General features: G+C 67.2%; 48 protein-coding genes (1 of these 48 only partly in view). 27 read left to right on the forward strand and 21 right to left on the reverse strand.

Annotation, left to right across the window (positions count from 1 at the left end):
* The 3 genes from DB30_RS17515 to DB30_RS17525 all read right to left on the reverse strand — a co-directional run.
* Positions 1–136, reverse strand: partial view of a hypothetical protein gene (locus DB30_RS17515; RefSeq protein WP_052550349.1) — the beginning only. 1,946 nt of this gene lie to the left of the window's left edge; only the first 136 of its 2,082 coding nucleotides appear in the window; it begins with the start codon at positions 134–136; the stop codon falls past the left edge of the window.
* Positions 137–314: 178 nt separating this feature from the next.
* The gene (locus tag DB30_RS17520; RefSeq protein WP_146659358.1) at positions 315–1,775 is read right to left on the reverse strand and encodes an NHL repeat-containing protein; all 1,461 of its coding nucleotides are present in this window, start codon (positions 1,773–1,775) and stop codon (positions 315–317) included.
* Between the two features lie 135 nt (positions 1,776–1,910).
* Positions 1,911–3,713: an AMP-dependent synthetase/ligase gene (locus DB30_RS17525; RefSeq protein WP_052550355.1), complete on the reverse strand. Its 1,803-nt coding sequence runs from the start codon at positions 3,711–3,713 to the stop codon at positions 1,911–1,913.
* A gap of 221 nt (positions 3,714–3,934) precedes the next feature.
* On the opposite strand from DB30_RS17525, the gene DB30_RS41520 reads away from it, so the two are divergent.
* Both DB30_RS41520 and DB30_RS17535 read left to right on the forward strand, forming a co-directional pair.
* Positions 3,935–5,008 carry a hypothetical protein gene (locus DB30_RS41520; protein ID WP_052550357.1) on the forward strand — a complete coding sequence of 358 codons (1,074 nt, stop codon included), beginning with the start codon at positions 3,935–3,937 and terminating at the stop codon, positions 5,006–5,008.
* 125 nt (positions 5,009–5,133) lie between these two features.
* Positions 5,134–5,379, forward strand: coding sequence for a hypothetical protein (locus tag DB30_RS17535; protein WP_052550359.1), 246 nt, complete (start codon positions 5,134–5,136; stop codon positions 5,377–5,379).
* Positions 5,380–5,391: 12 nt separating this feature from the next.
* On the opposite strand, the gene DB30_RS17540 is transcribed toward DB30_RS17535, so the two are convergent.
* Complete coding sequence (locus tag DB30_RS17540; protein ID WP_146659360.1) at positions 5,392–6,027, reverse strand: hypothetical protein; 636 nt, start codon at positions 6,025–6,027, stop codon at positions 5,392–5,394.
* A 51-nt stretch (positions 6,028–6,078) separates the two neighbouring features.
* Entirely contained in the window at positions 6,079–6,900 is an 822-nt protein-coding gene (locus DB30_RS17545) for a glucose 1-dehydrogenase (RefSeq protein ID WP_205633014.1), read from the reverse strand.
* A 44-nt stretch (positions 6,901–6,944) separates the two neighbouring features.
* Here DB30_RS17545 and DB30_RS17550 point away from each other — a divergent pair, with 44 nt between their 5' ends.
* The gene (locus DB30_RS17550; protein ID WP_146659362.1) at positions 6,945–8,849 is read left to right on the forward strand and encodes an IgGFc-binding protein; all 1,905 of its coding nucleotides are present in this window, start codon (positions 6,945–6,947) and stop codon (positions 8,847–8,849) included.
* Here DB30_RS17550 and DB30_RS17555 read toward each other — a convergent pair.
* The gene (locus tag DB30_RS17555; RefSeq protein WP_052550365.1) at positions 8,821–10,272 is read right to left on the reverse strand and encodes a cytochrome P450; all 1,452 of its coding nucleotides are present in this window, start codon (positions 10,270–10,272) and stop codon (positions 8,821–8,823) included. The two genes, DB30_RS17550 and DB30_RS17555, sit on opposite strands and share 29 nt — an antisense overlap.
* A 159-nt stretch (positions 10,273–10,431) precedes the next feature.
* Positions 10,432–12,405, reverse strand: a complete 1,974-nt coding sequence (locus DB30_RS17560; protein ID WP_052550367.1) for a protein kinase domain-containing protein — start codon at positions 12,403–12,405, stop codon at positions 10,432–10,434.
* Between the two features lie 77 nt (positions 12,406–12,482).
* Between DB30_RS17560 and DB30_RS17565 the strand changes: the two genes are divergently transcribed.
* Genes DB30_RS17565 through DB30_RS17575 form a run of 3 tightly spaced genes read left to right on the forward strand, consistent with a single transcriptional unit; the run spans position 12,483 to position 15,509 of the window.
* Positions 12,483–13,037: a hypothetical protein gene (locus DB30_RS17565; RefSeq protein WP_052550369.1), complete on the forward strand. Its 555-nt coding sequence runs from the start codon at positions 12,483–12,485 to the stop codon at positions 13,035–13,037.
* Positions 13,034–13,351 (forward strand): hypothetical protein, encoded by a 318-nt coding sequence (locus DB30_RS17570; protein WP_146659366.1) that lies wholly within the window; start codon positions 13,034–13,036, stop codon positions 13,349–13,351. Before DB30_RS17565 ends, DB30_RS17570 begins: the two co-directional genes overlap by 4 nt.
* A 55-nt stretch (positions 13,352–13,406) precedes the next feature.
* The gene (locus DB30_RS17575) at positions 13,407–15,509 is read left to right on the forward strand and encodes a M1 family metallopeptidase (protein WP_205633015.1); all 2,103 of its coding nucleotides are present in this window, start codon (positions 13,407–13,409) and stop codon (positions 15,507–15,509) included.
* 242 nt (positions 15,510–15,751) lie between these two features.
* Here DB30_RS17575 and DB30_RS17580 read toward each other — a convergent pair whose 3' ends face one another.
* Both DB30_RS17580 and DB30_RS17585 read right to left on the reverse strand, forming a co-directional pair.
* Positions 15,752–16,909: an FHA domain-containing protein gene (locus DB30_RS17580; RefSeq protein WP_165703821.1), complete on the reverse strand. Its 1,158-nt coding sequence runs from the start codon at positions 16,907–16,909 to the stop codon at positions 15,752–15,754.
* 274 nt (positions 16,910–17,183) lie between these two features.
* Entirely contained in the window at positions 17,184–18,095 is a 912-nt protein-coding gene (locus tag DB30_RS17585; RefSeq protein ID WP_146659368.1) for a divergent polysaccharide deacetylase family protein, read from the reverse strand.
* A 107-nt stretch (positions 18,096–18,202) separates the two neighbouring features.
* Between DB30_RS17585 and DB30_RS17590 the strand changes: the two genes are divergently transcribed.
* From DB30_RS17590 to DB30_RS17600, 3 genes are all read left to right on the forward strand, one after another.
* On the forward strand, positions 18,203–19,708 hold the full coding sequence (locus DB30_RS17590; RefSeq protein WP_146659370.1) for a S41 family peptidase: 1,506 nt from the start codon (positions 18,203–18,205) through the stop codon (positions 19,706–19,708).
* A 58-nt stretch (positions 19,709–19,766) separates the two neighbouring features.
* On the forward strand, positions 19,767–20,246 hold the full coding sequence (locus tag DB30_RS17595; RefSeq protein ID WP_052550381.1) for an SEFIR domain-containing protein: 480 nt from the start codon (positions 19,767–19,769) through the stop codon (positions 20,244–20,246).
* Positions 20,247–20,317: 71 nt separating this feature from the next.
* Positions 20,318–21,730 (forward strand): aminopeptidase P family protein, encoded by a 1,413-nt coding sequence (locus DB30_RS17600; RefSeq protein ID WP_052550383.1) that lies wholly within the window; start codon positions 20,318–20,320, stop codon positions 21,728–21,730.
* 17 nt (positions 21,731–21,747) lie between these two features.
* On the opposite strand, the gene DB30_RS17605 is transcribed toward DB30_RS17600, so the two are convergent.
* On the reverse strand, positions 21,748–22,167 hold the full coding sequence (locus DB30_RS17605; RefSeq protein WP_052550384.1) for a hypothetical protein: 420 nt from the start codon (positions 22,165–22,167) through the stop codon (positions 21,748–21,750).
* Between the two features lie 33 nt (positions 22,168–22,200).
* Here DB30_RS17605 and DB30_RS17610 point away from each other — a divergent pair, with 33 nt between their 5' ends.
* A complete protein-coding gene (locus tag DB30_RS17610; RefSeq protein ID WP_052550386.1) occupies positions 22,201–22,434 on the forward strand; it encodes a hypothetical protein in 234 nt (77 codons plus the stop codon).
* Positions 22,435–22,550: 116 nt separating this feature from the next.
* On the opposite strand, the gene DB30_RS17615 is transcribed toward DB30_RS17610, so the two are convergent.
* Both DB30_RS17615 and DB30_RS17620 read right to left on the reverse strand, forming a co-directional pair.
* Positions 22,551–23,603 (reverse strand): RICIN domain-containing protein, encoded by a 1,053-nt coding sequence (locus DB30_RS17615; protein ID WP_052550388.1) that lies wholly within the window; start codon positions 23,601–23,603, stop codon positions 22,551–22,553.
* A gap of 748 nt (positions 23,604–24,351) precedes the next feature.
* Positions 24,352–25,863, reverse strand: coding sequence for a hypothetical protein (locus tag DB30_RS17620; RefSeq protein WP_052550390.1), 1,512 nt, complete (start codon positions 25,861–25,863; stop codon positions 24,352–24,354).
* A 203-nt stretch (positions 25,864–26,066) separates the two neighbouring features.
* Between DB30_RS17620 and grxD the strand changes: the two genes are divergently transcribed.
* On the forward strand, positions 26,067–26,393 hold the full coding sequence (gene grxD, locus DB30_RS17625) for a Grx4 family monothiol glutaredoxin (RefSeq protein ID WP_052550392.1): 327 nt from the start codon (positions 26,067–26,069) through the stop codon (positions 26,391–26,393).
* 87 nt (positions 26,394–26,480) lie between these two features.
* On the opposite strand, the gene DB30_RS41525 is transcribed toward grxD, so the two are convergent.
* A complete protein-coding gene (locus DB30_RS41525) occupies positions 26,481–27,161 on the reverse strand; it encodes a hypothetical protein (RefSeq protein WP_052550394.1) in 681 nt (226 codons plus the stop codon).
* 211 nt (positions 27,162–27,372) lie between these two features.
* On the opposite strand from DB30_RS41525, the gene DB30_RS17635 reads away from it, so the two are divergent.
* The 4 genes from DB30_RS17635 to DB30_RS17650 all read left to right on the forward strand — a co-directional run bounded on the left by DB30_RS17635 (position 27,373) and on the right by DB30_RS17650 (position 31,492).
* A complete protein-coding gene (locus DB30_RS17635; RefSeq protein WP_052550395.1) occupies positions 27,373–28,032 on the forward strand; it encodes an MBL fold metallo-hydrolase in 660 nt (219 codons plus the stop codon).
* On the forward strand, positions 28,029–29,255 hold the full coding sequence (locus tag DB30_RS17640; RefSeq protein ID WP_165703822.1) for a patatin-like phospholipase family protein: 1,227 nt from the start codon (positions 28,029–28,031) through the stop codon (positions 29,253–29,255). Before DB30_RS17635 ends, DB30_RS17640 begins: the two co-directional genes overlap by 4 nt.
* A 237-nt stretch (positions 29,256–29,492) precedes the next feature.
* On the forward strand, positions 29,493–30,662 hold the full coding sequence (locus DB30_RS17645) for an isocitrate/isopropylmalate dehydrogenase family protein (RefSeq protein ID WP_146659376.1): 1,170 nt from the start codon (positions 29,493–29,495) through the stop codon (positions 30,660–30,662).
* A complete protein-coding gene (locus DB30_RS17650) occupies positions 30,659–31,492 on the forward strand; it encodes a TrmH family RNA methyltransferase (protein WP_165703823.1) in 834 nt (277 codons plus the stop codon). The genes DB30_RS17645 and DB30_RS17650 overlap by 4 nt, the downstream gene beginning before the upstream one ends.
* Before the next feature lie 7 nt (positions 31,493–31,499).
* On the opposite strand, the gene DB30_RS17655 is transcribed toward DB30_RS17650, so the two are convergent.
* Positions 31,500–31,949, reverse strand: a complete 450-nt coding sequence (locus DB30_RS17655) for a hypothetical protein (RefSeq protein ID WP_146659378.1) — start codon at positions 31,947–31,949, stop codon at positions 31,500–31,502.
* A 64-nt stretch (positions 31,950–32,013) separates the two neighbouring features.
* Between DB30_RS17655 and kbl the strand changes: the two genes are divergently transcribed.
* Together kbl and DB30_RS17665 are read left to right on the forward strand one after the other, a co-directional pair.
* Positions 32,014–33,204, forward strand: coding sequence for a glycine C-acetyltransferase (gene kbl / locus DB30_RS17660; RefSeq protein ID WP_052550461.1), 1,191 nt, complete (start codon positions 32,014–32,016; stop codon positions 33,202–33,204).
* A gap of 28 nt (positions 33,205–33,232) precedes the next feature.
* Positions 33,233–33,631: a hypothetical protein gene (locus DB30_RS17665; protein WP_052550403.1), complete on the forward strand. Its 399-nt coding sequence runs from the start codon at positions 33,233–33,235 to the stop codon at positions 33,629–33,631.
* Positions 33,632–33,991: 360 nt separating this feature from the next.
* Here the strand turns inward: DB30_RS17665 and DB30_RS17670 are convergent, their stop codons facing one another.
* Both DB30_RS17670 and DB30_RS17675 read right to left on the reverse strand, forming a co-directional pair.
* Positions 33,992–34,591 (reverse strand): NAD(P)H-dependent oxidoreductase, encoded by a 600-nt coding sequence (locus tag DB30_RS17670; protein ID WP_052550405.1) that lies wholly within the window; start codon positions 34,589–34,591, stop codon positions 33,992–33,994.
* 232 nt (positions 34,592–34,823) lie between these two features.
* Positions 34,824–35,816, reverse strand: coding sequence for an oxygenase MpaB family protein (locus tag DB30_RS17675; RefSeq protein ID WP_052550407.1), 993 nt, complete (start codon positions 35,814–35,816; stop codon positions 34,824–34,826).
* Between the two features lie 40 nt (positions 35,817–35,856).
* Here DB30_RS17675 and DB30_RS17680 point away from each other — a divergent pair, with 40 nt between their 5' ends.
* The 5 genes from DB30_RS17680 to DB30_RS41530 all read left to right on the forward strand — a co-directional run bounded on the left by DB30_RS17680 (position 35,857) and on the right by DB30_RS41530 (position 43,443).
* Positions 35,857–36,870 (forward strand): cyclic nucleotide-binding domain-containing protein, encoded by a 1,014-nt coding sequence (locus DB30_RS17680; RefSeq protein WP_146659382.1) that lies wholly within the window; start codon positions 35,857–35,859, stop codon positions 36,868–36,870.
* A gap of 157 nt (positions 36,871–37,027) precedes the next feature.
* A complete protein-coding gene (locus tag DB30_RS17685; protein ID WP_146659384.1) occupies positions 37,028–37,945 on the forward strand; it encodes a fatty acid desaturase family protein in 918 nt (305 codons plus the stop codon).
* Between the two features lie 37 nt (positions 37,946–37,982).
* On the forward strand, positions 37,983–39,056 hold the full coding sequence (locus DB30_RS17690) for an SDR family oxidoreductase (RefSeq protein ID WP_276204364.1): 1,074 nt from the start codon (positions 37,983–37,985) through the stop codon (positions 39,054–39,056).
* Positions 39,057–39,084: 28 nt separating this feature from the next.
* A complete protein-coding gene (locus DB30_RS17695) occupies positions 39,085–41,865 on the forward strand; it encodes a cyclic nucleotide-binding and patatin-like phospholipase domain-containing protein (RefSeq protein WP_052550414.1) in 2,781 nt (926 codons plus the stop codon).
* 255 nt (positions 41,866–42,120) lie between these two features.
* Positions 42,121–43,443: a vWA domain-containing protein gene (locus tag DB30_RS41530; RefSeq protein ID WP_205633016.1), complete on the forward strand. Its 1,323-nt coding sequence runs from the start codon at positions 42,121–42,123 to the stop codon at positions 43,441–43,443.
* A gap of 200 nt (positions 43,444–43,643) precedes the next feature.
* Here the strand turns inward: DB30_RS41530 and DB30_RS17705 are convergent, their stop codons facing one another.
* On the reverse strand, positions 43,644–44,234 hold the full coding sequence (locus DB30_RS17705; RefSeq protein ID WP_052550419.1) for a hypothetical protein: 591 nt from the start codon (positions 44,232–44,234) through the stop codon (positions 43,644–43,646).
* Positions 44,235–44,368: 134 nt separating this feature from the next.
* On the opposite strand from DB30_RS17705, the gene DB30_RS17710 reads away from it, so the two are divergent.
* From DB30_RS17710 to DB30_RS17720, 3 genes are read left to right on the forward strand one after another with little or no spacing between them, the layout of a single operon-like run.
* Positions 44,369–46,126 (forward strand): SulP family inorganic anion transporter, encoded by a 1,758-nt coding sequence (locus tag DB30_RS17710; protein ID WP_052550421.1) that lies wholly within the window; start codon positions 44,369–44,371, stop codon positions 46,124–46,126.
* 44 nt (positions 46,127–46,170) lie between these two features.
* Positions 46,171–46,692, forward strand: a complete 522-nt coding sequence (locus DB30_RS17715) for a hypothetical protein (protein ID WP_165703824.1) — start codon at positions 46,171–46,173, stop codon at positions 46,690–46,692.
* 14 nt (positions 46,693–46,706) lie between these two features.
* The gene (locus DB30_RS17720) at positions 46,707–48,296 is read left to right on the forward strand and encodes a UDP-N-acetylmuramoyl-L-alanyl-D-glutamate--2,6-diaminopimelate ligase (protein WP_052550425.1); all 1,590 of its coding nucleotides are present in this window, start codon (positions 46,707–46,709) and stop codon (positions 48,294–48,296) included.
* Positions 48,297–48,306: 10 nt separating this feature from the next.
* On the opposite strand, the gene DB30_RS17725 is transcribed toward DB30_RS17720, so the two are convergent.
* Entirely contained in the window at positions 48,307–48,963 is a 657-nt protein-coding gene (locus DB30_RS17725) for a VOC family protein (RefSeq protein ID WP_165703825.1), read from the reverse strand.
* A 73-nt stretch (positions 48,964–49,036) separates the two neighbouring features.
* Positions 49,037–49,861: a type III pantothenate kinase gene (locus DB30_RS17730; RefSeq protein ID WP_052550430.1), complete on the reverse strand. Its 825-nt coding sequence runs from the start codon at positions 49,859–49,861 to the stop codon at positions 49,037–49,039.
* Positions 49,862–49,932: 71 nt separating this feature from the next.
* Here DB30_RS17730 and DB30_RS17735 point away from each other — a divergent pair, with 71 nt between their 5' ends.
* The gene (locus tag DB30_RS17735; RefSeq protein ID WP_052550432.1) at positions 49,933–51,783 is read left to right on the forward strand and encodes a DUF2254 family protein; all 1,851 of its coding nucleotides are present in this window, start codon (positions 49,933–49,935) and stop codon (positions 51,781–51,783) included.
* Positions 51,784–52,159: 376 nt separating this feature from the next.
* Here the strand turns inward: DB30_RS17735 and DB30_RS17740 are convergent, their stop codons facing one another.
* The gene (locus DB30_RS17740) at positions 52,160–54,178 is read right to left on the reverse strand and encodes a TIGR04551 family protein (RefSeq protein ID WP_146659393.1); all 2,019 of its coding nucleotides are present in this window, start codon (positions 54,176–54,178) and stop codon (positions 52,160–52,162) included.
* Between the two features lie 563 nt (positions 54,179–54,741).
* Between DB30_RS17740 and nagZ the strand changes: the two genes are divergently transcribed.
* Positions 54,742–55,860 carry a beta-N-acetylhexosaminidase gene (gene nagZ / locus DB30_RS17745; RefSeq protein WP_052550435.1) on the forward strand — a complete coding sequence of 373 codons (1,119 nt, stop codon included), beginning with the start codon at positions 54,742–54,744 and terminating at the stop codon, positions 55,858–55,860.
* A gap of 27 nt (positions 55,861–55,887) precedes the next feature.
* On the opposite strand, the gene DB30_RS17750 is transcribed toward nagZ, so the two are convergent.
* Positions 55,888–57,576, reverse strand: coding sequence for an OFA family MFS transporter (locus tag DB30_RS17750; protein WP_052550438.1), 1,689 nt, complete (start codon positions 57,574–57,576; stop codon positions 55,888–55,890).
* Between the last annotated feature and the right edge of the window lie 95 nt (positions 57,577–57,671).

Below are 57,671 nucleotides of genomic sequence, written 5' to 3' on the forward strand. Positions count from 1 at the left end.
CGCTCAGCGGGCCGATCTGGACGGCCGGCCAGCGCACGGCGACGGCCGCGATCGCAAGCACGAACAGCGCGATCAGCCAGCGGACGCGCTCGTCGCGAGCGAAGGGCTCGCGCGCGAGCGGGTGAGCGGACGGCATCGCTGCAGAGTCTACAGCTGGCGACGGCGAGCGTCGCCCTTGCCCTTGCCTGGCTGCTCATTCGGGGCTCGCGGCGAGCCGCTCGCGGTCGCGGGGTTGGCGAGGGTCGCCGCGAATGAGCAGCCGACGAAGCGACCGCCGGGTTCGCGCGCGTGAGGATGGTCCGTGAAGCCGTGGCTCAGAAGCTCGCCGGCAGGTCCCAAGTCGAGAGCGGCATGTTGCCAATCACTAACTTCGCCGGCACCCACCACAGCTTGCCATCGGGGCTCACCGTCACGCGCCCAAGCGCCGGCATCACGCCAAAGTCGGTCACCTCCGCGCTAAACGGATCAACCGCGACAATCGACAGATCCGACAACGACGCATACACCAACCCCGAGAAGCTATCGTGGCTCAAGGTCGTCACCCCAACCTCGAAGTCCATCACCGGTGTCGCCTCATTCAGCGCGGTGTTGAATCGCAACAATTCACCGGTGTCGAGGGCGATCAACAAATGCACCGAGGTGAGCGGGGCGGCGGCGGTGACCCGTGAGTCGAACATGGTCAAGAACTCTTGGGTCTGCATGTCCAGGTCCGCGGTGTCGAAATTGCCGTTGGCCTGCGAGTTGCCAACATACAAGCGAAGATCGTCACCCCAGGTCAGCCCCATGGGCCCGGCGTCGCCCGCGTTGTTGCCAAACGGGCCGTTGACGCCCTGCGTGGGCATGCCGGGCAGCACGATCGGCAGCGGCACCATCGCGCCTTCGATCAGCCGCGCCACCCCCTGCGGCGGGTCGACGAAGCAGCCACAGGTTGGGCAGCAGGTGTAGGTGATCGCAACCTCGCCGAGCATGTCGCCGCCATCGGTCATCGGCGGACCCGCGGGGCTCTGGATGTCGCCAACTAGCGGCGCGGCTGGGTACTGCGGGTTGAGGGCCTTGAGCACCTTGACCTCACCCATGTTGAGGTTGGCGACGCCGTCCCACTGGGTCAAGGTCGCGTCGGTGGTCATGCGGCGCACGTAGTCGGTGCCACTGCGCAGGGTGACCATCCACGCGGTGCAGTCGTCGGCGAACTCGAGGTCGAAGATGTCGGTTGCGAACGGGCCGTTGAGATCGGCCTCGCTGGCGGTGTTGCAGGGGATCGGGCGGTCGCACACGCACGCGTCGCCCCAGCACTGGTCACCCTCGCAGGTCACCGTGCTGCACGGCGCGACCGGGATGCAGGCGCCTTGATCGTTGCAGACCGAGCCGGGGCCGCAGTCGAAATTTCCACACGCGACCGGCTCACCGGCGAGGCTGCAGGGCGCGTCCGGGTCCACGCACTCGCCAGAGATCACGTCGCAGACGAGATCTGGCTCGCAGACCTCGGGGTTTGGTTGGCAGCCGCCTTCGTCGCCGTCACCGTCGCCCGTGCTTGGGTCGCCGTCGCCGTCGCCATCGCCGTCACCGTCACCGTCGCCCGGGTCACCGTCGCCGTCGCCGTCGCCGTCGCCCGTGCTGTTGGTCTCGCCGCTCTCGCTGGGATCGCCGTCGCCGTCGCCGTCGCCCGTGGTATCGGCGGAGCCCGAGCCCGCGTCAGCCGCCCCGTCGTCGTTGCAGGCGAGCGCGAGGAGCGAACAAGCGGTCAGGAGCGTGAGGGGCAAGGCAGCGAGGCGCATCCATGCACCCTACCACCACGCCGCGGGACTGTCCGTCTCGATTTGGTGGCGCCGCGCTCGAGCCTGCAGCCGCCAAACGAAGAGACCGCGCACGGCAGGGCCACGCGCGGTCTTGCTTGTCAGGAGTTGAGCAGCTCAGTGCTTCTCTTCGTAGAACGCGTCGAACATGTGCCCGTACTTGCTGCTGACGACCTTGCGCTTGACCGACAGCTTCGCGGTCAATTCACCGGTCTCGATCGAGAAGTCCTTATCGAGGATCTCGAACTTCTTGATGGTCTCGTAGCTAGCGAGCTCGCTGTTCGACTCGCTGATCAGCCGCTCGACCTCGACGCGGATCTTTGGGTCTTTGCACATTTTCTCGTAGGGGCCCGCGATCCCGCTTTGCTGGGCGAATGCGTCGATCTGCTCGGGATCGATGGTGATCAGCGCCGAGATGAATTTGCGACGATCCCCATGCACCACACATTGCGAGATGAGCTTGTGGGTCTTGACCAGATTCTCGATTCGCGTGGGCGCGATGTTCTTGCCGCCAGCGGTGATGATCAGGTCTTTCTTGCGATCCGTGATCCGCACCGCGTTGGTCTTCGGGTCGATCTCGCCAATGTCGCCCGTGTGCAGCCAGCCGTCTTCGTCAAGGGTCTCGGCCGTGGCCTCGGGGTTGCGCCAGTACTCGCGCATCACGCCTGGGCCCTTGATCAGGATCTCGCCGTCGCTGGCGATCTTGATTGTGGTGCCGGGCAGCGCCGCGCCAACGGTGCCGATCTGGTTTTGGTGGGGCAGGTTGATCGTGGTCGCGGCCGAGCTCTCGGTCATGCCGTAGCCCTCGATCACGACGATCCCTGCGTCGCGGAAGAACCACGCGATCTTCTTGGACAGCGGCGCCCCGCCCGAGATCATCACCCGCATCCGCCCGCCAAGGATCTGCAGCACGCCCTCGCCGACCTTGGCGAACACGGCCTTCTTGAGCGCGCCAAACATCGCGCTCTCGACCAGCCCGAGCCGGTCGCCCCGCTCCTCGCACTCGCCGTTCTTGACCGACAGCTCCATGGCCTTGACGAACAGCGTGCGCTTGAGGCCCTCGGCCGAGGTGCCCTTCTCGACGACCGCGGCGTAGAATTTTTCGAACACCCGTGGAACGCCGGCCATCAAGGTGGGGCGGACCTCACCAAGGTTGGGCTTGATCGTGTTCATGCTCTCTGCGAAGGCCAGCACGTGGCCGGTGCCCAGCCAGCCAACCTCGAGCACCTTGGCGAACACGTGCGCCATCGGCAGGAACAACAGCTGGATGTCGTCTTGGCGGATCACGTCGGCCTCGGCGGTGACCTTGGCCTCGTAGAGCATGTTGCCGTGGGTCAGCACGACGCCCTTGGGCCGCCCGGTGGTGCCAGAGGTGTAGATGATCGTCACCAGCGAGTCGGGGCCCAGCGTCGCGCCGCGCTCCTCGAGCTGGGCATCGGTGACCGACTCGCCCGCCGCCAAGAATGCCTCCATGGTCACGACCCAGTCATCGTCGACCCGCTTGTCGCCGCGCCACTGCACAACCTTGATCACCTCGCCAAGCTCGTCGCGCTTCTCGATGAACTTGTCGACCTGGTCCGCGTTCTCCGCGAACACCAAGCGCGCGCCGCTGTGGTCGGTGACGTACTGGCACTCGTCCGGCAGGTTCGACGGGTAGATGGGGACCGTCACCGCCCCCGCGGCCAGGATCCCGAGGTCGGTCGTGATCCACTCGTAGGCGGTCCCGCCGATCACGTTGACGCGATCGCCCGCGTTGACACCCGCGGCGATCAACGCCTTGCCGACCTTCTGCGCGTCTTCCCAGACCTTGGCCCAGGTCACCGGCCCATACTTACCGTCGGCCTTGACCAGGCAAGCCGTGTCGGTGCCGCGGTTTTGGGCGTGGTCGTGGAGGAGGTCGAGGATCGAGTTCTTGGCCATGGTGTGTAGTTCTCTTGGGGCGGTGCGCGAAGTTGCGCCGAACACAGTCAACCGTGATTTAGCGAGTTATGCGGGCGCGTTCAAGTCGCAGGTGACAACGGTCGCCCGCCTGGCCAACGCTGGTCGGCATGGTCATTGCCATGGAATCGTGGCCTGTGTAGATCGGAGGTATGCGCGCCGATCTGACTCGACTGTCCATTTCATCCATTTTTTCTCTGGCGATGCTGTCCGCTTGCGGCAGCGACGACACTGTCGAGGGCGCCAGCGGGGCCGGGACCGAGACCGCGGAGACCACCGACGGCGAGTCCAACACGGAGAGCGTTGGCGAGAGCGTGGGCGACGGGGACGGCGACGGTGACGGTGACGGGGACGGCGACGGTGATGGGGATCCCGGGGACGGCGACGGCGACGGCGACGGCGACGGGGATGGAGACGGGGACGGCGATGGCGACGGGGATGGCGACGGGGATGGCGACGGGGATGGAGACGGAGATGGCGACGGGGACGGAGACGGCGATGGGGATGGAGACGGGGACGGCGACGGCGACGGAGATCCGATCGTCCTCCCCGGGTGGATCCTCAGCATCGACGAGGTCGACGCGACCACCGACCGGTTGATCCGCATCAGCGTCGACGACAACGACCTCGGCACGGTCACCGAGATCTGCGCCGACATCGTGCTGCCCGACAACATCCCGGCCAACACCAACTTCACCTCGCTGACCTTCAACCAAAACGTGCTCTACGCCTCGGCGCAGGACAACGCGATCGGCGACACCCTGATGGTCATCGATCCATGCACGTGTGAGGCGACCGAGATCGGCAAGTACGGGTACTCGAGCGTCAACGGCATCACCTCCAACGAAGATCAGAACATGTTCGGCGTGGCCGTGACCGAGGACGTGATCATTGACATCGACACAGGCGACGCGAGCTCGGTGTTGTTGCAGCCCCTGGGATCCAACTGGGGATCGACGGGCCTGACCTGGTCGCAGCCAGTGGACAACGTGCTCTATGGCATCAACGCGAACACGGATCGGCTGTATACCTTTGATGGTGACACCGCGCTCGAGCTCGACCAGATCCAGCTCAATGGCAACTTCTCGTCGGTTGGGTTGGAGCTGCACCCAACCCTGGGCACGCTGTACGGCTGCGGAATCTCGGGGCAGCAGCGATCGCTGTATAGCGTGGATGTGCAGTCCGGCGATGTCACCCAGCTCGCGGCCGACGTGTGGGCGGCCAGCTGTGACAACATCGCGGCGCCGTTCGGGCCGGTTGACTGCATTCCGATGTGATCGTGGCATTGGGGTCGGGTCCGCCTTCGGGCGGACCGACCGCTCCTCGTCGCGGCGGCCTCAGCGGCGCTCGCTGGCCGACGAAGGTAAGAGACGAAGCGTCACATTTTCACCGTCAGCTTGGCGTGCTCCGAAAAAGTTGCCAGGAGGTCGACGCCGACGAGATCTACATTGCCTCGATGTCCGGTGGCCCCGGCGTGGAGATCCCCGGGGTCGAGCTGACGCTGGCCAAGTGCGAGCCATGCGGGGACGTGCGCACGCTCCCCGGCCCGTTCATCGGCCCCGAGCAGCTGACCGCGGGCCGCTACTCCCTCGAGCTTCACGCACCCACGGACTTCCGCGGGCGCGTGAAGGTGACGATCACGCACTGAGCCCAACGCGGATCAGGGCATGCATTCGCTGGGCGGCAGCAGGGGCGCCTCGCAGGGCTCTTCGCCCTCGGGCCCGCAGCCGTCTTGAACCAAGTGCTTGGTGTCTTCAGGGCCGATGCAGAACCAGGTCAGCGCTTGATCGCAGGGCATCTCGTCGATGCAGCCCAAGAACACGGCTGGGTCGAGGCAGGGCGCGCCCAGGCCTTCGACCAGCGGCTGGCCAGACACCGACTGGCAGGCGATCGAGGCGTCGCAGGATTCTTTGTCGAGAAAGTCCGCGCAGACGATCGGATCGCCGTCGCCGTCACCGGTATCGCCGTCGCCATCACCGGGACTGGTGTCGCCGTCGCCGTCCCCGGGACCGGTGTCGCCGTCGCCATCCCCGGGACCGGTGTCACCGTCGCCATCCCCAGGACCGGTGCCATCGTCGCCGTCGCCGTCGCCGTCAACGCCCTCGCTGTTGGCCTCGTTGCCCGACCCCGAGCCAGCGGTCTCGGCGGTCTCGGCCGCGGTCTCGGCCGCGGTCTCGCTTGCTTGGGTGTCGCCGTCGCCGGCTCCAGAGTCGCCGCAGCCCACGAACAGCATGAGCGCGGTCGCGCAGCCCAAGTGGAGGTGGTGCCCGAGGGTCTTGAACATAGGGAACGTCATCGCGCGAGTTTACCAGCATCACGGCCGGGTCAACTCGCTGATCAAATTTGGTCAGCGCGCCGTGGTGCCACCGTCGATCGGCAGCTCGACGCCGTTGAGGAAGCTCGCGGCCGGGCTCGCCAGGAACAGGACCACGTCCGCGACCTCCTCTGGCCGGCCCAGGCGACCCGCCGGGCTCACGCGCTCGAGGATCTTGCGGGCCCGCTCCGGGTCAGGGGCGCCGTCGATCATCGCGTGAACCATGGGCGTGTCGATGTAGGAGGGGTGTAGAGAATTACAGCGGACGAGATCACCCTGCTCCGCACAGTGCAGCGCGATCGACTTGCTCAACAGCCGCACAGCCCCCTTCGAGGCGCAGTAGGCGGCGAGCTTGGCGGCTCCGCGCAAGCCGGCGACCGAGGACAGGTTGACGATGCTCGCGTCGCCAGTCTCGCGGGCGCTCGCGCGCAGCAAGCCGAGCGCGGCTTTGCAGCCCAAGAACACACCCTCGACGTTGACAGCGTGGATCCGCCGAAAGTCCGCGAGGCTCGTGTCCTCGATTGTGCCCATGATCCCGATCCCGGCCGAGTTGACGAGCACGTCGAGGCGCCCGAGCTCGGCTTGGATGGTTGCGATGACCGACGACCACCGCGCCTCGTCGCTCACGTCTTGGGTCATGAAGCGCGCGCGGCCGCCAAGTTTGCCAGCGAGCGCGACCCCCCGGGCCTCGTCGATGTCGGTGATGACGACCGAGGCCCCCGCCGCGACAAACCGCTCCGAGCAGCTCGCGCCCAGGCCCGAGGCGCCGCCAGTGATCAACACGACCTTGTCAGTGAAGTCGAACACGCGCGCAGCTTGGCCGCCGAACGCAGCCTCGGTCAACAAGCGAATCACTCGGGCCTGGTGACGCCTGGCTCCGTGTTCGTTATGCTATTGGGATGAATCGTTCTGCGTGGGTCGGCTCGTGTCTCGCTGCGTTGTGGCTCATGGCTTGTGGCGAGACCACGCCAGCAAACGACGGCGCTGACGATGGCGTGTCGACCCACACCACAAAGGCCGAGACCAGTGGCGATGGCGACGGTGACCCGGGCGACACAGACGGGGGCCCGGGCGACACAGACGATGACACGGGCGATGGAGATGGCGACGGTGACCCGGGCTCGACGACCGGCATCAAGTTCGACCTCAACCCGGCAAGTGACGGTGGCGACGGCGGTGGCGTGCTGTGTTCGGACGACCTCAAGCAGATCCTCGACGAGAACAACACCGTGCTGGCCAACTGCGAGCCTGGCACCGCGTGCTTCGAGGGCGAATGCATCGAGATGTGCCTGGCCGCCGGCCTGTCCAAGGGCTCGATCGGGTGCGAGTACTACGTGCCCACGCCGCCGTTTTACTCGAACCAAAGCGGCAACAGCACGACCTTCGACGGCTCGTGCCACGCGGTCATGATCGCCAACTCCTGGGACACCCCCGCGCAGCTCGAGCTGAGCTTCCTTGGCCAAGACTTCGACTACGCCGCGCACGCGCGGATCCCCAGCGGGATCGGCAACAACGTGGTCTACGACCCGATCCCCCCCGATGGCCTGCCGGCGGGGCAGGTCGCGATCGTGTTCCTCTCGCACAACACCAACGCAGCCAACGGCGGCAACCCGCTGACCTGCCCCGTGACCCCGGCGCTGGTCAACCAAGACGCCGTCGCGTTTGGAACCAGCTCGCTCGAGGCCTGGGAGATGATCTCGGACACGCCGGTGACGGTCTACGACATCCTGCCCTACGGCGGCGCGGCCAGCTACTTGCCTTCGGCCTCGCTGCTGCAGCCGCGCACGGCCTGGGGCCAAAACTATGTGATCGCCAATCCCCACGACACCTCGGGCTACGCGTGGCTGCTGGCGGTCGCCCGCGAAGACAACACGACCGTGTCAATCAACGTCAGCGCGCCGATTCAGCCCGGCACGATCATGATCCCGCCGGTCAACACCCCAACGGACTATGTCATCAACGCGGGCGAGACCTTGCAGTGGATGAACGACTCCCAGCTGGCGGGGACGATCGTGCAGTCCGACAAGCCAATTGGCATGTACTCGGGCAACACCTACCTGCGGGTCTCGACCATGGACGTCAACGGTGGTGGGCAGGACTCGTCGCACCAACAGCTGCCCCACGTGCAGGCCCTGGCCAGCGAGTACGTGGGCCCGGGCATCCCCACGCGCAAGTCCAACATGCAGCCCGAGAGCGTGCTGTACCACATGGTCGGCATGGTCGACGGCACCGAGCTGAGCTACGACCCCGCGCCTCCGGCCGGGGCCCCGGCGGTGCTGGACCTCGGGCAGATCGTGGAGTTCGAGTCGACGTCGCTGTTCACGATCCGCTCGCAAGACGACGACCATCCGTTCTCGTTCACGCAGTACATGGCCGGGGCGATCAGCCCCCACCTAGGCGGCTGCCTCAACCAGTGCTCGGGGCTTGGCGACGAAGAGTGGATCAACCTGGTCGCGCCGGCCCAGTACATGCGGCGCTACGTGTTCTTCGTCGACCCCACCTACGGCGTCAGCAGCTTGGCGATCATCCGCACCCAAGGCGCCAACGGGTTCGAGGACGTCGAGCTGGCCTGCTACGGGGTCGTGGATGGCTGGACGCCCGTCGGCAACGAGGGGCTCTACGAGGTCGCGCACATCGATCTGTATCGCGGCGGCGTCGGCCAGTGCGCGCAGAGCCAGCAAGAGGCGTGGAGCGTCGCGCCGTTTGGGATCATCGTGTGGGGCGTCGACCACTACGCCAGCTACGGCTACCCGGCCGGGGGCAACGCGCGGACGATCAACGACCTGGTGGTGCCAGTAGGCTGAGATCCACGAGGTCGTGAATGTTGCCCCGCACCCGCCGGGGTGTCGGCAACGCTTGGTCGTGGCCAAGCAGGTCGATCGTCATGCCCGGCGAAGGTCCCATCAGCACGCCGCCGGTCGTATAGGAGACGCGCGCGCCAGCGGCCAGGCCGACCCGAAACCGACGCAGCAACATCACCAACACCACGCGCTGAATCTGGGCGCCAAGGCTCATGCCGATGCAGGTACGCGGGCCCGCGCCGTAGGGCATGTAGTCGTAGGGCCCTGGCGAGCAGCTGAGCCAGCGGTTGGGATCAAAGCGGCGAGGCTCGGGAAACACAGACGCGTCGCGGTGGGTGACGAGCGGACTGAGGACCACGGTGGCGTTGGCGGGGAACTCGTGGGCCCCCAGCGTGAACGCGTCGGTGCTGCGCCGAAAGAACAACAGCGGCGCAGCCGGCAGCAGTCGCATGCTCTCTTTGATCACGCGGTCGAGCAGCGGCGCGGCGACCATGGCGGCGTGATCCTGGGGGTCGATCGTGATGATCTCGTCAATGAGCGCGGCTTGGATCTCGGGGTGTTGGGTCAACAAGAACAGCGTCCACGCCAGGGTGTGGGCCGCGGTGTCGTGCCCGGCGATCAACAACATCGCGACCTGGCCAAGCAGCTCGTCGTCGATCGCCTCCGAAGCCCGCTGATCGCTCGCGTAGGCGCTGATCAACGCCGAGAGCATGTCCTCGCCAGCGGGTTGCTCACGCCGCTCGCGGATCATCTGCTCGACCCGGGCCCCGAGCTGCTCCGAGGTGGTCAAGAACCGGCGAAAGGGCGTCCCCGGAAAGTCGAGGGGCAACAGCATGTTGGCGGGCGAGAACACGCGGGTCAGGTAGTCGAGGACCAGCTCGCCCAGATCAGTTGGTGGGCCATCCGCGGGCCTGGCGTCGATGTCGAACAAGCAGCGTAGGGCGACGCTCAGGCTCAGCTCCACGCACAGCGAGTGGGCGTCGATCCGCTGGCCCGCGGTCAGCTGATCGAGCACGCCGCCGGCCGAGTCTGCCGTCATCTTCGCGTAGGTCGCCAGCCGGTGCTTGGCGAATACTGGCTGCAGCAGCCGACGCGCGTGTTGGTGCGCCGACCCGTTTTGGTTGACGAGGCTCAGCGAAAATTTGGCCGCTGCGCTGCCCTTGGGCAGCTTGATCGGGTGATCGGCGAAATTGTGAAAGCGGCGACTGTCCGACAGGATCTCGCGGTTGTGGGCCGAGCCAAACGCGACCAACCAACCCGGATCGTCCCGAGTGAGCGGCGCGACGTCTCCGTATTGCTCGTGCAGGCGGAGCATCGCGGCGACTGGGTTCGCTAGGAATCGCATCAAGTTTCCGCGTGGTCCCAGCAACGGCATGGGCCGCGGCCCAGGCATGGCGACCCGCGAGAGCTCGACATAGAAGGTCATACCCTCACGACCCTACTATTGGAGTCACGAGCCAGGTTCACGGCCCGACAGCGTGCACTTGTGCGTGGTGTAGCGGCGGTCTGCGCTGAAGCGCCCACGCACGCGGTCTCTGCGACAGAGCCACGAGCGAATTCGACTGAGCGATACTGCGCAGAGGGTTCAAGACAACGCCGCGAGGGCGAGCTGGACGCGGCGCTCTTGCTCGGCCGCGGGGTCGTGGATCCCCAGGCCAAGGTCGATCGCGCGGCGCAGCAAGGTTGAAGCCTCGAGCAGCCCGTGGAAGGTGGTCGTGCGTCGATCCTCGAGGCTGCGCAAGCGGTCGAGGCCGTCGAGCAGGCGCTGGCGCTCGAGCTTGCGCTTGCCCGGATCATGGGTCCGCGCGTCGATGGCCGCGAGCGCGCGAACCATTGTCGCTTCGTCGAGCTCGGACAGCTCGCGATCGTGGCGGGCCAGCTCGCGGACCCGCGCCTCGAGCTCGGTGATCAGCGGCTCGACCGGCCCCGTGAGCAGCTCGAGCTCGCGAGCCTCGTGCAACCCAGTGAGCTCGGCGCGACGATCCACGAGGCGCTGGACCAACAGCGCGAGCTCGCCTAGCTGGGCCCGCACGTCGGCCGGGGTTGGGCCTGCTGAGGTCCCGTCGAGCAGCGCCGCGATCCGGGCGACGAGCGGGTCCGAAGCGGGCAGCGCCGCGGGCTGGGCTCGGAGCTGGTAGAGCGGCCGCAGCCGCCGCTCCGCGATCGCCGAGCTCGCCTTGCTGCCCGCGACCACCCCGGTGATCACCCCCGCGGCGACGGTCCAGCCGATCACCACCGCAGCCACGCCAAGGCTGGCCATCGCCGTGCCCACGGCCGTCGTGATCGCGGCCGCGCCGATCGCAATTCCGGTCCAGCGCCCGCTGCGATTGGGCGGGACCACGCGCACGTCGAGGCCGAGCTCGGTCAAGCGCGCGCACAGCTCGTGAGCGGTCTGTTCGTCGAGCTTGTCGAACAGCCGGGCCGGCAGGCGCTTGCGCCAGACCAGCTCCTGGTCCGAGTACAGCGTCACGTCGCCGATCACGAACTCGTCCGCGCGCAGCGGCCCGCGAGCGACGGCGTAGACGAACTCGCGCAGGCTCGCGAGCAGCTTGGCGTCTTCGCGCAGGGTCGTCAGCTCGACGCCCCAGGTCGGCGCGCTGTCGTCTTGGTGGACGAAGCGAACACCCAGCCGGCCGCACGAGAGGCACAGGCGCTGGCCCAGGCGCAGCGCGGCGCCGCAGTGTTGGCACACGGTCTGATCACTCTGCAGCAGCCCATCGCCCGCGCCGCCCCGCAGCACCCACGCGATCTCGGCGGCGCTGTCGGGTCGCTGCTCGGGTCGCTCGGCCAGGCACCGACGCAGCAAGAGATCCAGGACCGGCGGGGCGTCGCGGCGAAGCCCGGTGATCAGCGGCAGCTCGACGCGCTCGCGCAGCAGCGCCGGCCCCTCGCCAAACGGGAGGTCGCCGGTCGCGGCCTGCCACAGGATGACACCCAAGGAGTAGAGATCCGCGCGCTGATCCACGACCGTGCGCATCAGCTGCTCGGGCGCGGCGTAGGCTGAGCCTGTGATCAGCAAGCTCGACGCCGTGTGGCTCGACAACAGATCCACCCGCGCGAGGCCAACGTCGGTCAGCACGACCCGCCCGTCGGGCGTCCACACGAGATCCCGAGGGTGAAGGTTGCGGACCACGGCGCCGCCCAAGTGCACCGCGTGCAGGGCGTCGGCGAGGGCGGCCCCGCGATGCGCGAGCTCGTCGATTGGGATGGGTGCTCGCTCGAGCCAGGTCGAGACCCGCTCGCCCTCGGGCTCGAGTCGCAGGCGCCACGGCGGCGGCGCGGTGGGGTCGCGCGGATCCGGCAGCGGTCCCGTTGCCAGCACTGGGGCCACGCTGGTCGCCGCGCACGCGACCAGGCGCTCGACATCCCGAACCCAGCGGCGGCGGACCGACTCATCACGGGCGAACGCGGCGGACAGCCGGCCAAGCACCGCGAGCCGGCCATCGGCGAGGCGCAGCAGCCAACGCTCTTCGGAGCCGACATCCCACGGGCCCTCGACCAGCTGCCAGCCTTCGAGCGGCCGCCCCTCCGAGTCGGTCAGCGCAAACGACGGTTGCACCGGTTCACGGTACCAGGCCACGCCCCGACACGAGTAGGTACTAGCGCTCGCGGGCGGTTTTGGCGTAGTTTGGGGGCGTGCAGGTCACCGGTCACGTCATCCGCTCGCGCTACACGTACGTGCGCAAGCAGGGCGAAGAGGCCTTCGCCCGGGTGATCGCCCAGCTTGGCCCCGAGGGCCGCAAGATCATGGAGGAGGGTCCGCTCGAGACCGTCTGGTATCCCTATGACGTCTATATCGAGCTCAGCACCACGATTGATCGCGTGCTCGGCAAGGGTGACCTGCAGCTGGTGTTCGAGATGGGCTCGTTCTCGTGCGAGCACAATTTAACCGGCATCTACCGGGTCTTTTTTCGCTTCGGCAACATCAACTTTCTGGTCGATCGCGCCGCCAAGGCCTGGCACTCCCAGTACGACTTTGGCGTGATGAAGACCATCCGCGATCCCGACAACAAATACCGCGTGGCGCTCGAGCTCTCGGAGGTCCCTCGTCCAAGCCTGGTGTTGTTCCTCGCCGTCAAGGGCTGGGTGGTCAAGGCCGCCCAGCTGTGCGGCTCCGAGCTGACCAAGATGGAAGACGAGTTCAGCGATGAGCCCGGGTCCACGATGCGGTGGGTGTTCGAGTACCTGTGAGCAGGCCATCCCCCAGCCGTGAGAGCTTGGTCGAAGCCGCGTGCCGGCTTGCTCGAGAGTTGCACCACATCAACCCGCCGGAGTCCGAGCTCCGCGAGCGCATCGAGTACGTGATGTGGGGTCGCAAGCGCGCGTGGGACTGCCTCGAGGACGGGCTGATCACCGAGGTCGAGCTGCGCCAGCTGCTGATCGATCACATCGACTACGAGTGCGCCCACGCTTCGGGTCACTCGTGGCCAGAGTTCGACCCCGACGCGCGCCAGCAGTTCATCGAGCTGATCGACCAGCTGTTGTTTGGCCGCACGGCCGTCTGACAGCGCCGCACACCTCGCGCATTGGCAGGGTGGTGCGTCACGGTATAACTCGCGGGTGCGAGTGCCCGAATCATGCCGACCGAGTCTGGTGCTGGCCTTCGTCGTGCTGGCCGCCTGCAAGGGTGAGCCCGCGCCGCCAGTCCAGGCTCAGCCCAAGACCCAGCCCGAACCGACAGAGCAGGCCGTGACCAACACCGACGCGACTGATCCGGCGACTGATCCGGCGAACGATCCAGCCAAGAGCATGCTCGCCGCCGGTCCAGATCCGCACTCGTACAGTCGCCCCGAGAACGTCCGCGTCGCCCATGTCGGGCTCAACTGGGTCGTCGACTTCGACGCCCAGACCCTGACCGGTGACGCGGTGCTGTTGGTCGAGCGCCTGGATCCTCGCGCGCCGCTGATCCTCGACAGCCGCGATCTCGACATCAAGGGCGTCTACGGGATGAAGGTCGACGCCACCCCGGGCCCGCTCGGGGCCCCGGAGCTCGGCCTGGACGCGATCCGCAACGACGAGGGCTGGGTCGAGGCGAGCTGGGAGGTCGGCCTGTACGATCCAAGCTTTGGCGCCCCGATAGCGATCGACATCCCCGAGGGGGCCAACGCCGTCAAGCTGCGCTACGCGACCCGCCCGGGCGCGACCGGGCTGCAGTGGCTCGAGGCCCAGCAGACCGCCGGCAAGCAAGCGTCGTACTTGTACAGCCAGTCCCAGGCGATCCACGCCCGCTCGTGGATGCCGTGCCAAGACAGCCCAGGCGTGCGCTCGACCTGGGACGCCGTCGTCGTCGTCCCGCGCCGCTACACCGCGGTCATGGCAGCCGAGCAACTTGGGGAGCTGGAGGGCGAGCTGGAGGGCGAGCTGGAGGCCGAGGCCGGCGACGGCACAACCCGAGCGTTTCGCTTCGTGATGCCGCAGAAGGTGCCGGCGTACTTGGTCGCGCTCGCGGTCGGCGATCTCGAGCGTCGCGAAGTCGGTCCGCGCACGGCCGTGTGGGCCGACCCAACCGTGGTCGCCGCCGCCGCCAACGAGTTCGCCGACATGGAGGCGATGCTGACCGAGGCCGAGCAGCTCTACGGTGACTACGCCTGGGGTCGCTACGACGTGCTGGTGCTGCCGCCGGCGTTTCCGTTTGGCGGGATGGAGAACCCGCGCCTGACCTTCTTGACCCCAACCCTGCTCGCGGGGGATCGCTCGCTGGTCTCGGTCATCGCCCACGAGCTCGCGCACTCGTGGTCCGGCAACCTGGTCACCAACAAGACCTGGGGTGATCTGTGGCTCAACGAGGGCTTCACCGTGTACTTCGAGCGGCGGATCATCGAGCAGATCTACGGCCCGGAGCGGGCCGCGATCGAGGCGGTGATCGGCAAGCGCGAGCTGGTTGAAGAGCTGTCGGACCCCGACCAGATGGGCGACAAGCCAGAGTTTCAGCGCCTCGCTCAAGATCTGCGCGGCGTCGATCCCGACCAGGCCTTCTCGGGGGTGCCCTATGAAAAGGGCGCGCTGTTGCTGGTCGCGCTCGAGCACGCCTACGGGCGCCCGGTGTTCGACGCGTTCTTGCGCAAGTGGTTCACGACCCACGCATTTGGCAGCGTCTCGACCCCCGACTTCATCGACTTCGTGGGCATCGAGCTCGTCGGCAAGCACCCGGTGCTCGACGGCCAGCGCACCCCGCAGCTCGCCGCGTGGATCGACGGCGCGGGCCTGCCCGACGGCGCCCCCGAGCCCTCGGCCGAGCCGCTCGACCTCGTGCAGGACGAGGCCAAGAAGTTCGGCGCGGGCGAGCTCGAGGCCAAGGCGATCAGCGCCAAGAACTGGACCCCGTGGCATTGGTTGCACTTCTTGCGCTCGCTGCCGACAACGGTTGGGGCGGCGCAGATGGGCGAGCTGGACCAGGCGTTCGAGCTGACCAAGTCCAGCAACGCCGAGATCCTTGGCGAGTGGCTGGAGATGGCCGCGCGGCACCGCTACGAGCCCGCCTACCCGCGCATGGAGTCGTTCTTGATCGAGGTTGGGCGGCGCAAATTCCTGACCCCGATCTACCGGGCGCTGACGCAGACGCCGGAAGGTTGGAAGCAGGCCAACGCGATCTATGCCAAGGCCCGACCTGGCTACCACGCGATCAGCCGCACCACCCTCGACAGCCTGCTACGGACTCCGTAGGGGTGCGCGAAGGGGGCTCCGCCGCCGAAGCGAGGGGGCTTTTGAAAGCCCCCTTGAAGGGGGGCACTAGACCCAAATCAAGCGCTGAATTGAAAAAGGTGAATGATTTGGGGCTAGTACGAGCCGACAGGCGAGCGTTTGGGGTGAGCGAAGGGGGCTCCGCCGCCGAAGCGAGGGGGCTTTTGAAAGCCCCCTTGAAGACATAGTAGGCCCGAGTCAAGCGCGCAGCGCTTGATTCGGGACTAGAGCTCGATGCCCAAGGGGCCGCAGATCTTCTCGAGCGTGGCCTTGTCCTTGGAGGTCATCTTTGTGTAGGCGGCCTTGGCTTTGGAGGCGCTGCCCATCTTGCACGCGGCGACACCCATCAGGTTGAGCGCGTCGCCGCTCTGGTTTTGGTCGTACGCGTCTTTGGCCAGGCTGTAGGCCTTCTTGTTGTCGCCGGTCATCGAGGCCTTCCGCGCCGCGGTCAGGGCCTCGGCCGGCGGGAGCTTGGGCTCCGCTGGGGGCTTGGGCTTGGGCTTGGGCTTGTCGACGTTCTGCTTGGGCTTGGGCTCTGGCTCTGGCTCGGGCGCGCCCGTCTCTGCGACGAGCTCGCCTTCGTCGCCGCCGTCGTCCTCGGCGGCGCCATCGTCGGTCACGGCCGCGCCTGCGTCGTCGGCCACTTCGGGGACGATCTCGGGTCCCGAGTCTGGATCGAGCGGCTGAGCCTGGCCGTCGTCTTGTTTGACGGGGTCGCCCGCGAGCGCTTTTTTCTCGCCCTTGTCTTTGTCGCTGGGCTTGTCGCCAGCGTTGCTGGCCAAGAACAGCCCGATGCCAAGCACGGCCGCGAGCGCACCCACGATGCCGATGATCAGCCCGGCCTTGTTCTTCTTCTCTTCTTCTTCCGGGGGTTGCTGGTAGCTCTGCCCGGCGTAGCCTGCTTGGCCTGGACCCGACTGCGCGTAGCCTGCGTTTGGATCGGCGTGCCCGGCTGCGGGCGGGAACCCCCCGCGCATCGGACCCAGATCCTCGACCGACATCGACGGGAGGTCGCTCGAGGAACCCATCGCCCCGATCGCGCCGTAGTTGTCGTTCGCCGCCCGCGGTCGCTCGACGTCGACGGTCTGGCGGTCGACGTTGTCGGTCAGCGTGAGGTGGTAGTCCCCGATCTGGATCAGGTCGCTCTCACGCAGCTGCGTGGGCTGGTTGATCGGGACGCCGTTGACCTTGACCCCGTTGTACGAGCCAAGATCGTGGATCAGCCAGCCCTCGTCCTGGAAGTTCAGCTTCGCGTGGCTGCGCGATACATTCTGCTCGGTGAGCTGAATTGTATTGTGCGGCCTACGTCCGATTGTCACTTCCTCGGTGCCGAGGTTGACGACGGTCGTAGCGCCTTCCAGATCTTCGATGATGAGCCTCACGGCCACCGCTCCTGTAGGCTATTGATCACAGCCTAAAACTGTCAAGTTGCAGGGGTGGGCGGAAGTAGGTGATCCCTGTAGGTACCCGCGATCGTGTCGCAGGCGGGGTTCACGAGGCTCCGCAATTTCAGCGTGGATCGCCCGCTCCGGGGGACGGTCCGTAGGTTGGCTGTCCGGCGACGCTGCCGCTGACCAGCGCGAAACGGGGCGCACTGTACATCGGAACCCCTGGTTTTCCCGCTTGTTGGCCATGGAGGTCGAGGTGAGCGTCGGGTCAGCGCGACTTGCCCGCGATCACCCGAGACAGCGGGTAGATCGCAACGCCCTGCTCACGCAGTCGGGGCAGCTCTTCGCCCAGCACTTCTACCATTTCGATCGACGGATGGGCGATGGCCACGGTCGGCTCGTCGCGTGCGTATGCGGCGGCCTCGTACAGGGCCGCTCGGATCGCGGCGTGACCAGGCGTGTGGTCCAGGAACACCTTCCGGGAGATCGTGGGGACCCCGGCGGCCGCAGCCTGCTCGGCGGCCACGGTCTTGGGGGTCGTGCGCGAGTCGAACAAGTACAGCTGACGCTCGCGGAGCACGGGCATCAGGGCAGCCATCGCCTTGGCGTCTGCGCTCAGGCGCGAGCCCATATGGTTGTTGACGCCGACCGCAGTGGGCACCCGCTCGAGCCCCGCCCGCAGCTTGGCCTGCAGCTGCTCGGGGCTGTCGCTGGCGAGCAGGAAATTTTCACCGGAGTCGACGCCGCCCATCGCCTTGGGGTCGAGGGGCTCCATCGGCACGTGCAGCAAGATCTCGCGGGGGCGCCGGTGGTCCGCGCGCAGGCGCTGCTGGACACCGTCGGCGAAGATCGAGTCGGGCAGCACGCTGAAGCTCAGCTCGAAGCGCAGCGCCAGCAGCTTCTCGAACAGATCCAGCTCGCGGCCGACGTCATCGATGACGATCGCCAAGTGACCGTCGGCCTCGGACCAGTCCAGGGTGAGATCGCCTTCGTCGGCGCTCCACTGCTCGGCGTCGCGCACGGCCCAGGCGGCCATCCGGTCGCGGATCGCCTGGTCGCGGGGGTCGACTGCTCGCGGCTCGGGGGGCGACGCGACCAGCAAGAACAGCGCGCCGCCCAGCACCGCCCAGATCAGCAGCATGATGGCGGCGAGTGGGAGCTTCCGCTTGGAGGAACTCACGGTTTCCGCGATACCACAGGCCTCCGCTGGCCGCGTGTTTTTGACGAGAACCGAGCCGACCGGAGGCGAAGCTCCGCGAGATCACAGGCCTCCGCTACACTGCTTGGATGCGGACCTCATCGATCCTGGGCGCTGGGTTGTGCTTGCTGGTGGGCGGCTTCGCGGGCGCGGGCTTGCAGTCGGCGCGCGCGGCACCCGAGGAGCCACCCACGATCCGCCCCATGGTCGAGCCGGTCCAGGCCGCTGGCTCGGACTACTCGCGCTATCGCAAGCTCGATCGCTTCGCGCGGGCCCTGGCGATCATCGAGCAGTACTACGTGCGCCCGGTCGACGGTGAGGCGTTGATCGACGCCGCGCTGTCTGGCCTGGTCGCGGAGCTGGATCCCCACACCAACTACCTCGCGCCAGCCGACGCCAAGCTGCTGCTCGAGGACACCGAAGGGCGGTTTGGCGGTGTCGGCCTGGTCGTGACGCTGCGCATCGAGCCGCTGTCGGGCCCGGTCCCCGACGCCGCGCAACCCCAGCCCCAATCCCAACCCCAACCAGAACCAGCGGCGCCAGCCGAGACCCCGAGTGACGCGGCCGCGGACGCGAGCGACGAGCCGGTGCGCTTGGTCATGTACATCGACGACGTGATCCCCGGCGGCCCCGCGCAGCAGGCTGGGCTCGTGGTCGGGGATCGGATCTTGGCGATCGAGGGCAAGCCGATCGCCAACTTCAGTGATCTCGGCGACGCGGTCAGGATCATGCGCGGCGAGCCCGGCACCAAGGTCAGCTTCACGGCTGTCCACGCGGATCAGCCCGCGCGCGAGCTCGTGGTGACCCGGGCGATCGTGGATCCCCCGGCCGTCGAGGTCCGCTGGCTCGGCGAAGGCCTTGGGGTCTTGCGCTTGCGCGACTTCCAAGCGGCCAGCGGCAAGGAGATGCGCGACGGCCTGAACGAGCTGCGCGCCAGCGCGAAGCAGGCCGGCGGCGAGCTGCAGGGCGTTGTCATGGACCTGCGCGACAACGGCGGTGGCCTGCTGGATCAGGCGATCAACATCGCCGACATGTTCATCGCTGACGGCGTGCTGGTGCGCACCCGCGGCCGCCAGGGCCGGCTGCTCGACGAGGCGCGGGCGCAGGGCCCCGGCACGGTTCGGGATCTGCCGCTGGTCGTGCTGATGAACAAGGGCTCGGCGTCGGCCTCGGAGATCGTCGCGGGCGCCCTGCAAGATCACCGACGGGCGCTGATCATTGGCGAGCGCAGCTACGGAAAGGGATCCGTGCAGGCGCCCTTCGAGCTTGGCGGCGGCGCGCTGATCAAGCTGACGACCGCGCTCTACTACACCCCGGATGATCGGCTGATCCAAGCCAGCGGGATCGAGCCGGATGTGCTCGTTGGCCCGCTGCGGGCCGAGTACGTCGACAGCCGCCCCACCTTGCAGCCCGAGCGCGGCAACCCGCAGCACCTCGAGCCCCAGGACTTCGGCCGCCCGCCCGTGCCGGCCGACGACGCGCAGCCAAGCCCCGCGCGGGTCGAGGCTGGCGAAGACGCCCAGCTGCTCGCCGCGATCGATCACCTGCAAGCCTGGGCCCGCGTCAGCCCAGGTCGTCGAACCCGCAACAGGTAGCCCGGCTGTCTCCAGTCGCGTTGGGCCTTGGGCCTGACTGCGGTATGAAAAGTCCGTCGTGCCCAAGGTCTTCGTCAGCTACAGCCAAGACACCCCCGAACACGGCGAGCGCGTGCTGGCGCTGACCCAGCAGCTGCGCAGCGATGGCGTGGACGCGATCAGCGATCACTTCGTCACCGCGCCCGAGCAAGGCTGGGCTCGGTGGATGGTCGACGAGCTCGCGGCCGCCGACTTCGTGCTGCTGGTCGTCAGCGAGGGGTACCGCAAGAAGGCCGAGGACCAGGTCCCGCGCGGGGTCGGTCGCGGGGTCAAGTGGGAGTCGCACCTGAGCTTGCAAGAGATCTACGAGGCCGAGGCGCGCAACACCAAGTTCATCCCGGTCTTGCTCGAGGGGATCGGCGACGCGGAGATCCCCGCGGTGCTGCGGGCGTGGACGTGGTACCGGGTGCCCGAGGGCTACGAGTCGTTGCTGCGCCGGCTGTTCAACGTGCCCAAGGTTCAGCCGGCGCCGCTCGGACCGCCCAAGAAGTTCGACTGATCGCGGCGAGGGTTGGTTTCGCGACAGGCGTGAATGCGTCGTGCCGCACCCCATCGGTTACACTTCCGCGCATGAGCCACGGTTTGCCGACTCAGCCCGCCGAAGCATTCACCAAGCGCCGCCGCGCCCTCGCAGCCCAGCTCGACGGACCGGCGCTGTTGTTCTCGGGCGTGGCCCGGCCGATGAACTACCCGGCCAACATCTACCCGTTCCGCCCGGACAGCCACTTCTTGTACCTGACCGGCGCGTGGCTCGAGCACGCGGCGGTGTTCATTGATGGCGCCCGCGACATTCTGTTCATGCCCGCGCCAGACCCCGACGACGCGGTCTGGCATGGCCCCGGCCCCGGCTGGGCGGACATGCAGCAGGCCACCGGTGTCTCCGAGATCCGCGACATCGAGCAGCTGCCACAATTCTTGGCTTCTGCTCCCGCGACCGCGACCTTGCCCGCGATCGATGCGATCACGCGGTTTCACCAGGGCCGCATGCTCTCGCGCAGCTGGGCGGACCCCGGCACGCCCACCCAGCTCAACGAGCGCGACGGTGCGCTCGCCAACGCGATGATCGCGTCGCGCATGATCCACGACGCCGCCGCGCTCGAGCAGATGCGCGTCGCGGGCCAGGCCACCGTCGCCGCGCACACGGCCGGCATGGCCGCGACGAAGCCGGGCATGCGCGAGTCCGACGTGCGCGCGGCGATGGAGGCCACCTTGCTTGCCCGCGACATGACCACCGCGTACGGCAGCATCGTCACGGTCCACGGCCAGATCCTGCACTCGCGCGGCTACGACAACCCGATCGCCGCGGGCGACTTGCTGCTCGCCGACGTCGGCGCTTCGCACGGCGGCTGGGCGAGCGACGTCACGCGCACGTGGCCGGTGTCGGGGAAATTCTCGGCGACCCAGCGAACGATCTACGAGATCGTGTTGGCCTCGCAGCTGGCCGCGATCGACCTGGTCAAGCCCGGCGCTCGCTACCGCGACATCCACTTGGCCGCTGGACTGGTGATCGCCCAGGGGCTCGTCGACGAGGGCATCTTGAAGGGCGATCCCGAGGGCCTGGTCGAGCGGGGCGCCCACGCGATGTTCTTTGTCCACGGCCTTGGCCACATCATCGGCCTCGACGTGCACGACATGGAGGACCTCGGGGATCGGGCTGGCTACGCGCCGGGCCGCGAGCGCTCGAGCCAGTTTGGGCTGTGCTTCCTGCGTCTCGATCGCGACCTGCAAGCCGGCATGGCCGTGACGATCGAGCCGGGCTTTTACCAGGTCCCAGCGTTGCTGGCGCCCGGCTCCGAGCTGACCCAGCCGTTTGACGCCGACAACAGCCTGGATCGGGCGAAGCTGGCCAAGTTTGCCGACGTCCGCGGGATCCGAATTGAAGACGACGTGTTGGTGACCGCGACCGGCAACGAGGTGCTCACCCGCGCGCTCGCCAAGCGGCCCGACCAAGTCGAGGCCATGGTCGGGGTCGGGGTCGGCTGATCCCCACCGACGAGCGCTCAGATCGGGTTGACGTTGATCGGCCCGTTGTAGAGTCTAACCATCACTCGAACGGTGCCCGAGTTGTCATGATTGTTGCTGTCCCAATAATGCAGGGACAGCTTGCCGTCGGTCACCAGGGTCATCGTGAGGCTGGTGCCGATCCCAAAGTAGGTCTTGCCACCGTCGAGGCTGCCGACCAGCGCACCGTAGAGGAACGAGTGGTCGCCGCGGGTGTGTAGGCCGTAGTTGCCCCCAAGCGGATTCCCGAGCCCGTTGGCGTTGGACACCCGATCCTTGACGCCCGCGCTCCACCGATCATTGGGATCCGCGGAGATCTGCAGCAGCTGACCGGGGCGCACGGAGATCCCCGTGACGAGACCGGTGCCACCCGAGACGCTGTGCTCTTTGGCTTTGACTTGGAATACGCTGTTATGCATGGCAATTCGAGCTCTGTTGGCAATGTCATTCGTATGAATGGCAACCAGAACAATAGTCGTGGTCTCGCGAACGTCGACCGCGCCGCCCTCGAAAATCGTGCGCGCTTGGTCGCCGGGGATCGCATCTTCTTCTTGGCGCTCTACGAGCCCGTGACCTGCGATTTTTTCGAGGGCCGCGCGGACGCTGAGGATCAGTCCTCGGTCACGCTGTCGAGCCGCGCCTGGACGGTCGCATTGCCGGGCCGGATCTCGAGAGACTCGCGGTAGAGCTTGGCCGCGTAGGCGTAGGCCTCGCGGCCTTCGGCGACGCGCCCGAGATTGTAGAGCAGCGCGCCGTGCCCACCGCGGAAGACCCGGATCCCGGGGCCGCCGCTCGCTTCGGGCTACTGGATGATCCAGCGCTGGCTGTTGTTGTTCTGGGCCAGGCGGGTCACGACCGAGAAGTCCTGCTCCGGTACTTCGTGGGCATCGACGAAGCGGGCCGAGCTCAACTGCTGCAAGGTGAAGGTGTCGCCGCTGAAGTGCGACAGCACCCAGCGCTGGGTGTCGTTGGTCTGCGCTTCGCGGGTGACCACCGAATAGTCCTTGCTCTTTGTTTGGTGCGCGTCCATATACCTGCCCGAGCTGAGCTGCTGGATGGTGTACACCGCCGCCACCGGCTTGAAGCGCCATTGTTGGCTGTCGTTGGGCTGGAACTCGCGAGTGACGACCGAGTAGTCGTTTCCCTGGGTTTCGTGGGCATCGACAAATCGATCACTGCTCAACTGCTGAATGGTGTAGATGTTGCCGCTCGAGAATCCGGTGACCCAGCGTTGAGTGTCGTTGTTCTGAGGTGGGCGGGTCACCACCGAGAAGTCGGCCGCCATGTCTTCGTAGGCATCGAGGAAGCGGCCCGTGCTCAGCTGTTGCAGGGTCACGGTCGTCAGCGTGTTGGGGACGGGCAGGGCAACCCAGCGTTGGGTGTCGTTGAACTGCAGCTCGCGCGTCACGACCGAGAAATCATGCGGCATGTCCTCGTATGCGTCCATGTATCGGCCCGTACTGACCTGTTGGATCCTGTAGACGACGCCGACCGCGTTGAACTCCCAGCGTTGGGTGTCGTCGGGCTGGTACTCGCGTGTCACGACCGAAAAATCTGGGCCGGCGGACTGGTAGGCGTCGAGGAAGCGGCTCGTGCTCGCCTGCTGAACCCTGTAGACTCCCGGTTTGAGCGGCAGAATGACCGACTTCAGGCGCTGGTCATCCGTGTTGTCGTCAACACCGAGCGAGGTGACCTCGTCGGGACGCTGCGCGTCGAGTGTGTCGCGCCCCTCGACATCCAAGATGTCGTCAATGTTGTCAACCTCGTCGAGGCCGCATCCGCCAATCAGCAATAGTAGTGGCAATGCACCGAGCAGCAGGCTCATTCGCGCGTGGGTGTTCTTGGTGGCGGTCATGGCGATTGTCCTTCTCGCTGAGATGTTGGCGTGCTTAATTGTAGGTCGCATTGTGCTGACGCGCGCGCTGTCGCTCGGTCACCCTTTGCCGATTGTCTCGTCACCATTTCGTCACGATCACGCAGGCGCGCGCTCGAGCTCCCTGCGCAGGCGCCGAGCGACCCCACGTGCGTGGATGGTTCCAGGCTTCTCGTCGCTGCCCGCTTCCACGGAAGCCTCGGCAGTTCGATTCAGCGATGCGTGGACAGGATGTGGGCCGCTGAGTCGGGCCTGACGTTGGTTGGGTGCGTCGGGAGCGAGATCGATTGTCTTGGTATCGCCAACGTCGAAAGTCAGGCCTTCGGGGCAGGGGTCATCGCACGGGATGATCTGCGTGGCGAAGTCACCGGGTTGCTCGCCGATGACAACTCGAGCTTTCGGGCCTAGCAGCCCGTGGTGCAATGCCTCGCACCGCCTCGCTTGGTCTTTCCGCCGAGCTCTTCGTCGCCGAAACTTGCAGTACGCCCGGTACAGCTGCGTTTCGGCTCCTCAATCTCGACGAAAATCCCGGCGCGAGGCGACGCGATGCATTGCACCACGGGCTGCTAGAGCGCCGATCAGTTTGGAGTCGCGTCGTCAGGTGCGTCTGGGGCCGTTCCTGCCTAGGAGGGAGGCCGAAGCTGTATCCGGCATACTGCGAGCGCCGACCGACAACGGCAGGGGCGGTCCCAGATGTGCCTGGCGTCGTGAATTCAAACTGATTGGCGCTCTAGCCCTGCGGGGGCGGCAGCGGGTCCTGGCACACGCCGATCTCGAGGATCGTATAGATCAACACCAACTCTTGCGGCGACAGCCCAACATAATCAAAGAACTCCGCCGTGTGATAGCTGGTAAACTGGATCTTCCCGCACCCGTACTGCCCAGTCACGGTCAGCGGGTGAATGTCATTAACGGGAATATCAAACCCACCGCCGGGCCCCTCGAGCCACGCGGTGTGCCCCACGTTGACCATGTTGCCCTTGCCGTCATCAACGAGGATCTCCGGCAGCGGATATTGGATCCCCGACCAGTTGTCGACGGTCATCAGCTGCGGCAGCTGAAACAGCGTCGGGTGGTTCTCGTCGTTGAGCGGGTTGATGTCCTTGAGCGGCTCGGGCAGCGCCTCTAGCCAGGCGAGCATGCCGTCGTCGAGGACGTCGGCGAGCGAGTCGTAGGAGCCCAGATCCCCGTCGTTGCCGCCGTAGAAGTTTTGGTACTCCGGGAACGCGCCGCTCATCCACTCGTTGGCCCAGTCGGCGACGTACCAGCGCCCGCCGGCCTCGACCCATGAGCGCACGTTCTCGACGCCCTGCTGGTTGAGCGCGCTCAGGTGGGTGTCGCTCGAGCAGGGCACGAAGATCACGTGATAGCGAGCGAGGTTGGCCGGGTCCGAGACCAGCTGGGTCATGGTCCCCTGGGACACGAAGCCGTCCGTCGCGGGGTTGCGGCCGTTGTCCCACAGCTCGAAGCTCTCGGTGCCGGGGACCGTGGACTCGGTGAAGTTGGCGATCATCGTGTCGCCAAGCCCGAACTTTCCAAGCGCGTCTTCAATGCGATCGTAGCTGCCGTCGGCAACGGCGATCTTCGGGATGTACAGACCGTTGGCCGGATCCCACTCGCCCGGCAGCTCGACCATGGCGTCGGGCAGGTCGGTGGCACCCGGCGCAATGTCGATGTCCGTGATTCGCAGAAACTGGCCCTTTTGGACGACCAGGTACTTGCCAAGGCCCGAGTCGGTCTTGAGCGAGAAGTTGCCCTCGATGTCCGTCTCTGTGTAGTCGACCCCGCACTCGAGCTCGACACACTCGGCGCAATAGACCTGATCCGGGATCCCCTCGGGCGGCGTGTTGGTGGTGTAGACCAGCGCCCCGACCACGGGGATGGTGCCGTTGGGCGCGAACACGGTGCCAGTCAGTGTCGCGTTGCCGCCCCCACCCTCGCCGCAGCCGTCGCCCCCGTCGGGCGTGGCGAGCGTGTCGAACTTGGGACCTGTGCCCGCCGTGGGATCGGGATCCCCATCTCCGGTCGCGGGATCGCCGTCGCCGTCGCCGTCGCCGTCGCCGTCACCCGAGTTGTTGTTGGTGGTGTTGGACTCGTCGCCGTCGCCGTCGCCGTTGTCGTCGGTGGCGGGCTCGGTGGTCTGGAACCCCGGCTCACCGTCACCCTTGCACGCGAGCACCAGCGAGAGCGCGGCGGTTGACAGGAGCAGGGACGAGCGAAGCGACGGGCGGGTGAGCGGCATGCGAGTCTCCAAGTAACACAGTGACAGTACGAGAGAACGGGGTGTGAGGGCCACCACGCAGCGTATGTCGGAGCAAATTCGTCGGGTCGCCGCCGGCCACGCGCTGGCCGAGCGCGCGCTCCCTTGCTCGCAACCTTCGGCAGCGCTATCAATGAGGACGCGCGCGCCGGGTGCGCGATTGGCACCCTTCTCGAGAGACGCAAATGCAAGACGAAGTCCGAAGCCGCATCGACGAACTGGTCAAGAGCAACCGAGTGCTGCTGTTCATGAAGGGCAACAAGGTGTTTCCCAGCTGCGGATTCTCGGCGCAGGTCGTGCAAATCCTCAAGCACCACGGCGCGGAGTTCGAGACCGTCAACGTGCTCGCAGATCCCAGCGTGCGCGCGGGGATCAAGGAGTACTCGGACTGGCCAACGATCCCGCAGCTGTATGTCGATGGTGAGTTTGTTGGCGGCTGCGACATCATCACGGATCTGCACAACAGCGGCGAGCTTCAAAAGCTGCTCGCTGGTGGCGCGACCGAGGGCTGAGCGGGCGCCCCAACCCCACACTACGCCAGACGCGAAAACGGCCGCAGTCAGTGACTGCGGCCGTTTTCGTTGGAGCCGACTAGGGCCTCAGGGGTAGGTGCAAAGACCCACGCCCGGCTGGTTCGGGATGTCCTTGCAGGTCGCGGGGGACGTGCATGCGTCGTTGGCCGGGTCACACACGAGCGCGCAGTAGGTCATCATGTCCGGGGTCTGCAGCGCGCAGGCCGGGTTGGTGCCGACCGGGCCCGCGGGGCAGTCGGCGTCGACCGTGCACGGCTCGGAGCAGAAGCCACCCTCGATGCCCTCGACACCGATCGGCTGACCGGGCGGTTGGCAGGCGTTTGGATCCCAGGGGTCGCCGTCGCCGTCGCCCGTGGTCGGGTCGCCGTCGCCATCGCCATCGCCGTCGCCACCGAGGCCACAGATCCCCTCTGCGTCGCACGACAGGCCCTCGTCACACACACCCGCGTCGCAGGGGCAGCCGAAGGTTCCAACCGGGCAGCCCGTGTCGCCGTCGCCGTCACCCGTGGTACCGGGGTCGCCGTCGCCGTCGCCGTCGCCGTCGCCGTCGCCGGGGTCGCCGTCGCCGTCGCCCGTGGTGTCACTGGTGTCGTCGCCGTCGCCGTCGCCGTCGACGGAGGCGTTGGACGTGGGCCCCAAGCTGGTCAGCGTGTCGAATGGATCACCAGGATCAACCGAGCAGCCGATGAGTCCGGCGGTGAGGGTGAGGGTCGCGCAGGCAAGCAAGCTGGAAAAGGTTCGCATCATGAGTTCTCCAAAATTCTGGGTTGGGTCCGGCCGTGACCGAAGAGGCAGGCGTCATGTCACTGTTACATGAGGCGGACCCGTGTGGTCAAACCGCGCAAATGCCTCCAAGAGCCACGCCTAGAGGATGTTGCGGGGCTGCAGCGAAGCGGGCCGCACAGCTGAGTCCGGCCTGGACGCGACCCCGCAGATCAGTCAATGCTGCGCGTGAGCCGTGGATATTCGTTGTTTCACCGTCGGTTTGTTTCAGGTCAACACCTATTTGATCACGGATCCAGCGACGGGCGCGGCCGCGATCGTCGACACCGGTGAGTCCGAGCAGCTCGTCGAGCAGCTCGCCGCGCTCGACCCGTGCCCGGACATACGCGCGATCTTGCTGACACACGGGCACATCGACCACGCGGGCGCGCTCGCGTTGCTGCAAGCGCGCTACGACGTGCCAACCTACCTCCCGCGGGCCGAGCTGCCGCTGTTTCAGGCCTTGCCCCAGCAGGGTGATTGGTTCGGCATGCCCGAGCTCAACCGGCCGTGCGGGCGCATCGATCATCTGCTCGACGACGGTGATCGCGTTCAGCTTGGCGAGCTCGAGCTGCGATTTCTAGCGACGCCGGGCCACACCCCCGGCCAGGGTTGTTACTACGATGACAGCGACATCATCGTTGGCGACACCTTGTTCGCTGGCAGTGTTGGACGCACGGACTTTCCGATGAGCAACCCGGATCTCGCCCGCCACAGCCTGCGAAGGCTGCTCGATCTCCCCGGCCAGCTGCGGGTTCACAGCGGTCACGGCCCCGTCACCACGCTGGCCGCCGAGCTGCGCAGCAACCCGTTCTTGGGGTTCTTGCGGATCGAGCGGGGGATGGTGCGATCGTGAGCGCGGACCGGCCGTGCACGGCGTTGGTGTTGTCGGGCGGCGGCGCGCGGGGGGCCTACGAAGTTGGCGTGCTTCGCTATGTACGCGAGCGGCTTGGCAGCGCGGACACGCAGTTCGACGTGATCACCGGGACCTCGGTTGGGGCGATCAACGGGGCCTACATCGCGGCCACCTGTGATCGTCCCAAGGCCCAGGCTCGCGCGCTACAAAAAGTCTGGTCGCAGCTCACGATCAACCGCGTCTACGATTTTGGATGGTCACAGCTGCGGTCGCTCCCGCGCGTGTTGTTTGGCCGCAACCTGCCCAAGACACCCCACGGCGGCCGGGTTGGCGGGCTCGTGGACTCCACCGCGTTCGCGCAGCTCGTGCGCGAGCAGATCCCGTGGCGGGGCCTGACAGAGAACCTTGCGAGCGGCAAGCTGCGGGCGTTCTCGGTCACCGCGACCGAGGTCGCCACGGGGATCTCCACGGTCTTCGTTCAGGCGGGTCGGCGGCGCGTCGACCCATGGCCAGAGGGCCCGAACGAGACGGTCGTGCGCACGGGGATCACCGCGGCACACACCCTGGCTTCGGCCGCGATCCCGGTGTTGTTTCCGGCCGTCAAGATCGGGGATCAGTTCTACGTTGACGGCGCGCTGCGTCAGAACACTCCGCTGCGCCCGGCGATCCGCCTGGGTGCCAAGCGGATGCTGGTGATCGGCCTGCGCCACAGCGAGTCCCCCGCCGAGCGGCGCGTCCGCCAGCGCGCCGAGGCCGAGACCGCCTACCCCAACGCGTTCTTCTTGCTCGGCAAGCTCATGAACTCGTTGATGCTCGACAAGGTCGAGACCGATCTCGATCGGATCGAGCAGACCAACCAGATCCTGCGAGCGGGCGCCAACGAGTTCGGCCCCGACTTCGCGCAGCGACTCAGCGACGCCGTCGGCCGCGAGAAACCCTGGCAGGCGGTCGAGACCCTGGTGATCCAGCCCAGCGAAGACCTTGGCCGCATCGCCTGGGAGGTCGTCCGCGACGCCCGACTGCGCGGCTACGACGGGATCGTCCCCTCTTTGATCCGCCGCTCGGTCGAGGCCGACGAGCGCGTCGAAGGGGGCGAGAGCGACCTCGCCTCGTACCTCCTGTTCGAGCCCGAGTTCATCAACCGCATCATCGAGCTCGGCTACGCCGACGCCGCCCGCCACCACGACCAACTCATGCACTTGTTTAGGCCCGAGTCGGCCTGAGCGACTGGGGTATGAGAAGAAGCGAGAGACCGCGGACAAATCACGTGTGATTTGTCCGCGGTGTCGTTCCCCATTCGGCCCGACCGAAGGGCCTGAGCGAAGCGAAGGTGTCGACGCGCGCGGAGGCGAAGCCGAGCACGGGTCGAGTCGGGGCGACTGGGGTATGAAAGCCCAACATGATCAAGCTCACCTGACGGGGGGGTCCTGCGCGCTGCGCCATTAACTAACGTCGAGCCGATGCCCTACAAGCTCGTCACGCTAGGTGGAGATGGAACCGGTCCCGAAGTCATGGCCGAAGGCCTGAAGGTCCTGCGCGCGGTCTCGGTGCCGCTCGGGATCGAGTGGGAGATCGACGACATCCCGTGCGGCGGGCAGTACTACCTCGAGCACGGTGATCTCGACTGGCCCGCGGACTCGCCCGAGCGCTGCAAGGCGTCGGATCTGATCTTGCTTGGCGCGGTTGGCTGGCCCGACCCCAAGGGCACCGGCGGCCCGGTGCTCATGCGTGACGGCAAGATGGCCGGGTTCTCGCCGGTGATCGGCAACCGCATGCGCCTGAACCTCTACGCCAACGTGCGGCCGATCAAGCTGTACCCCGGCGTGCAGCACCGGATCCACGGCGGCCACAAGCAGGTCTGGGAGCCCGGCAAGGTCGACATGGTGATCATCCGCGAGAACACCGAGGGCCTGTACGCCCCAACCGGCGGCAAGCTCAGCCCCGGCGGCGTCGCGGACGTCGCAATCGACACCCGCGTGATCACCCGGCGCGCTTCAGAGCAGGTGATCCGCCACGCGTTCGAGCTGTGCAAGCGCCGGGGCGAGCTCGGCACCGGTGGCGCGCCCAAGGACGGCAAGCTGCGCGTCACCGCGATCATCAAGGACAACGTGCTGCACGGCTGCCAGCTGTTCCGCGACGTGTTCTTCGAGATCGGCGCCGAGTACCCCGAGATCGAGAAAGACACGGCGATCGTCGACGCGTTCACGCAGTGGCTGATCGGCCAGCCCGAGTATTACGACGTGTGCGTGACAACCAACATGTTCGGCGACATCGTCACCGACCTGGCTTCCACGCTGCAGGGCGGCATGGGCATGGCCGTGGGTGCCAACACTGGCAAGGACCACGCGATGTTCGAGCCGATCCACGGCAGCGCGCCCAAGCACGCGGGCAAGGACAAGGTCAACCCGATCGCCATGATCCTCTCGGTCAAAGAGGGGCTCGAGTGGCTGGGCGGGCAAAAGAGCGACCCACGGCTGACCAAGGCCGCCGCCGCGGTCGAGGCCGCCGTCGTCGAGGTGCTCGAGGCCGGCAAGCCGCTCACCTATGATCTGGTCGGCAACGAGGCCGCCGCCAAGTGCAGCGAGGTCGGCTCGGCGATCGCCGAGGCCGCCGGGCGCCGCGTGGGGTGAGCGTTCTCGAAGATCCGCGCCTGCGGCCCTATCGAGACTTGCAGGGCCGGATCGCAAAGCCGGACCCAGATCGCTTCCTAGATCGCTTCATCGTCGAGGGCGCTCTCGCGGTCGAGCGGCTGCTGGCGACGCGAGGCCCAGCCGCCCAGGCGCTGGGCGTCGCCGCGCTGGAGGTCGAGTCGGTGGTGTGCACCCCCAGCCAGCGCGCGAGGCTGGCGCTCCCCGCCGCGCTCCCCGTGATCGAGCTGTCGAAGCCGCAGCTGTCCGAGCTGGCCGGGTTCGCGTTTCATCGCGGGGTGCTGGCCTGCGCGCGACGACCCGCGGCGCAGCGCGAGCTCGACCCTGAAACGCTCGCGCGCTTGCGAGGGCGCGAGCGCGTCACGATTGTCGTCGCCGAGGGCCTCGCGGATCCACGCAACCTCGGCGCGCTTGTTCGCAACGTCGCCGCGTTCTCGGCCGACCTGCTGATCGCCGACGCGCGCGGGGCCGATCTGTATTCGCGGCTCGCGATCCGGGCCAGCGTTGGCAACGTGTTTCGGGTCCCGTGCCTGGTCAGCGACGCGCTGCCCAGCACGATCGTCGCCCTCGCCCGCGAACTCTGCGCGAAGATCATCGCCGCGACGCCCGAGCCCACTGCCGCGCTGGTCCACCAATTTGAACCCCCCGCGAAGCAGATCCTGTTGGTCGGCAACGAGGGGGCAGGGCTCTCGCCCGAGCTGCTCGCGTGTGCCGACCATCGCGTGCGGATCCCGGTCGCGGACGGCTCGGACTCGCTCAACGTGGCCGCCGCGACGGCGGTGCTCTTGTTCGCTCTGTCTGCGCGAAGCTAGTGCGGCACTAGAGCGCCGAGTGCAGCGTTTGCGCATCGATCGCGCCGGGGATCGGCGTCATGAGCTGCTGGGTCAGCGCGGCCGCCGAGTCATCCCCGTCCGCATAGAAGTCTGGCCAACAAGTCCTCAACTCGTCGACGGCGAGGCCCACGCAGATGTCCCGTTCATCGCCGCAGCCACGGGTTGCGCACTTCTTCAGGTCGCCAAGGATCCGGCCGAAGTCCCCGCAAGGCTCGGTGTAGGTCTCGTCGGCGATGATCGCCTCGAGGTAGAGCGAGTAGCCCTCGCACGACTTCTTGCAGTTCTTGACCTCGTTCCAGATCTCCATTGAGTCTGGGCAATCACACTGGGCCTTGCACAGCTTCTCCAGGGTGTTCGCGGCTCGACTCGCGTCGCTGCCACACCCGGCCACGCTGAACATCAAGACGCCGACCGCAGTTGGGATACTGGTTCTCATGGTCGGAAGGCTACCCACACGTCGCCCCAGCGTGCAATATCGCAAGCTCACGGAGCAATCACCGATGTTCGAGCAAGCCAAAGACCACTACGCCCAGATCCTCACCGAGATTGAACAGGCCGGCCTGTACAAGCACGAGCGGATCATCAATTCGCCACAGGGTGCCGAGATATCGGTCGCGGGCGACGGTCAGCCGGTCCTCAACTTCTGCGCGAACAACTACCTGGGCCTGTCCAGTCACCCCGACACGATCGCGGCCGCCCGCGCGGCCCTCGACGAGCGCGGCTACGGGATGTCCAGCGTGCGCTTCATCTGCGGCACGCTCGACAAGCACAAGCAGCTCGAGGACGCGCTGACCAGCTTCCTGGGCACCGAAGACACGATCCTCTACAGCTCCTGCTTCGACGCCAACGGCGGGCTGTTCGAGACCCTGCTGACCAAGGAGGACGCGATCATCTCCGACGCGCTCAACCACGCGTCGATCATCGACGGCATCCGGCTGTGCAAGGCCGAGCGGCACCGCTACGCCAACTCCGACATGGCCGAGCTCGAGCAGGCGCTCAAAGCCACGCAGGGCAAGCGCCTGCGCATGATCGCCACCGACGGCGTGTTCAGCATGGACGGCAACATCGCCAAGCTCGATCGGATCTGCGATCTCGCCGAGCAGTACCAAGCCATGGTCATGGTCGATGACAGCCACGCGACCGGCTTCATCGGCAAGACCGGCCGGGGCACCCACGAGTACAACCAGGTCATGGGGCGGGTCGACGTGATCACGTCCACGCTTGGCAAGGCGCTCGGCGGGGCCTCGGGTGGGTTCACCTCGGGCCGCAAGCAGATCGTCGATCTGCTGCGCAACCGGTCGCGGCCCTACCTGTTCTCGAACTCGCTCGCGCCAATGATCGTCTCGGCGAGCCTCGCGGTCATGCGCACGCTCAGCGCCAGCACCGAGCTGCGCGACAAGCTCGAAGCCAACACCAAGCAGTTCCGGGAGGGGGTCACCGCCGCCGGGTTCGCGCTGCAACCTGGTGACACACCGATCGTCCCGATCATGCTTGGCGAGGCCCGGCTCGCCGTCGAGTTCGCCGACAAGCTGCTGGCCGAGGGCATCTACGTGATCGGTTTCTGCTACCCGGTCGTCCCCAAGGGCCAGGCGCGGATCCGGGTGCAGTTGTCCGCCGGCCACTCGAGCGACCAGATCGAGCGGGCGGTCAGCGCCTTCACCAAGATCGGCAAGCAGCTCGGGGTCCTTTGACTCCTGCGAAGGGTGATAGTCTCTGATCGTGGGACTGTTCGACTCGATGCTCGCGGCGCTGGGTCTGCGCAATGACACGACGCCGGTCGGCGATGAGCAGCCGACGCCCGTCGATCCCGCGCGCGACCTGGCGCTCGAGCAGCAAGACGACGCCGCCAGCTTCGACTTCGCGGCCGACATCGCCCGCTACTTCACCGCCGAGTTTCGGGTCGACACGGCGTGGAGCAGGCCCGCGCGCCGCGACGGGCTGTTTGCCGAGTACGGGATCCGCGATGTCGCCCACTGGTACCAGGTCAAGGCCACGTTCGCGCGCTGGCTCGAGTCGCCCGACGGCAAGTCCAAGTATCCAACCGAGGATGCGCTGATCCAGGCCCGACTGACGACGACGCAGACCATGGGCGTCGACGACCTCGACCTGCTGCCTTGAGCTCACGCCGGTCCGCCGAGAGTCGCACGGCGTGGAAGTTCGTCCCCGGACGCCAGATACGACGCGGCGGGTGGAGCCAGAGTCGGGTGCCAGGTACCGGCGACGGGCCGCTCGCACGGAGCCGCCGGGATCTGCCACGCGCGGATGCGGCTGGTGGAGCTGGGCGGGGACGCGACGCTTCGGGTGTCCGCCGTGTGCAGCGCCAGGCGGCGAGGCGGTTTCGACTGGGGCCACGCTTTCGACGGGAAGTGAGCTCGGTGCTGCGCACGCGCTCGTTCGACGTCGGTGTCGACGCCGGAAAGCTGGTCTTCGAGCTCAGCAGCAACCCGTCGTTTCGTACGGCGATGCGAAGCTCACGGATCACCGAACCCGCGCGAAGCGTCGCTCGATTCGCTCGAGGTGGCGCACACGCTGCGCCTGGGTGCGGGTCTCCATTGCGTGCAAGCACAGCCAGATCCTGGTGCAGCGGATCGCAAACCCCAGCCGAAGCGCGCGCAGGAGCAACCGCTTGCCCGCGGAGCCCGACAGCGCCATCACCCAGCGCGGCGTGCCCGTCGAGGTCACCCCGGCGATGAGTCGAATGTGACGAAGCATCGACGCGGGGGCGTGCTGTCCAGGCCCGGGCAGGGTGAAGGACACGCCGGGTACGAACACACGCTCGAGCCAGCCCTTGAGCAGGGCCGGGACCGAGAACAGCCAGGTTGGGTAGACAAACACCAAGCCCTCGGCCCAGCGCAGGCGCTCGGCGTGACGGGCCGTGTCCGGCGGATCGAGCTCACTCGGCGTGGTCATGTAGACCTGCCACTCGGCCTCGTCGATCACCGGGTTGAAGCCCTCGGCGTAGAGATCGATCACCTCGACCTCGTGACGACCGCGGGCGAGACCGGCGAGCACACGCTCGAGCATGGCGTGACAGAAGCTGTCCGCGTGCGGGTGACAGTAGACGACGAGGATGCGCATGGCTTTCCAGCTGACCGGTGAGCGTGATTCAAGGATTCTAGGGGGCCAATGATGCCCTCGCATACAAACGGCCCCTTGGGAACGAGCGAAGCGAGTGACCGCGAAGTGGGAAGCCGCCTGTGGGGGTCATGAGGAGCCCCCTTCTAGGGGGCCAATGATGCCCTCGCATACAAACGGCCGCTTGGGAGCGAGCGAAGCGAGTGACCGCGAAGTGCGAAGTCGCCTGTGGGGGTCATGAGGAGCCGATCCGACGGTAGGCCTCGAGGTAGCCCTCGGCCCGACGCATGTGATCCGGCTGCAGACGCATCGCCGTACGCAGCGCAGCGCAGAGCAGCCGCGCGCGTCGCTGCGTGCGTGGGCTCCAGTCGAGCCCGTAGGCGTCGCGCAGGTGGGGAGGCAGCCAGCCGGTCGTCATGTCGCGCACGGCGAGGAACATCAGCCGGCGAGGATCCACCCGACGCGCGACGGTCGCGACGCCACTGGGCAGCCAGCTGAGGTCGACGGTCTGCCCAAACAGCTCGAACACGAGCGGCAGCTCGCTCGGCGTCACCACGCTCGCCGCGGCCTTGCGACCTTGGTCCCCAACCGCGGTCCGCGGGCCTTGGTACATCATGCGCATATAGGCCTCGTGCCCGGCCCAGTCCCGCGCGAGGGCGCGCTCGGGGATCCCGAACATCGCGGCGAGGCGCGGCAGCTCGCGTATCAGTTGGTCCTTGTGTTCGCGCGACAGGGGCCTGACGAGCTCCCCGTACAGGAGCACGGCGGTGTCGACGATCGTCATCAAGACCCACAGTAGCGCCTCGAGATCGTTGCCCTCGTAGGGGTCGCCCTGTTGGTACACACCCGCGCCCTGATCCAGCATCCCGCTGACGGCCTCGTGCTTGCGGTGCAGCTTCATAGCGAGCTCGCGGGCCTGATCGACGGTCCCAAACACCACGCCATCGACGAAGGCGATCGTCGTTTGCAGGCGCAGCCCAACGTCGGCCTTGGAGTTGTTGACCAGCGCAGCGGCGACTCCGGGGTGGGAAGCTTGCAGGAGGTTGGCCCGCATGGCGCCGAACCACACGGCCTTTTGTGAGTAGAGCTCCCAGCTGATCGTGTCGGGACCAAACAGGCCGACGTTGGGATCGACGACGTCGAAGACGTCTCGCATCGAGCGGTCGAGCTCGTCGGCGTCGACGACTCGCTCGAGGGGGGCTGGGTGTGGGTCCGGCGGGTTTTTCATGGAGGACTCGAAGCTGTTAGTGTGAACGTCTGGAACGAGCATGTCAGGGCGCGACCCACTCGACGTAGATGAGGCCCGCCGGGTGTTGCCAACGCTGGCCGTGCTCGCAGATCTCGAGCTCGAAGTCGGCGCGACCAGCGAGGTCCGCAAGCAGTCGTTCGCGCCGGGCGAGATCGTGATCGCGGCGGGCGAGCGCGGCGACGCTTGCTACTTCATCCTCGACGGCCAGGCCCGGGTCCGCAACGGCGAGCGAACCTTGTCGCTGCTCAACCCCGGTCACTGTTTTGGCGAACTCGCCGTGCTGTCCAACGCCCCGCGCTCGGCGACGGTCGAAGCCGAGGGGCCGCTCGTGGTCCTGCGCGTGGAGGCGCAGCGCTTTCGTCGATGGTACCTGTGTCATCCGCCGCTCGAGAGTCTGCTCGGGACGTTGCAGCAGATGTACCAACGCCCGGAGGGGGGCCTCGTCACGATCCACCGCGGCGAGCATGACGGCCACCCGTGTGTCAGCTCGGTCCGGGAGCTGGCCAACGGTCGGGCGATGATGAGCACCCAGCTGATCGGCCGCAAAGTCCTGATCTTGTCGGTCTCTGGCCCGCACGAGGGCGACGCGCGGACCGTCGAGCACGCGGGCGCCGAAGCCCCCGGCGAGCGCGTGGGGGCCAGCCGAACGCTGCATCTTCGCGGGGGCGTCCCCGTCAGCGCCGAGATCGTCGGCGGGGTCGAGGGCGTCGATCACCTCGTCGCGCGCATGGTGATGGGCCGAAGCCTGCGCGAGGCCGAGCTGGCGCGATTTCGCTGGACCGGTACGACCGCGGCGGCCCAGGCCTCGTCGGGCCTGTTGTGCCCCTGCGTGGGCCTGACGATCGCCCAGGCGCGAACGCTACTTGGCCAAGACGGCGCCACCGATCTCGCGCAGCGCTGCGGAGCGGGATCGATCTGCGGCAATTGTCGGCCCAAGCTCGAGTCGATTCGCAACGGGTCCACTCACGACGGGCGCGACGCGCCGAAGCTCGGTCCCCGCCAACGCTTGCGCCGACTCCTCGGTCGCGGATGAGCGTTCGTCTCGACCGTCCAAGACCGTCCAGACTGACAAGACGGTCGCGACGACGGTCCGCCGACACTGGCTGGTCTACGTGTTCGTGTGGGCGCGGTCGATCGCGGCGCCTGGCACTCGGGCGGCGTTGGTACACGACTTGCTCAAACGCAGAGCGATGTCCGAGACAGCGCTCCCCCAGCTCGACGCCAAGCGCCTGCGTGAACTGTCTGTGCTCCAGCCCTGGAAGAGCCTCGCGCTGATCGCCATGGAGTGGGTCGCCGTCTCGACCGTCGCGGTGCTGTGCTGGCAGCACTGGCACCCCGCGCTCTACGTCCTCGCGGTGATGTTCATCGGGGCGCGGCAGCACTCGCTCGCGGTGATGATGCACGAGGGCGTCCACTTCCGGCTCGCGCGAGACAAGCAGCTCAACGACTGGATGGCCGAGCTGCTGTGCGCCTGGCCGCTCTTGTTCGTCAGCACCCACGCCTACCGCCGCACGCACTTCACCCATCACAAACACACGGGCACCGCGATCGACCCGGACCTCGACCGCAGGCACCACGCTGCGTTTGTGTTTCCACGACCGCGCCGCTCGATCCTGCGCTGGCTCGTGGTCTCGACCCTCGGCGGCGGCGCCGTTCGCATCGGCCGCTTCATGTTCACGATGGAGTCGAGCGCGAAGCCAAGGAGTGACCGAAGGTTTGCGATCGCCCGGGTCCTGTTCCTCGCCAGCTTGGCCCTGGTCCTGACCTTGACCCACGCGTGGCTCGCGTTCTTGGTCATGTGGGTCGTGCCCCTGCTGACCTGGGCGATCACGGCGCAGGAGATCCGCACGATCGCCGAGCACGACGGTATCCCGGCCCGGCCCGGCGACTACGGTCTGACCCGCACGACCTTGCCGACCGTCTTCGATCGCCTGTTCGTGCTCAGCCAAGGCATCAACTACCACTTCGAGCACCACCTGTACCCCAGCGTTCCAACCTACAACCTCGCCGCCCTGCATGAAGCCTTGTGCGAGGACCCGGAGCACCGCGCCAACCTTCACGTGACCCGCGGCTACCATCGCGTGCTGTTGGTAGAGTGCGCGAGCTGATCACCCCAACCGCTGGAGCGTCATCATCGACTACCTCATCACAGGCGCGACCGGTTGGATCGGTCGCTTCGTCGTCGAACGCCTGCTCGAGCGCGAGTCGGCGCGGCTGTGGCTGCTGGTCCGACCGTCAACGGCAAGGCGCGAGGCCGAGCAGCTCGAGATCTGGCGGCAGCGTGGGGACGTCCGCGTGCTCGAGGGCGATCTAAACGCGCCGCGGCATGGGCTTGGGCTGAGCGACGACGCGGTGGCGGAGATCGCCTTCGACCACGTGTTTCACCTCGCGGCTGGTTTCGCGCTGCGCCCCGAGGCCAACGAGCTCGACCGGATCAACGTTGGCGGGACCCGGGCGCTGATCACCTGGCTGCGCGCGCGTGGGTTCGCGGGTGTGTTTCACTACGTGTCCTCGATCGCCGCCGCGGGCGACCACCGCGGCCTCGTCCGCGAGGACGAGCTCGACCTCGGGCAGACGCTCCACCACCCCTATCACCGCTCGAAGTACGACGCCGAGCAGCTCGTCCGCGGCCTCGAACAACTGCGCTGGCGAATCTACCGCCCGAGCGCCGTCGTCGGCGACAGCCGCACGGGCTACATGATCCGCTCGGACGGCTCGTACTTCCTGTTCTCGATGGCCCGCCGCCTGTCCCGGCTCCCGGCTTGGGTTCCGGTGATCAACCCGCGACCGGGTGCGCTCAACATGGTGCCGGTGGACTTCGTGGCTGCGGCCCTCGACGCCCTCGCCCACGCGCCGGGCTGGGACGGACGGACCTTTCACATCGTCGATCCAGATCCGCCCTCGATGCTCGAGACCTTCAACATGCTGTCGGCGCTCGCCGGTGGGCCGCGCATGGTCTGGACCCCCGATCCTCAACCCTCGCGGCCTGGATTGGCGCGGCTGCTCTCGCCCGTTGTCGCGCTGCGCGATCGCGTGCTCGCGGCCGTCGGCGTGCCCGTCGCAGCGTGGAAAGCATCGAACTTCGAGGTCAGCTTCGCGACGGACAACATCGACGCCGCGCTCGCCGGCACCGGGCTCCGCTGTCCACCGCAGCGTGAATATCTGGCCCAGCTGTGGGACTACTGGGCGCACAACCTCGATCCTGATCGCCGCAGCTAGATCGAGTGAACATCATGATCGGGGTGCCGTGCCCAGCAACGTAACTCGTGAGGACCTCGTCCGGTTCTTGGCGGAGACCTCGGAGCTTCCGCTTCAGATTCGCGACGACCTGCCCATTCGGGTTCGCATCATCCGCGCGCGTGAGCCCCTGTTGCGCGCGGGGGAGCCGAGCGAGCGGGCCTACGTCGTCTACCGGGGCCTGTTCGAGGTCCTCGACGAGACCTCCGAGGCTCGCCGGCTCGCGTGGCTCTCGAGTGGGTCGTGGATCGGCGAGCTCGGCGTCTTGATGGGAGAAGCGCGGATCGCCTCGGTGGTCGCGTGGCGCGACAGCGTCGTGCTCGAGTTCGACGCGGCCGACACCCGCGAGCTGCTGACCAGCGATCCCGCCCACCTCGCCGCGCTCACGCGTCACCTGCTGCGACGCGGGCGGCGCAGCGTCGATCCGCGTCCACGACCGTTCGTGCTCGGGCTCATCCACGCCCGCGAGGACGCGGCGCTGCTCCGCGAGGCGATCGCCCGCACACCCGAGACCGCGCTCGTCGACGGCCACGGCTGGCAAGACGCGAGCGTCGGCACGAGCGAGTCGCTCGAGTCGCTCGAGTCGACCGGGGTCATCGGGGTCATCGGGGCCATCGAGTCGATCGCGGCGCTCGAGCGCGAGGGCGCCGACGCGCGTTGCCTGATCCTGCTCGCCGATCAATACGACCCCAGCTGGACGCGCATGGTCATCCGCGCGGCCGACCGCGTCGCGGCGCTCGGGCGTGTCGGTGGCGACGCGCGCACGCTCGAGCGCTCGCTCGAACTGCCGGGGGCTGCCCGGGGGTACGATCGACTGTCGCGCCTGCCGACCGCGGATCCCCCGCTCCGAGACGAGCTCGCGCGGACCCACGCCCGCGACCTCACGCTTCGCCCCGACAGCGTCGAGGACATCGTCGACTATCTCCAGCAGCTGCTCGTCGAGTACGGACGGCCCGATGCGCTTCGTCAATTCGAGCTGTTCGAGGGCCTCGACGACGCCGCGCTCGCCCAGGCCCAAGAGAACATCGAGTGGCGGATGATCGAGCGGGGCGATCAGCTGATCCGGGCGGGCGATGAGCCCGACGGCCTGTATCTGATCGCCTTCGGCCGCCTCGAGGCGAGCGTACGCGGCACCGATGGCGCGCGGATCAAGCTGTCCGAGAGCGGCGCACGAGAGGTCGTCGGCGACACGGGTCTGGTGCTCGAGCGCCCGCGCACCGCCAACGTACACGCCAAGCGCGACACCCGGGTTGGGTTCTTGTCGGCAGCGTCGTTCAAGCACCTCGAGAGCGTCATCCCGCAGCTGAGCCGAAACGCGGCCCGGATCGCGTCGGAGCGGACCCTCGTGCCCAGCGGCGTCGCGCTCAACCCGGCGCCCACGGACATCATGCTGCTGCGCCTCGATCCCTGCCCGCGCAGCGAGGCGTTTGTGCGCGCGCTCGAGCGCAGCCTGCATGAGGCGCTTGGCTGCTCGGCCACGCTGGTGTCGAAGGCGATCGTGGATCGTCAGCTCGGGCCCGGCGCGTCGGCGCGCGCCCCCGGTGAGCCCGGCTACCGTCAGCTCGTGTCCTGGCTCCACCGCGTGTCGATGGAGCACGACGTCGTGCTGTACGAGTGCGACGCTCACGACAGCGCGTGGGCGCGCTGCTGTGTGCGTCAGGCCGATCGCCTCGTGCTCATCGCGGCCGCGGGCCGCAACCCGGCTCTGCGTCCGTTCGAGCGCGAGCTCGCCGACATCGACCTTTCCGGCGATCTCCCCGTCGATCTGGTCGTCCTTCAGCGCGCAGGGATCGCTCGCGCCGCGGGGACGCGCGCCTGGCTGCGCGAGCGCAGGTGCGAGCTCGTCCACCACGTCCGCGACGACAGCCCCGCCGACGTCGCCGCGACCGCGCGGCGGCTCATGGGGCGGGCCAACGGGATCGCGTTCGCAGGCGCCTCATCCCGGGCGCCGGCTCACTGCGGCGTCCCGCGGGCGTTCACGACCCTCGGCCTGCCCCTCGATCTCGTGGCTGGCACCAGCGCGGGCTCACTGATCGCCGCGGGGGTCGCGATGGGCTTCGAGTTCTCGTCGCTGCTCGAGCAGGGCGCATACATGGGCGAGCGGCTGCGCCTGAGCATCTCGAAGCTGCAGCCGCCCCTCACCTCGCTGACGAGCGGCAAGCTGCTCGACGAGCTCTTTCACGACTACTTCGGCGACGCCGACATCGAAGATCTCCTGATCCCCTGTCGACTCACCGCCGTCGACCTCCTCACTCACGAGCTCCTCTACCTCGACCGCGGACCGCTGTGGTTGGCAGCGCGCGCGAGCTGCTCGATCCCCGTGCTCTACCCGCCCGTGACCATGAATGGGCGGATCCTCGTCGACGGCGGGATCATCTCCTACATCCCGATCAACGCGATCCTACCCAGCTGCCAGCGCGGCCTCGCGGTCATGTCAAACCTCAACGACCCGACGAACCTGGAGTCGCTGCGCAAGATCGAGCCCTACGGCACGCAGGTCTCGGGCTGGTCCCAGCTGCTCGACCAGGTCCTGCCCTGGCGGACCCCGCGGGCGCTCCCGCGGCTCGAGACCATCTTGTTCCTCTCGTTGATCACCTCCAACTCGATGAGCGCAGATCGCATCGACGAAGCGCTCGCGCACCCGGCCGTGTGTCAGGTCTATCAGCCCCTGACCACGACTGGCTTGTTTGGCGTCACGCTCGAGCTCGCCCGCGAGTTCGAGCAAAAGACCTACGAGCGGGCCTGCGCAGAGATCGGCGCCTGGCTCGAGCAGCACGGCCGAGCGCAGTGAGTCGCGCGCACCGGTCCCAGCTCGAGGCCACTTTCGAGCGTCGATGACCACGACCGGTCGTTCGCCCCGGACCTGACGAACGGTAGTATTGGTTGGCTCGGCTGGACGCTCAGACGACCGAACATATCAAGCCTCGAGGTAGGTCGACGCCCGTCATCGCAGCCGGTGTGCGTCATCGAGTCGGCGAAAAAACACAACAACTGGGTGCGGGGTTCCGTGGTAGTTTGCGACCCGATGAATAGGACGATTTCTAGCTTGAGTGTGTTGAGTTTGGCCCTCGCGCTCGCCTGCTCGGACAGCAACAAGGGCGAGGAGGGCGGCTTCATGTCGGTCGGCGGCACCGAGTCCGGCGACGAGACCCACACCAGCGTGGGCGATGGCGACGGAGATCCGACCGGCGACGGCGACGGCGACGGTGACGGTGATGGCGACGGCGATCCCGCTGGCGACGGAGACGGAGATCCGACCGGCGACGGCGACGGTGACGGTGACGGCGACGGCGACGGCGACGGCGACGGTGACGGCGACGGCGACCCAACCGGCGACGGCGACACCGACGGGCCGATCCCTTGCCAGATCCCCGACGCCAACCTGGCCCCCGCGATCCCCCAGGTGATGCTGGTGCTCGACAAGTCGGGCAGCATGCTGACCACCTGGAACCACGACGACAACCCCAACACGCCACCGATCACCCGCTGGCGCAGCCTTCACAACGTCGTCACCTTCATCATCAACAACTTCGACGACAAGATGGACTTTGGCGCGATGCTGTTCCCCTCGACGCAGGCGATCGCGTCGTACAGCGCGGCTGGTTGCGTGACCTCGAACGCGCCCGAGATCCCCGTTGGCGTGGACGGCCAGGCGGTGCTGGAAGGGATCCCGGCGGCCAACAACAACACCATCGCCGGGGGCACGCCGGGCGAGGACGCGGTCGACGTCTCGGGTGCCCACCTCATGACCCTCGATCCCAATCGGCCGCGGGCGATCATCTACATCAGCGACGGCGCCGCCAACTGTGGCGACGACGCCATGAACGCCTCGCAGCTGTTCGAGAACTATGATCTCAAGCTTCCGCAGACGATCCAGTCGCTGTGGGACAACGAGGGGATCCCGACCTACGCCGTTGGCATCGACATGAGCACCGAGCTGTCTGGCAACGTGCCCGATGGCTCCCCCAACAACATCGTGCCGTGGTGCAAGATGGACGAGGTCGGCGAGGGCGGCGGCAAGCCCAAGGATCAGGCCCCGGGCATGTCCTGCATGGAGACCAACACCGACGCGCAGGACTTCTACTCGGCCACCAACGAGATCGAGCTGCAGGCCGCGCTGCAGGCGATCATCGAGGACGCCGTCAGCTGCGTCGTGTTGCTCGACCCGGTCCCGCCGTTCCCGGATCTGCTCGCCGTCGAGGTCGACGGCATGGACATCCCCAAGGTCAACGACTGCGACACCGAAGATGGGTGGGTGTACGTCAACCCGAACGGCCCGTACGACGCGATCGAGCTGTGCGGGCAGTCGTGCCAGGAGCTCAAGGAATTCGGCACCGCAGACGTGAAATATTTTTGCGATCCGGGTTAGTCGTTTGGCTCAGCGGTTCCTGCGGAACCGCTGAGCCAAACGCGAACCCTACTGGTCTTGATGAGGGGCTTCACAGCCCCTCCCCCATGCCGGCGGAGCCGTCATGGGGCCCCCACCCCTGCGGTCGGGCCCGCCCTCCGGGTCGTGTCGACGCGCGCGGAGGCGAAGCCGAGCACGGGTCGAGTCTGGGCGACTGGGGCCTAAAAGCTCTCTTTTAGGTCCCAGGCGCTGGCGGCTTCGAGGTCGAACTCGCCGAGCTGATCGCCGCTGCCCAGACCCTGAAGCATCCCGCCAAGCAGGGGCTCGTCATCGGTGATGTCCTCGATCGAGTCGTTCACGTCTTGCGGATCGATCTCCCAGTCCTTGCGGCTGTAGAGCGTCATGCTGCGGCCGTTCTTGTTGGTCAGCTTCATGCACAGCTGAAACGGCGCCGGAGCTTCCTTCTCGCACTCCCAGGTCTCGACCTTCACTTCGCCGCGGGCGCGCTCTTGTGGGAAGTACATGCGCAGATCGCTGCCCTGCAGCTGCCACCGAAACACCTCAACGCCGATGCGCCACTGCGACGAGCGCCCGATCGCGCCAAACTGCCCGTCGCGGTGATCGACCAGCACGAAGTGCGTGATCATGTCGCGGTCGTCGGTCGGCACGTGGTCGATCCAGACTTGGTTGACGGCGTGCTTGGTGCCTTGCGCCTCGTCGCTGAAGAACAGCGCGTCCGCTGCCTTCCAAACCCCGAAGCTACAGGCGCCGACGAGGGCGAGGGCGATCAGTTTGCTCTGCGTCTTGGACATCGCGGCAAGTGTGTCAGTCGCGCGTAGCCCCGTCCACGGGCCGCCGTCGATTTCGCGATCAGGGCAAATTCGTGCAAGGGCGCGGCCAGAGTCGGCGAAGTGCAGGGCGCCCGCGGGGGTAATAAGATGCCCGGGTGTTCGCCTCGCTGCGCGAGAACTTCCGCGGCGACCTGCTCGCTGGGATCACGGTGATGGTCGTCCTGGTTCCGCAGGCGCTGGCCTACGCGATGTTGGCGGGGGTTCCGCCGGTCTACGGTCTCTACGCCGCCACGATCCCGCCGCTGCTCTACGCCTTCGTGGGCAGCAGTCGGTTCATGGCGATCGGCCCGGTCGCGCTCATGGCCCTGATGATCGCCTCGGGGCTCGAGAGCTTGGCCGAGCCGGGCACCCCAGAGTGGGCCGAGCTCGCGGTCTTGCTCAGCTTCGAGGTTGGCGTGTTGTTCCTGCTGCTGGGCCTGGTCCGGGCTGGGTTTGTCGTCAACTTCCTGGGTCACCCGACGATCCTGGGCTTCAACGCGGCGGCCGGCTTGATCACGGTGGGCAGTCAGCTGCGCGCGTTCTTGGGGATCCCCCGCGAGCAGCTCGCGGATCTCTCGGCGACCCGGCCGTGGCCGATCGTGATGCACCTTGGCGCGACCCACCTGCCAACCCTCGCGGTCGCGTCTGGATCGTTGCTGGCGCTGGTGTTGATGCGTCGCTACGCGGCGCGCTGGCCTTACTACTTGATCGTGTGCGTGGCTGGGATCCTGCTCGCGTGGGGGCTGAACCTGCCAAGCCACGGCGTCGAGGTCGTCGGTGAGGTCCCGCGTGGGCTGCCAATGCCCAAGCTCCCCCGCTTCAAAATCGACACCATGGTCTCGCTGTTGCCGGCGGCGCTGTCGATCCTGGTCGTTGGCTATGCATCGTCAATGACCGTGGTCAAGGCGCTCGAGGCCAAGGCGCGCGGCACCGTCGAGCCCAACCGCGAGCTGCTGGCGTTTGGCGTGGTCAACCTCGCGAGCGGTCTGTTTGGCAGCTTCCCGGTCAGCTCCGGGCTCGCGCGCTCAACGGTCGTCGCCCAGGCCGGCGCGCGGACCCGCATGACTGGGTTTATCGCCGCGCTCGGGGTCCTGTTCGTGCTGCTGGTGGCGGGGGCCCTGTTCGAGTGGCTGCCGCGCGCTGTGCTTGCCGCGATCGTCATGCTCGCGGCCTCCAGCCTGATCGACATCCGCGGCGTGCGTGAGGTGTTTCGGGTCAAGCGGGCCGACGGCGTGACGGCGGTGCTGACCTTCTTGGCGACCTTGGGGATCGGCCTCGAGGTTGGGCTGTTCGTCGGGGTGATCGCGGCCTTGGTGTTCTTTGTCGGTCGGACCATGCGGCCGCACACGGCCGAGCTTGGCCGGATCCCGGGCACCTCCGTGTACCGCAACGTCGATCGGGTCGAGGCCGCGCAGACCTGCCCGCAGGCGGGGCTGCTGCGGATCGACGCGCCGCTCTACTACGCCAACGCCCGCTTCCTCGAAGATCGCATCACCACGATGATGGCCACCCACGAGTCCATGAAGCTGCTCGCGCTCGACTTCGCCGCGGTCAGCGACATGGACGCGACCGCGGTGATGTCACTGGAGAAGCTCATCGAGGCGCTGCGCGCAGGTGGCAGCGATCTGCACATCATCGGGGCGATCGGTCCGGTTCGGGATCTGTTCGTCCGCAGCCGCCTGCTCGAGCTGCTTGGCCAGGACCACCTTCACCGCAACCTCGCCGAGGCCGCGCCCAAGCTGGTCGAGGCGGTGGAACGTGACTACTGCGAGGGCACCTGTCGCGTGTCCGCGTTTCCAAGCTGCACGCTCATCCCCCGCGCCGCGCTGCTGCGCGAGCACGGCAAAGCCGCCCGGTTCTCCCCGCAGATCTAGATGTCGTGACCCTCGCTGGTGGCGACGTGTAGGATGTGATCTCGGTGATGTCGGATGGGGTCCAGAGCAGTCCCTTACCTGGGCTTCGGGTCGTGGTCTTGCTGATCGCGATCTCGGTCCCGATCATGCTGGGGATCGAGACGCTGCTGCGCGTGTACGTGCTTGGGCCGCTCTACGGTCCGGTGCTCACCGAGCTGCGTGGGATCTACTGGCCCGAGCTCACCGACGAGATCATCGCAACCCGGGCCACAAACACGGCGTGGATCCTGATCGGCGTGACCGTGGTCGCGGGGTGTGTGGGGATCGCGTTGCTGCGCTGGGTCATTCGTCGAGCGTCAGCAGCGACGGGCGAGCAGCCCACACCCAACAAGATCCGCGACAGCTTGCTGCTGCTGACCTCGATCCCGCAGGTCCCCGGCTTGCTCAGCACCCTGTGCCTCGCCGGTGGCGGCGAGCTGTTGCCGGTGTTGATCTGCGTGGGGGTATCGACCAGCTTCGTCGTCGTGCAGGGCTTCGTTGGCGAGCGGGCGATCGAAGCCATGGGGCCGGCCGCGGCCGCGTGCTAGGATCGTCGCCGAACGTGACTCGGGGCTCTCCACTGCGCCGCGTCGGCGAGCTGCTCGCCGCCCTCGATCCTGCGCTGCACGCCAGGGCGATCGGCTGCGATCCCGACACGCTTGTCGGTTCGCCCAAGGTCGACTCGCGCGCGATCGAGCCGGGCGACTGTTTCATCGCCACCGCCGGGCACACGGTCGATGGCCACGACTTCATCGACAAGGCAGTGGCCGCGGGCGCCACCTTGGTGGTCGTGCGTCGTGATCGGGGGATCTCGGGTTCGCAGCCCAGGATCGTCGTTGACGACGTCGCCGCCGCGCTGCCCAGCTTGGCCGCGGGCTGGTACGGCTGGCCGGGCGAGCGCTTGCAGCTCGCGGGGATCACCGGCACCAACGGCAAGACCAGCACGGCCCACCTCGTCGCTTCGGTGCTGCAGGCAGCCGGGCATCCGCACCTGCGGCTCGGCACGACCGGCGACTGGATCGTCGATCACGAGACGCCGGCCAGCTTCACGACGCCGTTTCCCATTGATCTGCAGCGGCTGTTGGCCACCGCGTGTGAGCGCGGGGCAACCCACGGCGTCATGGAGGTCTCGTCTCACGGCCTGGACCAAGGTCGGATCGTCCCGTTGCAGTTCGCGGCCGTGGCCTTGACCAGCTTCAGCCAGGACCACCTCGACTACCACGCGAGCATGGCGGCCTATCTGCAGGCCAAGTGTCTGCTGGCTCGCAGGCACTGCCTCGCTTCGGGCGTGGCCGTGGCCCCGGCTGAGGGCGAGGCTGGGTCCGCGTTCTTGCAGGCGGCGGCCGAAGCCGGGGTCGAACGGCGCTGGCGAAGCTCGCGGGTGCCCGTGTCCGAGCGCGCCGCGGAGATCTGCGTGATCGAGCGTGACCACGCCGCCGCCGGACTGGTCGCCCGCTTGCGCACGCCGGTTGGCAGCCTCTGGCTTCGCTCACCCTTGGTCGGCGACTTCAACCTCGACAACCTGATGGCGGCCGTGGGTCTCTCGATCGGGCTTGGTGTCGAGCTCCCGCACATCGAGGCAGCCCTGGGCCAGGCTCGCGGTGCGCCCGGGCGGCTCGAGGCGGTCGCGTTGCCAAGCCCGCGCGGCGACGATCATCAGGGTCCCGCGGTCTACGTTGACTACGCCCACACGCCAGACGCGGTCGCCCGCGCGATCGAGGCGCTGCGTCCGACGGCGGCCAAGCGTGGCGGGAAGTTGGTCATCCTGCTTGGCTGCGGGGGCGACCGCGACGCCAGCAAGCGACCGATCATGGGCGAGGTCGCCAGCCGCGGGGCGGATCGCTTCATTGCGACCTCCGACAACCCGCGGACCGAGGATCCCGAAGCGATCCTGAGTCAGATGCTGGCCGGCGCGATCCCCCAGCAGCAAGGCGGCGCGGAGCTGATCCGCGAGGTCGATCGCGCTCGCGCGATCAGCCTTGCGATCAGCGAAGCCAACGCGCACGACGTTGTGCTGTTGGCTGGCAAGGGCCACGAAAATTATCAGGTGCTCGGCACCACGAAGATCCACTTCGACGATCGCGAGCAGGCCGAGCTCGCGCTGCGTGCACGAACTCGGCCTGGGTCGCCCACAGACCCACGAGGGGTCTGAACGAGCGCGCTTACTTTTTCTTCGCCGCCGCTTTCTTGCTTGGCGTCGCGGCCTTCTTGGCGGCGGCCTTCTTGGCGGCGGCCGGCTTTGCGGCGGCAGCTTTCTTGGCACTGGCGGCGGCCGGCTTTGCGGCGGCAGCTTTCTTGGCACTGGCGGCGGCTGGCTTGGCAGCAGCAGCCTTCTTGGCGGCGGCTGGCTTGGCGGCAGCCTTCTTCGCGGCAGCTGGCTTGGCGGCAGCCTTCTTGGCGGCAGCCTTCTTGGCGGTGGCCTTCTTCGCGGTGGCCTTCTTCGCGCTGCCACCCTCAGCTGCTGCGGGTGCGGCCTCCCATGCAGCACACACGGCGCCGGTTGGATCCGCGAACACCGTCAGCTTACCCATGCCCGGAACCTCGGTCGCGGGCACGAGGATCCGGCCCCCGTTCTTCTTGATGACGCCGATCGTCTTGGCGATCGACGCGACGCCAACATAGCCAACCCAGGCGCTGGGAGCGCCGGGCGTCGGATTCTTGTCAATGCCCCCGATTCCTCCGGTCGGGGTGATGATCATCGAATACACCCCGTCGGGCATTTGGACGTCTTGGTACGTCCATCCAAAGACTGCCGCGTAGAATTTCTTCGCGGCTTCGGGGTCGGAAGTGTTCAGCTCCATGTGGACGAAGTTGCTCATCTTGCGGTCCTCCTTCACGAGCCGTCGCGGCTCGATCGCAATATCGCAACAAAGCGATCCGATGGGGTGACAATCAACTACCCGACTTGCGCTTTCGCAGATGCAACAGCCGCAGCCCCTCGAGCATCAGGTTGTCATCGACGATGTCGATCGAGGCGGTCTCGTGGGCGACCTTCCGGGCCAGCCCCCCCGTTGCGATCACCCGGGCCTCCCAGCTCAGCTCGCCGCGGATCCGGGCGAGAACACCCTCGACCAAGCCAACGTAGCCGTAGAACAACCCCGATTGGATCGCGCCCACCGTGTTGCGACCGACCACCGAGGCCGGCTTGGCCACGTCGACCCGGGGCAGCTTGGCTGCTCGCCTGAACAGCGCGTCGGCGCTGATACCCACGCCCGGGGCGATCACCCCGCCAAGGTACTCGGGGGTCGGCGAGACCACGTCGAAGGTGGTCGCCGTCCCAAAGTCGACGATGATGATCGCCGTGTTGGTCTGCCCCGCCCCAGGCACCCCGCCAGGCCCCGGGTCAATCCGCGCATAGCGCTCGTGGGCTGCGATCGCGGCCACGATCCGGTCCGCGCCAACGTCCTGCGCTGGCTCGTAGAGGACCGGCATCCCGGTGTCGAGCATGGGGGTCACGACCAGCGCCTCAACGCCAACATAGCGGGCGAGCGCGGCCACGATCGGCTCTGTCACCGGGGGCACGACGGAGGCCAGCACCGCGCCATCGATGCCCTCGAAGTCCATGCCCTGCAGCGCGAGCGCGCGCTCGAGCTTGATCGCAAACTCGTCGCGGGTCCAGTCCCGGTGGGTTGCGAGGCGCAGCTCGCAGCGCAGCCGCTCACCTTCGAACACACCGATCGAGCTGTTGGAGTTGCCGACATCGATCGCAAGCAGCATCACGCGGGACTGTACCCCGCCTGCACCTAAATCCCACTGTCCACCCCTCGCATCTGCTACCGTGGCGGCCCGTGAACGAGGGTTCTCAGCCAGGCGAGCATGCCGACGATCAGGTCAAGGGTCGAGGTCTGGGTGACCGCAGCTGGACGCCTCCGGTCCGCCCCGACCCGGTCTCGCTGATCGAGCAGCGGCAAAAGGACCTTCGCCTGCCGCTGCGGGGCTGGGTCGTACCCTTCGCCGCCCTCGGCACCGTCGCGGGCCTGTTCTTCGCGCTCTCGACCATCTTCGATCTGCTGCTTGGGGCCAACTTCACCGGTCGCGGGTTGGTCGACGCGCTGCTCTCGATCGAGCCCAGCCAGGCCACCAACACCCTCGGCAGCCTTGGCGAGATCATGGCTGCGGTCCTGGGCCTCGCGCTCACGGTGTCCAGCATCATCGTGCAGTTGGCGGCGACGCGGTTCACCCCAATCGTGACCTCGCTGTTCTTGCGCGACCGCACCAATCAGCGCGTGCTGAGCTTCTTCGTGGTCTGCAACATCTATGTGCTGTGGATCAACTTCGTCGTTGGCCCAGCGTCGGTGCCCAGCTGGGGCGTGCTCGTGTCAATGCTGCTGATGACGGCCAGCTTGCTGCTGCTGTTTCCCTACTTCGTGTTCGTGTTCAACTTCCTCGAGCCCGACTCGATCATCTCGCGGATCACGACCGACGGCCTGGCTGCGTCAACCCCCTATCGCGGTCGCGGGCGCAGCTCGATCGGCACCCGTCAGCGCGAGGCCACCCAGGGCGTCGAGCACCTCGCCAACATCGGCCTCAACGCGGTCCAGCAGCAAGACAAGAACATCGCATCGAGCGCGACCAACGCCTTGTCCAACTACGCGATCTACTACGGGGACACCAAGGCTGGGATGGTCAACACCTGGCACTCGATCCCAGATTGGAACCGCCAGAGCCCCGACTTCGTCAGCCTGTCCGACGAGGCCGTCGACGATCTTCGCAACCGCGGGATCTGGCTCGAGTGGAAGATCCTCCGCCAGTACCAGATGTTGTACGGCGAGGGCCTCGAGCGCATGAAGGACCTGTGCTACCTGATTGCGATCAACACCCGCCGGCTGGGTGAGGCCGCCGCGCGGCACGGGGATCTGCCGGCCCTGGACCTCTCAATCAAGTTCTTCAACACCTACCTGCGCGCCACGATCAACGCCAACGACATTCGCACCTGCTACAACATCCTGCATCAGTATCGGCAGCTCGGTGAGTTCGTGATCGAGCACCTCGACACCAAGGCCGAAGATCTGATCCTCGATGAGCCGATGAGCATGACGTCCACGCTCACGGTCACGATCGGCGCCCCCGCCGGGGATCTGAGCGAGCTCGAGCGCCGCGGCCTCGAGATCGCCCGCTACATGCGCTACTACAGCGGCATCGCGTTTGGGCGCAGCATGGCCTTCATCACAGAGGTCATCGCCCACGACGTGGGTGCCCTGTGCGCCAAGGCGTTCCACACCGACTCGCAGTATCACGACGAGCTGCTCGCAACCTTCTTGCGGGTCGACGACAGCACCGAGACCGCCCACTCCGACACCACATTGCAGGGCGTGCGCCGGGCCCAGGTCAAGCTCGCAACGACCTACATGCTCAATGGTGCCGAGTCGCTCGCCCGCCGGATCCAGGCCGACATGAAGAACGAGCCGGCGGATCGCATGCTCGGGATCTGGCAGCTGCTCGCGGCCTTGCGGACCCGTGAATTCTGGGAGGTCAATGATCGGGGCTCGAACTTCGACTACCTGACCGACGAGCAGAAGGGCCAGCTGCCGCTGTTCTTCTCGTGGTTCCCGTCGCTCAACAAGGTCGCCCTCGAGGCGATGCGCACCGGCGCCTTCGAGCCCCCGGGAGCCCCCAAAATCGTCCCAAACACACCTTAGGACCCCCACAGCCACCTTCGCACTTCGCGGTCACTCGCTTCGCTCGCTCCCAATGGGCTGGCTGTTCGCTACCGCATGTGTGGCCCCCTAGAAGGGGGCTCTCGTCTGGGCGCTAACGGCCACCGCTCGGCGCTCCATCTGCGTGGTCGGCATCCGGCTTGAGACCCGAAGCCGGAGCGCCAACCGGTGACCGCGGGTCTAAGGACCCGACGAAGAGCGAGTCCCCCCACGCAGATGGAGCGCCCCCCGGTGGCCGTGAGCGCTCAGACAAGAGCCCCCTTCTAGGGGGCCACACATGCGGTAGCGAACAGCCAGCCCCTTGGGAGCGAGCGAAGCGAGTGACCGCGAAGTGCGAAACCGCCTGTGGGGGTCTAATTTAGAACCGGATGCCGAGTTGGGCTTGGACCGTCTGCGCCGCGCGGGCGTCCACGCGGTTCGTGGTCGGATCCCCGTTCGCGTTGACCCCCGAGAGCACCGGGTTCCAGGCCCCAAACGGGAACATCGCGCCGTACTGCAGCTGGAAGAAGATCGGCTCTTCCGCGTCGTGATAGCGGACCGACCCAGCGATCTCGAGCCCCCACAGCGAGCGGTCGCCCGCGAGGGTCCCCCGTTGATCCACCGCCCCCGCAAACTCGACGTCGGCGCGGGCGCTGACGTTGTCTTGGAAGAAGTAGAACGCCGCCCACGGCTTGACGTAGGCCGCGTTGGCCACGGTGCCGAGCAGCTCCTTGAACAGCAGCATGTCCTGCATGTACGCGGGGTTGAACCGGAACGTGCCGAACCCTGCATAGTCGCCACCGTTGGTGGTGGGGAGCGGGGACTGGTACTGATTTCGGTAGGGCTGCGAGCTGTCGCCGCTGGCGAAGCCATGATCGAGCCCGATGTGGAAGCGATCTTTGAACAGCCCGTACTTGAACTCCAGCGCGTAGCCGAACTGCAGGACCTTGGTGAGATCCGTGCCGGTCGCCGCGTTGATGTTGAAGTCGTCGGAGCTGCGATCTTCCGTGAGGTCGCGGTGGCGGAAGTTGCCGACGATCAGGGCCCCTTCGGCCTCGATCCGCATGGTCCGCCAGTTGACGCGCAGCCACAGATCCGGGGTCAGCAACCAGCCGCGCCGATGCACCAAGCTGGCGGAGTAGTTGTTGAGCCCGCTGTTGCCGTCGTCGTCGAGCAGCCCGTTGCCAAGCGGCACGCCGGCGTGGCTGAGGCCGTCTAGATCACCGACGGGGTCGGTGTCATCCAGCGATGGGTTGCCGCCAAGCCCGTCACCGAGGCCCGGCGTCCCGATCGCGCGACCGATCGTCTGCCAGCGCAGCCAAGTCTTGAGCCCGTAGTTGACGACCGGGGTGCCCGACGACAGCTTGCGCTGCAGCATCGCGGCGTCGTCGCGGCGCTCGATCCACACGCCAAACTGGTGAACGTTGTCGTAGAGCTCGGCCGACAGGGTCTGGGCCACGAGGTTGCCGCTCTCCCACTCCGGGCCAAGCAGCTGGGCGGTGGTGGGCCCGCTGGCGGCCCAGTCGTAGCTGACGCCAAGCGTCATCGCGTTGCGCTTGTCGGGCCCAAAGTCGAAGGTCAGCCGCACGCTGTCGCTCGAGTCGCCGTAGTCGGTGTCGACCATGCGAATGATGTCGGACTTCTCGCCGCGCGCGTAGCCGTTGCCGTCGTTCTGGACGATGCCAAGGCCCCAGTGGTTGGGCATCCGACCAAACTCCAGGGTCATGCCAAAGCCGAACCGGATCTCACCCCAAGCCCGCTTGACCGTGATGCTGTCGTTGAACGAGTTGACGCCGTCTTGCGGGGCGTACTGCGTGCGCGTGAACAGATCCGTCGGCGCCCACGGGCTCTCGCCCGCGAAGCTGTCGGGGGTGCTGCCGAGCACCAGGTTGTCGAGCAGATCCACCTGCGAGTGGATCTTGACCGTGTCGGTCACGTGAATCGTGGGCTCGAGGCGCAGGCGCATGTTTGCGCCGGCCGTGCTCCGCCGCCGCTTGCACAGGGTGTTCACGCGACTGGGCGAGACCCCGCGCGCGCTCAGCTGCGCCGCACACCCAGCGTCGTTGGCCCGCAGCGAGTTCGTCTCCGAGAACTCGCCCATCTCCGAGGGCGGAAGGAAAAATTTGTTGTCGAGCCCGTCTTGCTCTGTGAAGAACAGATCGAGGTCGAGGCGGTGGAAGAAGTCCGCCCGCATGCGCAGGTTGCCGTGCAGCTCGAACAGCTGCAGGCGCCGACGCCCCTCGGGCTGGGCCGGCACCGGGACCACGGGCGCGAGGGCTCCCTTGTCCTTGGGCGCGGCCTCGGCTGGGCCGTCCTTGTCTTTGTCGCCGCCGGTTGGCGGAGCCGCACCGCCACCAGGCATGCCCCCTCCGCCCATGCCCCCCGGAGGTGGCTGCATGGCAGAGGCCGTTGCAGGGATCCCGAGCCCAAGCACGAGGGCGAGGACCGGCAGCGATACCGCGAGGGCCGGTCCACCGAGGGAGGGGAGTCGCCGTGGTTCGGGCATGAAAGCGGGGCACGATAGCCACCGGGCCTAGCAGCGTCAACTCGGCTCAAACCGTCTAGAACGGCCAGAATCAGCGCTTTTCTTGGAATTCAGCGTGATCCCAGCGGGCGCTGAAAGCGGGACCGGGGTGCCGCGTTGGCAGCTGTTTCCCGCCCGTAGTGCGTGTCGACCGTGGCTGTTCGCCCTTTGCCGAAGCCACCCGCGCCCCTTGCAGGGGCCACACATGCCCCCGCGAACAGCCGGCCCGTTGGGAGCGAGCGCAGCGAGTGACCTGCAAAGTGCGAAGGTGCGTGTGGTGCGGGTGCGAAGGCGGGTGCGGGGTGCAGAAAAGCCCCCTTGCAGGGGGCCACACATGCCCCCGCGAACAGCCGGCCCGTTGGGAGCGAGCGCAGCGAGTGACCTGCGAAGTGCGAAGGTGCGTGTGGGGGTAACAATAAACACCTAAAGTCTCGCGGGTGAGCGGCAGCACGTGGCAGCCAGGTCAGTTGTTGTTCGTCGGGTTCTCGGGGCTGACGGTCCCGCCAGATCTCGGCCAGCGGATCCGCGAAGGCCGAGTCGGCGGGGTCGTGTTGTTCAAGCGCAACATCGCCGATCCCGAGCAGCTGCGCGCGTTGACCCGCAAGCTCCACGAGCTCGCCCCGGCCGACGCCCCGCTCACGATCGCGATCGATCAAGAAGGCGGCCGGGTCCAACGGCTGCGGGATCCATGGACCGAGTGGCCGCCGATGCGGACCCTTGGCGGCGGGCCAACGCAGGACACCAGCGCGTTCGCCAGCGCGCTGGCGCTCGAGCTGCTCGACGCCGGCATCGATCTCGACTTCGCCCCGGTCGTCGACGTGGACAGCAACCCCGACAACCCCGTGATCGGGGATCGCAGCTTCGCCCGGGATCCCGCCACCGTCGGGCGCCACGCGGCGGCCTTCATCACGGCGATGCAGGACCGCGGCGTCGCCACTTGTGCCAAGCACTTCCCCGGACACGGCGACACCGACCTCGACAGCCACCTCGCGCTGCCCCGCCTCGAGCTCGAGCGCGACCGGCTCGAGCGCACCGAGCTCCCCCCCTTCCGGGCCGCGATCGAAGCCGAGGTCGCCTCGATCATGACCGCCCACGTCCTGTTCCCGAAGCTCGATCCCAAGCGCCCTGCCACGCTCTCGCCCGAGGTCATGGGCATGCTCCGGGCCGAGCTGGCCTATGACGGCCTGGTGTTCTCCGACGACATCGAGATGAAGGCCGTCGCGGATCACTTCAGCGTTGAAGATCGCAGCCTTGGTTGCCTGCGCGCTGGCGTGGACGTGATCTTGGTCTGCTCCCAAGCAGATCTGCGCGAAGAGGTCCTCGCCAAGCTCGAGCGCGCCCCGGATCAACTCCTCGAGCACCCCCTGCGCCGCCTCGCCGGCTTCAAGCAGCGCTACGGCAAGACCGTCCGGGTGGTCCCGCTGACGGAGGCCGGGCCCCCCTTCGCCAGCCACCAAGCCCTCGCGGATCGGCTTCGCACCAGCCCCGTCGCCCACGACCAAGTCGCCCACGACCAAGTCGCCCACGACCAAGTCGACCCAACCGAGCGCTCGTGAGCCGCGGGCCTGAACCCGCAGGCGGCTTCACTCATGGTGCTTCGCGTCAACCGGCTTGACCAACGCGTTCGCAACCAAGGCCAACACCAACAACCCCGCCATCAACAGCATCGTCGAGTCGTACAAGCCCGCCGTGGGATCCCGCGTCCCCGCCGGGGCGATCTCCATCAGCTTCGCCAGCGTCACCGTCTTGGCCTCGACCAGCATCGGCAGCTGATCCAGCCCCGCCCCAAAGCTTCGCTGAAACTGGGCCGGATCAACCTTCCCAGCCAATTCGACGATCCCATGCTCGACCGCGCGGGCCCGCAGCGAGGTGATCGCCAGCGGCCCCAGCACCCCCGCGGTGCTCCACGCGGTCAGCAACCGGCCATGGATGCCGCCCACGTACTTGGTCCCAAAGATGTCCGCCAGGTAGGCCGGGATCGTTGCGAACCCGCCCCCGTACATCGTGAAGATCAGCATCGTCGCCGCATAGAACACGACCAGCCACACGAGCTCGGGCGAGGCGCTGACCTGCGCCGCGGTCCACGGGATCGACAGGTACAGCGCGATCCCAACCACGAAGAACACGTAGTAGGTGTTCTTGCGCCCGATCTTGTCCGAGGCGCTGGCCCACATGAACCGGCCGGCCATGTTGAACACGCTGATCATCGTCACGTAGGTCGCGGCGAACGCCCCGTCCACGATCGTTGGCAAGGTCGTGCCAAAGATCTCGGTCATCATGGTCTTGGCCACGCCAATCACCCCGATCCCCGCCGTCACGTTGAAGCACAGCACGATCCACAGCAGGTAGAACTGCGGGGTCTTGTGGGCCTGATCAATGTGCACGTTGTGGGTGGTGATCATCCGCGCGGTCGCGGTTGACTTGTCGGGTGGGGTCCAACCATCGGGCTTCCAATTTGGCGCAGGCACGCGAAACGAGAACGCGGCGACCAGCATGACCACGAAGTACACGGCCCCGAGCGCGAAGAAGGTCTCGGCCGCGCCGGAGCTGCCGGTCCCCACTTCGTACACGCCGGCCTTGGCGGGCACGAGCAGCTTCGCGCCCTCTTCGGCGCCGATCACCACGACCTCGCGCAGGTCTTCGCCAACCCGGGCGAGCCGGCGGCCAGCTTGGGTGACCAGCTCGAGCTCGGCGACCGAGCCGAGTCGCTCGGGCGCGCGATAAAAGAGCTTGAGCAGCGCCTCTTTCATGGGCGCGGCGATCATGGCCCCGCCGCCAAAGCCCATGATCGCCATGCCTGCGGCCATGCCACGCCGATCCGGGAACCACCGAATCAGCGTGCTGACCGGCGACACGTAGCCAAGCCCAAGCCCGCAGCCGCCAAGCACCCCATAACCCAGGTACAGCAGCCACAGCTGATGGGTCAGGATCCCGAGCCCCCCAACCGCGAAGCCGCCGCCCCACAGGCACGCAGCGACGACCCCGACCATGCGCGGGCCAACCTCCTCGAGCCACTTGCCCGCGACCGCGGCGGACAAGCCCAGGAACACGATCGCAACCGAGAAGATGCGCGTGACGTCTTCCAGGGCCCAGTCGCCGGCCGCGGCCCCGACCACCCCAAGCGCCTTGGTCAGCGGCGGGTTGAAGATGCTCCACGCGTAGACCGAGCCAATGCACAAGTGAATCGCGATCGACGCCGGCGGCACCCGCCAGCGATTGAACCCCGGCGGCGCGACGATGTGATCCTTGTGCAGGCGTTGGAACAGGCCCATCTAGCGTGATGCTAGCAGGGGACGGAAGTTCGGCGCGGTCGTCAGATGCGTCGCTGCGTGCCGAGGCTACGGCGCGAAGGCGAAGCCGAAGTCGT

This window comes from Enhygromyxa salina (genome assembly GCF_000737335.2).
Taxonomy (GTDB): Bacteria; Myxococcota_A; Polyangia; order Nannocystales; family Nannocystaceae; genus Plesiocystis; species Plesiocystis salina_C.

What these genes read in the sequence shown, in the direction of transcription:
- DB30_RS17520 (WP_146659358.1), bottom strand. Translation starts at nt 1,775, where the DNA reads ATGCGCCTCGCTGCCTTGCCCCTCACGCTCCTGACCGCTTGTTCGCTC.
- DB30_RS17525 (WP_052550355.1), bottom strand. Translation starts at nt 3,713, where the DNA reads ATGGCCAAGAACTCGATCCTCGACCTCCTCCACGACCACGCCCAAAAC.
- DB30_RS41520 (WP_052550357.1), top strand. Translation starts at nt 3,935, where the DNA reads ATGCTGTCCGCTTGCGGCAGCGACGACACTGTCGAGGGCGCCAGCGGG.
- DB30_RS17540 (WP_146659360.1), bottom strand. Translation starts at nt 6,027, where the DNA reads ATGACGTTCCCTATGTTCAAGACCCTCGGGCACCACCTCCACTTGGGC.
- DB30_RS17550 (WP_146659362.1), top strand. Translation starts at nt 6,945, where the DNA reads ATGAATCGTTCTGCGTGGGTCGGCTCGTGTCTCGCTGCGTTGTGGCTC.
- DB30_RS17555 (WP_052550365.1), bottom strand. Translation starts at nt 10,272, where the DNA reads ATGACCTTCTATGTCGAGCTCTCGCGGGTCGCCATGCCTGGGCCGCGG.
- DB30_RS17590 (WP_146659370.1), top strand. Translation starts at nt 18,203, where the DNA reads ATGCGGACCTCATCGATCCTGGGCGCTGGGTTGTGCTTGCTGGTGGGC.
- DB30_RS17600 (WP_052550383.1), top strand. Translation starts at nt 20,318, where the DNA reads ATGAGCCACGGTTTGCCGACTCAGCCCGCCGAAGCATTCACCAAGCGC.
- DB30_RS17605 (WP_052550384.1), bottom strand. Translation starts at nt 22,167, where the DNA reads ATGCATAACAGCGTATTCCAAGTCAAAGCCAAAGAGCACAGCGTCTCG.
- DB30_RS17610 (WP_052550386.1), top strand. Translation starts at nt 22,201, where the DNA reads ATGAATGGCAACCAGAACAATAGTCGTGGTCTCGCGAACGTCGACCGC.
- DB30_RS17615 (WP_052550388.1), bottom strand. Translation starts at nt 23,603, where the DNA reads ATGACCGCCACCAAGAACACCCACGCGCGAATGAGCCTGCTGCTCGGT.
- DB30_RS17620 (WP_052550390.1), bottom strand. Translation starts at nt 25,863, where the DNA reads ATGCCGCTCACCCGCCCGTCGCTTCGCTCGTCCCTGCTCCTGTCAACC.
- grxD (WP_052550392.1), top strand. Translation starts at nt 26,067, where the DNA reads ATGCAAGACGAAGTCCGAAGCCGCATCGACGAACTGGTCAAGAGCAAC.
- DB30_RS41525 (WP_052550394.1), bottom strand. Translation starts at nt 27,161, where the DNA reads ATGATGCGAACCTTTTCCAGCTTGCTTGCCTGCGCGACCCTCACCCTC.
- DB30_RS17645 (WP_146659376.1), top strand. Translation starts at nt 29,493, where the DNA reads ATGCCCTACAAGCTCGTCACGCTAGGTGGAGATGGAACCGGTCCCGAA.
- DB30_RS17655 (WP_146659378.1), bottom strand. Translation starts at nt 31,949, where the DNA reads ATGAGAACCAGTATCCCAACTGCGGTCGGCGTCTTGATGTTCAGCGTG.
- kbl (WP_052550461.1), top strand. Translation starts at nt 32,014, where the DNA reads ATGTTCGAGCAAGCCAAAGACCACTACGCCCAGATCCTCACCGAGATT.
- DB30_RS17670 (WP_052550405.1), bottom strand. Translation starts at nt 34,591, where the DNA reads ATGCGCATCCTCGTCGTCTACTGTCACCCGCACGCGGACAGCTTCTGT.
- DB30_RS17675 (WP_052550407.1), bottom strand. Translation starts at nt 35,816, where the DNA reads ATGAAAAACCCGCCGGACCCACACCCAGCCCCCCTCGAGCGAGTCGTC.
- DB30_RS17680 (WP_146659382.1), top strand. Translation starts at nt 35,857, where the DNA reads ATGTCAGGGCGCGACCCACTCGACGTAGATGAGGCCCGCCGGGTGTTG.
- DB30_RS17685 (WP_146659384.1), top strand. Translation starts at nt 37,028, where the DNA reads ATGTCCGAGACAGCGCTCCCCCAGCTCGACGCCAAGCGCCTGCGTGAA.
- DB30_RS17705 (WP_052550419.1), bottom strand. Translation starts at nt 44,234, where the DNA reads ATGTCCAAGACGCAGAGCAAACTGATCGCCCTCGCCCTCGTCGGCGCC.
- DB30_RS17725 (WP_165703825.1), bottom strand. Translation starts at nt 48,963, where the DNA reads ATGAGCAACTTCGTCCACATGGAGCTGAACACTTCCGACCCCGAAGCC.
- DB30_RS17730 (WP_052550430.1), bottom strand. Translation starts at nt 49,861, where the DNA reads ATGCTGCTTGCGATCGATGTCGGCAACTCCAACAGCTCGATCGGTGTG.
- DB30_RS17740 (WP_146659393.1), bottom strand. Translation starts at nt 54,178, where the DNA reads ATGCAGCCACCTCCGGGGGGCATGGGCGGAGGGGGCATGCCTGGTGGC.
- DB30_RS17750 (WP_052550438.1), bottom strand. Translation starts at nt 57,576, where the DNA reads ATGGGCCTGTTCCAACGCCTGCACAAGGATCACATCGTCGCGCCGCCG.